General features: G+C 71.2%; 48 protein-coding genes, 1 tRNA gene and 1 pseudogene (2 of these 50 running past the window's edge). 20 read left to right on the top strand and 30 right to left on the bottom strand.

From position 1 onward, the window contains the following. Positions 1-955, bottom strand: partial view of a winged helix DNA-binding domain-containing protein gene (locus LO763_RS01880; RefSeq protein WP_230600151.1) — the 5' portion only. Its footprint begins 185 nt before the window's first position; only the first 955 of its 1,140 coding nucleotides appear in the window; its start codon is at positions 953-955; its stop codon lies off the left edge, out of view. Positions 956-1,102: 147 nt separating this feature from the next. On the opposite strand from LO763_RS01880, the gene LO763_RS01875 reads away from it, so the two are divergent. Beyond that, positions 1,103-1,792 carry a hypothetical protein gene (locus tag LO763_RS01875; RefSeq protein ID WP_230600150.1) on the top strand — a complete coding sequence of 230 codons (690 nt, stop codon included), beginning with the start codon at positions 1,103-1,105 and terminating at the stop codon, positions 1,790-1,792. A 158-nt stretch (positions 1,793-1,950) separates the two neighbouring features. Beyond that, positions 1,951-2,026: transfer RNA gene (locus LO763_RS01870), tRNA-Arg, on the top strand. A gap of 154 nt (positions 2,027-2,180) precedes the next feature. Here LO763_RS01870 and LO763_RS01865 read toward each other — a convergent pair. After that, a complete protein-coding gene (locus tag LO763_RS01865) occupies positions 2,181-2,531 on the bottom strand; it encodes a MerR family transcriptional regulator (protein ID WP_230600149.1) in 351 nt (116 codons plus the stop codon). Between the two features lie 77 nt (positions 2,532-2,608). On the opposite strand from LO763_RS01865, the gene LO763_RS01860 reads away from it, so the two are divergent. Then, positions 2,609-3,328, top strand: a complete 720-nt coding sequence (locus tag LO763_RS01860) for an SDR family oxidoreductase (RefSeq protein WP_230600148.1) — start codon at positions 2,609-2,611, stop codon at positions 3,326-3,328. A gap of 55 nt (positions 3,329-3,383) precedes the next feature. Continuing rightward, on the top strand, positions 3,384-4,157 hold the full coding sequence (locus tag LO763_RS01855) for a hypothetical protein (protein WP_230600147.1): 774 nt from the start codon (positions 3,384-3,386) through the stop codon (positions 4,155-4,157). A gap of 158 nt (positions 4,158-4,315) precedes the next feature. On the opposite strand, the gene LO763_RS01850 is transcribed toward LO763_RS01855, so the two are convergent. Further along, the gene (locus tag LO763_RS01850) at positions 4,316-6,511 is read right to left on the bottom strand and encodes a DEAD/DEAH box helicase (RefSeq protein WP_230600146.1); all 2,196 of its coding nucleotides are present in this window, start codon (positions 6,509-6,511) and stop codon (positions 4,316-4,318) included. A gap of 162 nt (positions 6,512-6,673) precedes the next feature. Here LO763_RS01850 and LO763_RS01845 point away from each other — a divergent pair, with 162 nt between their 5' ends. From LO763_RS01845 to LO763_RS28650, 7 genes are all read left to right on the top strand, one after another. After that, complete coding sequence (locus LO763_RS01845; protein ID WP_230600145.1) at positions 6,674-7,831, top strand: LppU/SCO3897 family protein; 1,158 nt, start codon at positions 6,674-6,676, stop codon at positions 7,829-7,831. Positions 7,832-8,131: 300 nt separating this feature from the next. Beyond that, positions 8,132-8,530, top strand: coding sequence for a YbaB/EbfC family nucleoid-associated protein (locus tag LO763_RS01840; protein WP_230600144.1), 399 nt, complete (start codon positions 8,132-8,134; stop codon positions 8,528-8,530). Next, positions 8,531-8,848 carry a type VII secretion target gene (locus LO763_RS01835; RefSeq protein ID WP_230600143.1) on the top strand — a complete coding sequence of 106 codons (318 nt, stop codon included), beginning with the start codon at positions 8,531-8,533 and terminating at the stop codon, positions 8,846-8,848. A gap of 5 nt (positions 8,849-8,853) precedes the next feature. Then, positions 8,854-9,552 (top strand): WXG100 family type VII secretion target, encoded by a 699-nt coding sequence (locus tag LO763_RS01830; protein ID WP_230600142.1) that lies wholly within the window; start codon positions 8,854-8,856, stop codon positions 9,550-9,552. An 8-nt stretch (positions 9,553-9,560) separates the two neighbouring features. Continuing rightward, positions 9,561-10,298 (top strand): hypothetical protein, encoded by a 738-nt coding sequence (locus LO763_RS01825; protein WP_230600141.1) that lies wholly within the window; start codon positions 9,561-9,563, stop codon positions 10,296-10,298. Positions 10,299-10,311: 13 nt separating this feature from the next. Then, positions 10,312-10,542 (top strand): hypothetical protein, encoded by a 231-nt coding sequence (locus LO763_RS01820; protein ID WP_230600140.1) that lies wholly within the window; start codon positions 10,312-10,314, stop codon positions 10,540-10,542. A 126-nt stretch (positions 10,543-10,668) separates the two neighbouring features. Next, positions 10,669-10,803, top strand: a complete 135-nt coding sequence (locus tag LO763_RS28650; RefSeq protein ID WP_255671499.1) for a hypothetical protein — start codon at positions 10,669-10,671, stop codon at positions 10,801-10,803. Positions 10,804-10,854: 51 nt separating this feature from the next. Here the strand turns inward: LO763_RS28650 and LO763_RS01815 are convergent, their stop codons facing one another. Both LO763_RS01815 and LO763_RS01810 read right to left on the bottom strand, forming a co-directional pair. Next, positions 10,855-11,580, bottom strand: coding sequence for a hypothetical protein (locus LO763_RS01815; RefSeq protein ID WP_230600139.1), 726 nt, complete (start codon positions 11,578-11,580; stop codon positions 10,855-10,857). Between the two features lie 9 nt (positions 11,581-11,589). Beyond that, a complete protein-coding gene (locus LO763_RS01810; RefSeq protein ID WP_230600138.1) occupies positions 11,590-11,991 on the bottom strand; it encodes a hypothetical protein in 402 nt (133 codons plus the stop codon). Positions 11,992-12,358: 367 nt separating this feature from the next. Here LO763_RS01810 and LO763_RS01805 point away from each other — a divergent pair, with 367 nt between their 5' ends. Together LO763_RS01805 and LO763_RS01800 are read left to right on the top strand one after the other, a co-directional pair. Beyond that, the gene (locus tag LO763_RS01805) at positions 12,359-13,675 is read left to right on the top strand and encodes a hypothetical protein (protein ID WP_230600137.1); all 1,317 of its coding nucleotides are present in this window, start codon (positions 12,359-12,361) and stop codon (positions 13,673-13,675) included. A gap of 135 nt (positions 13,676-13,810) precedes the next feature. Further along, a complete protein-coding gene (locus tag LO763_RS01800; RefSeq protein ID WP_230600136.1) occupies positions 13,811-14,674 on the top strand; it encodes a hypothetical protein in 864 nt (287 codons plus the stop codon). A 60-nt stretch (positions 14,675-14,734) separates the two neighbouring features. Here LO763_RS01800 and LO763_RS29525 read toward each other — a convergent pair. The 6 genes and pseudogenes from LO763_RS29525 to LO763_RS30320 all read right to left on the bottom strand — a co-directional run. Beyond that, positions 14,735-15,160: pseudogene (locus LO763_RS29525) on the bottom strand (SNF2-related protein); the annotation flags it as partial. Positions 15,161-15,465: 305 nt separating this feature from the next. Continuing rightward, on the bottom strand, positions 15,466-16,035 hold the full coding sequence (locus LO763_RS01795) for a hypothetical protein (RefSeq protein WP_230600135.1): 570 nt from the start codon (positions 16,033-16,035) through the stop codon (positions 15,466-15,468). 3 nt (positions 16,036-16,038) lie between these two features. Beyond that, entirely contained in the window at positions 16,039-16,191 is a 153-nt protein-coding gene (locus LO763_RS01790; protein ID WP_230600134.1) for a hypothetical protein, read from the bottom strand. Positions 16,192-16,195: 4 nt separating this feature from the next. Beyond that, positions 16,196-17,260, bottom strand: a complete 1,065-nt coding sequence (locus LO763_RS01785; RefSeq protein WP_230600133.1) for a hypothetical protein — start codon at positions 17,258-17,260, stop codon at positions 16,196-16,198. Continuing rightward, complete coding sequence (locus LO763_RS01780; protein WP_230600132.1) at positions 17,257-17,583, bottom strand: hypothetical protein; 327 nt, start codon at positions 17,581-17,583, stop codon at positions 17,257-17,259. The genes LO763_RS01785 and LO763_RS01780 overlap by 4 nt, the downstream gene beginning before the upstream one ends. Further along, positions 17,583-17,825: a hypothetical protein gene (locus LO763_RS30320; protein ID WP_230600131.1), complete on the bottom strand. Its 243-nt coding sequence runs from the start codon at positions 17,823-17,825 to the stop codon at positions 17,583-17,585. The genes LO763_RS01780 and LO763_RS30320 overlap by 1 nt, the downstream gene beginning before the upstream one ends. 349 nt (positions 17,826-18,174) lie before the next feature. Here LO763_RS30320 and LO763_RS01770 point away from each other — a divergent pair, with 349 nt between their 5' ends. The 4 genes from LO763_RS01770 (at position 18,175) to LO763_RS01755 (ending at position 21,416) form a co-directional block, all read left to right on the top strand. Then, positions 18,175-18,642 (top strand): hypothetical protein, encoded by a 468-nt coding sequence (locus LO763_RS01770; protein WP_230600130.1) that lies wholly within the window; start codon positions 18,175-18,177, stop codon positions 18,640-18,642. Positions 18,643-18,646: 4 nt separating this feature from the next. Next, the gene (locus LO763_RS01765) at positions 18,647-19,771 is read left to right on the top strand and encodes a hypothetical protein (protein WP_230600129.1); all 1,125 of its coding nucleotides are present in this window, start codon (positions 18,647-18,649) and stop codon (positions 19,769-19,771) included. 22 nt (positions 19,772-19,793) lie between these two features. Then, positions 19,794-20,480 (top strand): hypothetical protein, encoded by a 687-nt coding sequence (locus LO763_RS01760; RefSeq protein WP_230600128.1) that lies wholly within the window; start codon positions 19,794-19,796, stop codon positions 20,478-20,480. A 255-nt stretch (positions 20,481-20,735) separates the two neighbouring features. Continuing rightward, positions 20,736-21,416: a hypothetical protein gene (locus LO763_RS01755; RefSeq protein ID WP_230600127.1), complete on the top strand. Its 681-nt coding sequence runs from the start codon at positions 20,736-20,738 to the stop codon at positions 21,414-21,416. A 405-nt stretch (positions 21,417-21,821) separates the two neighbouring features. On the opposite strand, the gene LO763_RS01750 is transcribed toward LO763_RS01755, so the two are convergent. The 9 genes from LO763_RS01750 to LO763_RS01710 all read right to left on the bottom strand — a co-directional run bounded on the left by LO763_RS01750 (position 21,822) and on the right by LO763_RS01710 (position 36,284). Continuing rightward, complete coding sequence (locus LO763_RS01750; protein ID WP_230600126.1) at positions 21,822-23,030, bottom strand: TIGR02679 family protein; 1,209 nt, start codon at positions 23,028-23,030, stop codon at positions 21,822-21,824. Further along, the gene (locus LO763_RS01745) at positions 23,027-27,001 is read right to left on the bottom strand and encodes a TIGR02680 family protein (RefSeq protein WP_230600125.1); all 3,975 of its coding nucleotides are present in this window, start codon (positions 26,999-27,001) and stop codon (positions 23,027-23,029) included. Before LO763_RS01745 ends, LO763_RS01750 begins: the two co-directional genes overlap by 4 nt. Then, complete coding sequence (locus LO763_RS01740; protein ID WP_230600124.1) at positions 26,998-28,194, bottom strand: TIGR02678 family protein; 1,197 nt, start codon at positions 28,192-28,194, stop codon at positions 26,998-27,000. Before LO763_RS01740 ends, LO763_RS01745 begins: the two co-directional genes overlap by 4 nt. Continuing rightward, positions 28,187-29,692, bottom strand: coding sequence for a TIGR02677 family protein (locus tag LO763_RS01735; protein ID WP_230600123.1), 1,506 nt, complete (start codon positions 29,690-29,692; stop codon positions 28,187-28,189). Before LO763_RS01735 ends, LO763_RS01740 begins: the two co-directional genes overlap by 8 nt. A 70-nt stretch (positions 29,693-29,762) precedes the next feature. Next, positions 29,763-30,968: an SWIM zinc finger family protein gene (locus LO763_RS01730; RefSeq protein WP_230600122.1), complete on the bottom strand. Its 1,206-nt coding sequence runs from the start codon at positions 30,966-30,968 to the stop codon at positions 29,763-29,765. Beyond that, positions 30,965-33,679 (bottom strand): DEAD/DEAH box helicase, encoded by a 2,715-nt coding sequence (locus tag LO763_RS01725; protein WP_230600121.1) that lies wholly within the window; start codon positions 33,677-33,679, stop codon positions 30,965-30,967. Before LO763_RS01725 ends, LO763_RS01730 begins: the two co-directional genes overlap by 4 nt. A gap of 149 nt (positions 33,680-33,828) precedes the next feature. Beyond that, positions 33,829-34,188, bottom strand: coding sequence for an Rv3235 family protein (locus LO763_RS01720; RefSeq protein WP_230600120.1), 360 nt, complete (start codon positions 34,186-34,188; stop codon positions 33,829-33,831). A 265-nt stretch (positions 34,189-34,453) separates the two neighbouring features. After that, positions 34,454-35,068 carry a DUF4291 domain-containing protein gene (locus tag LO763_RS01715; RefSeq protein ID WP_230600119.1) on the bottom strand — a complete coding sequence of 205 codons (615 nt, stop codon included), beginning with the start codon at positions 35,066-35,068 and terminating at the stop codon, positions 34,454-34,456. 67 nt (positions 35,069-35,135) lie between these two features. After that, a complete protein-coding gene (locus tag LO763_RS01710; RefSeq protein ID WP_230600118.1) occupies positions 35,136-36,284 on the bottom strand; it encodes an erythromycin esterase family protein in 1,149 nt (382 codons plus the stop codon). A 226-nt stretch (positions 36,285-36,510) separates the two neighbouring features. Here LO763_RS01710 and LO763_RS01705 point away from each other — a divergent pair, with 226 nt between their 5' ends. Continuing rightward, on the top strand, positions 36,511-37,473 hold the full coding sequence (locus LO763_RS01705; protein WP_230600117.1) for a DUF6528 family protein: 963 nt from the start codon (positions 36,511-36,513) through the stop codon (positions 37,471-37,473). A gap of 33 nt (positions 37,474-37,506) precedes the next feature. On the opposite strand, the gene LO763_RS01700 is transcribed toward LO763_RS01705, so the two are convergent. The 5 genes from LO763_RS01700 to LO763_RS01680 all read right to left on the bottom strand — a co-directional run bounded on the left by LO763_RS01700 (position 37,507) and on the right by LO763_RS01680 (position 42,540). Further along, positions 37,507-38,340: an MOSC domain-containing protein gene (locus LO763_RS01700; RefSeq protein WP_230600116.1), complete on the bottom strand. Its 834-nt coding sequence runs from the start codon at positions 38,338-38,340 to the stop codon at positions 37,507-37,509. A 38-nt stretch (positions 38,341-38,378) separates the two neighbouring features. Further along, on the bottom strand, positions 38,379-39,413 hold the full coding sequence (locus tag LO763_RS01695) for a hypothetical protein (RefSeq protein WP_230600115.1): 1,035 nt from the start codon (positions 39,411-39,413) through the stop codon (positions 38,379-38,381). 22 nt (positions 39,414-39,435) lie between these two features. After that, positions 39,436-40,239 (bottom strand): hypothetical protein, encoded by an 804-nt coding sequence (locus LO763_RS01690; RefSeq protein ID WP_230600114.1) that lies wholly within the window; start codon positions 40,237-40,239, stop codon positions 39,436-39,438. Between the two features lie 18 nt (positions 40,240-40,257). Beyond that, positions 40,258-41,229 carry a hypothetical protein gene (locus LO763_RS01685; protein WP_230600113.1) on the bottom strand — a complete coding sequence of 324 codons (972 nt, stop codon included), beginning with the start codon at positions 41,227-41,229 and terminating at the stop codon, positions 40,258-40,260. Positions 41,230-41,310: 81 nt separating this feature from the next. Then, a complete protein-coding gene (locus LO763_RS01680; RefSeq protein ID WP_230600112.1) occupies positions 41,311-42,540 on the bottom strand; it encodes an ArsB/NhaD family transporter in 1,230 nt (409 codons plus the stop codon). 121 nt (positions 42,541-42,661) lie between these two features. On the opposite strand from LO763_RS01680, the gene LO763_RS01675 reads away from it, so the two are divergent. Further along, entirely contained in the window at positions 42,662-43,213 is a 552-nt protein-coding gene (locus tag LO763_RS01675; protein ID WP_230600111.1) for a GNAT family N-acetyltransferase, read from the top strand. A gap of 72 nt (positions 43,214-43,285) precedes the next feature. Here the strand turns inward: LO763_RS01675 and clpB are convergent, their stop codons facing one another. The 5 genes from clpB to LO763_RS01650 form a co-directional block, all read right to left on the bottom strand. Next, the gene (gene clpB / locus LO763_RS01670) at positions 43,286-45,889 is read right to left on the bottom strand and encodes an ATP-dependent chaperone ClpB (RefSeq protein WP_304608766.1); all 2,604 of its coding nucleotides are present in this window, start codon (positions 45,887-45,889) and stop codon (positions 43,286-43,288) included. Positions 45,890-46,214: 325 nt separating this feature from the next. After that, positions 46,215-46,925 (bottom strand): hypothetical protein, encoded by a 711-nt coding sequence (locus tag LO763_RS01665; RefSeq protein ID WP_230600109.1) that lies wholly within the window; start codon positions 46,923-46,925, stop codon positions 46,215-46,217. A 277-nt stretch (positions 46,926-47,202) separates the two neighbouring features. Further along, positions 47,203-52,140 (bottom strand): DNA repair ATPase, encoded by a 4,938-nt coding sequence (locus LO763_RS01660; protein ID WP_230600108.1) that lies wholly within the window; start codon positions 52,138-52,140, stop codon positions 47,203-47,205. Between the two features lie 141 nt (positions 52,141-52,281). Further along, positions 52,282-54,345 (bottom strand): SPFH domain-containing protein, encoded by a 2,064-nt coding sequence (locus LO763_RS01655; RefSeq protein ID WP_230600107.1) that lies wholly within the window; start codon positions 54,343-54,345, stop codon positions 52,282-52,284. A gap of 167 nt (positions 54,346-54,512) precedes the next feature. Continuing rightward, positions 54,513-55,181 (bottom strand): OB-fold-containig protein, encoded by a 669-nt coding sequence (locus LO763_RS01650; RefSeq protein ID WP_230600106.1) that lies wholly within the window; start codon positions 55,179-55,181, stop codon positions 54,513-54,515. A 443-nt stretch (positions 55,182-55,624) separates the two neighbouring features. Between LO763_RS01650 and LO763_RS01645 the strand changes: the two genes are divergently transcribed. Next, on the top strand, positions 55,625-56,819 hold the 5' end (the start) of the coding sequence (locus LO763_RS01645; RefSeq protein WP_230600105.1) for an FtsK/SpoIIIE domain-containing protein. It continues 1,226 nt past the right edge of the window; 1,195 of the gene's 2,421 nt are visible here — the first part of the coding sequence; it begins with the start codon at positions 55,625-55,627; its stop codon lies off the right edge, out of view.

Below are 56,819 nucleotides of genomic sequence, written 5' to 3'. Positions count from 1 at the left end.
TCGCCGAGTTGAACCGCGGCCGGTCGGGGAACTTCGTCCGCGGCACCGAATGGTGCAGGACCAGGTCCTTCGAGTCGGTGTAGGAGCACGTCATCTCGTCGAAGCCCTGCACGAAGTCGACCACCGGCCCGCCCTCGCGCGGCTCCGGCGGCTCGGTCGCGGCGTAGAGCGTGAACCCTCCGGCCTGGACCTCCTCCAGGCCGAGGTCCGTGACCGCGGCCTTCGCGTCCGCCACCTTCAGCGTCGCCCACCGCGTGAAGTCCTTGATCGTCGCCGGTCCCCGCGACGTGAAGAACCGCCGCGCCAGCTCGCGGATCGCCTCGTCCTGCGCGATCGGCCCCGCCGGGATTCGCTCGTCGAAGTTCGCGTACGTCTGCTTGGCGCCCTTCGGCGTCCCCGAGCAGATCCGCGACTCCAGCTCGGCGTGGAACAGCAGGTGGATCAGGCGCATCCCGCTCGGGTCGGCGATCCCCGCGGCCGCCAGGGCCTCGGCGGCCTCTTCGCGCGTCAGGTGCAGTCCGCCCGCGGTGGCGGCCGCGAGCGCCTCGTCCCCGCGCTCGAGCGTCGCCGCGTCGAGCCCGAGGTTGCGGTACATCGTGCCGGCGACCTGCTGGACGCGGTCGCCGCTGGCCGCGAGCATCATCCGCAGGTCGGCGATGGGCACCGTGTGCCAGGTGGGGCGGAGCACGTGGGTGCGCACGACCGCGCCCTGGTCGATGAGGGCGTCGACCGCGGCGGCGCCGGCGAAGGCCAGGCCCTCCGCGTCGGGTGCGGCGCGCATCGCGGGGGTGAGCTTCGAAGGCTGGTACTCCTGGGACTGGACCGCGCCCAGATGCGCGAACGCGTCCATGGGCGTGGCGAGACGCTCGCCCCACAGTCGTTGCGAATGGGCGCGCCAGGAGGCGATCGCCCCCGGCGCTAGGTCCTTGCCGTGGCGGCCGGTGGGTGTTGCCATGCGCTCATGCTAGCGGCCGCGGGCGACATGAGCGTTCCACCGATCCGCGTGTCCGCCACGCCTGCGGGGCCCGCATGACGCGGATCATCTGTAGCAATGGTGAGCGAGCGGGTGGACGAGGTTGCGATGAACAGCCACAATTACGGCATGTCCCTTCCGAACGCGGTTCTCAGGCTCTCCACCGACGTCCTCGTCGACATCAACGACGACGAGCGCCTCGCCTTCGCCTATGCGCACGGGCCCGCGCTGTCCGGTTTCGGAGAGGAGGCCGAGCTGGTGTGCGTGTGGGAGGCCGACGCGGTCCCCGACGAGGCCAGCGGCGAAGCCGTGCACCTGACCGTGGGCCGGTTCCAGGCCCTGCTGGAGGCGCTCGGCCGCGGCGAGGGCTGGCGCGAGCCGGGCGACGAGGCGCTGCACGTCATCGCGCGCTTCGCCGAGGGCACGCTCCTGGCCGACGACTCGGAGCTGGGATCGAAGGCCCGCGCCGAGGTCACCGAGTTCCCGCAGGCCCTCGCCGACGCCTCCCGCGAGGCGGTCGCCGCCGAGGCCGAGTCGCTGGCGAAGCGGCTGGGCGACGCCATCGACCCGTGGGAGCTGGCCGAGACGCTGACGGGGGGCCTGCACCGCGCGTACGTGGCGCTGTTCGCGGCGAGCGGGTACTTCTTCCCCGGCTACGAGCACCGGGTGGCGTTCGTCGAGCGGTACCTGCTGGGCGACGAGATCCCCTCGGCGGAGGCGGCGGTCTGGGTGGCGGCGGAGTCGCCGGCCCAGGAGCGGGCCGAGCGCCTCCCGGAGGCGTGGCGGGCCCTGGCGCGCACCGTCCTGGACAACTGCTGAGGGCGGCCGCCGGTCAGGCGGCCGTGGGTGCGAATCCCGCGGCGCAGGCGCTGTTCCGCGCCCGATGACGCAGCGCACATCCGCGTACCCGGTTGCAGATCCGTTTTCGACCCGGGTAAGGTTATGCCCGGCCTGGTCGATACGACCAAGTCGGGCAAGCGCCCCTAGCTCAACGGATAGAGCATCTGACTACGGATCAGAAGGTTGGGGGTTCGAATCCCTCGGGGCGCGCCATACAGAGAAGCCGGGTTTCACGACCCGGCTTTTCCGTTGTCCGGGCTCGGACGAAGCCCCCGGCTCCGTCCATTGCGGTCGGCGGATCCCGCGAAGTCGGCGCAGGAGGCGGCACCGCAGGCCTTTCAGCGCCTTCGCCGTCCGGACCGGCGGTTCAGTCGGCGGGTTCGTCGCCGATGAACGCGAGCACTGATGCGAAGCGGTCCCTGGTCGCGGCGGCGGCCTGGTACTCGGCCTCGATGCGGGCGTGCTCCTCGTAGATGACGGCCCGCTGCTCGGGGGTGATCTCCTCGGCGCTCCTGCACCGGCGGAGCTTCGCGATCGCCCTGCTGGGGAGGCCGTTCCTGAGCAGCGTCCTGATCCAGACGACCTGGTCGACCGCGTCCTGGGCGTACACGCGCTGGCCGCTCGCGGTCCGCTCGGGCCGCAGGAGCCCCTGCTCCTCGTAGTACCTGAGCGCGCGTACGGTCGCGCCGGTCGCCGCCGCCAGTTCTCCGATGCGCATCCGCGCCTCCTGCTCCTCGTGTCGTCCGCCACTGCCGCTTGCCCCTGACGCCGGCGTGAGGTCTTAGCTTCGAACGCATGGACATCCAAGGATCAATCGCAGTCGTCACCGGCGCCAACCGCGGCATGGGCCGCCATTTCGCGCAGCAACTCCTTGAACGCGGCGCGGCCAAGGTATATGCCGGATCGCGCCGCATCGAATCGGTCGACCTGCCCGGCGTGGAGGCCCTCGGGCTCGACATCACCGACCCGGCGTCGGTCGCGGCCGCCGCCGAGACCGCCGCCGACGCGACCCTCCTGATCAACAACGCGGGCATCACGACGTTCGCGAACCTCCTCGACGGCGCCGAGGAGGCGATCCGGCAGGAGATGGAGACCAACTTCTTCGGGACGCTGCACATGGTGCGGGCCTTCGCGCCGGTGCTCGGGGCGAACGGGGGCGGGGCGGTCCTCAACATGCTGTCGGCGCTCTCGTGGCACTCGTCCGGGATGGCGCACGCCTACTCCGCGGCCAAGGCCGCAGCGTGGAGCCTCACCAACGGCGCCCGGCTCGAACTCGCATCGCAGGGGACGCAGGTGGTCGGGCTGCACGTCGCCGGCGTCGACACCGACATGCTCGCCGGTGTCGAGGCCCCGAAGAGCGACCCGGCGGACATCGTGCGGGCCGCACTCGACGGCATCGAATCGGGGGCCTTCGAGGTCCTCGCCGACAAGACCACGACGGAGCTCAAGGCGACCCTGAACGCCGACCCGGGCCTCCTCTACCCCCAGCTGGCCGCGAGCGCCCCGGCCCGGTAGCGCGGGCGCCCGGCCGCGTCCGCCGCCGTGGTGGCGCGGCCGGGAATAATGAAGAATGCCCACTGCGAAGCCCTGGCCCGGAGACCCCGAAGCGGTGTGGGCCGCCGCCGCCCACCCGCTGCCGCGGGAGGCGCTGCGGCCGATGTCCGCACCGCCCGACGTGGCGGGCTTCGACGACTTCGCCGCCCGGGTCGCGCCCCGGCCGGGCATCGCCTCGGCGATCATCTCCCTCATCGCGGGGATCTTCTTCTCGGCCGAGGGGATCGCCCTGCTCGCGCTCCGCCCCGACTGGCGGCCCGACGACGCCGAGGGCTTCGAAGCGGTCTTCTTCTTCGCGCTCCACTGGCACTGGCTCCCCGCGATCGCGGCCGGCCTGTGGTTCCTGTTCAGCGCGCCGCGGATCTACCGGCGCGAGTACCGGGAGCACCCCGGCGAGGTGCGGGCGCTCTACGAGGCGTTCCACGACCGCGGGGTGCTGTGCGAGCTCTTCTCGACCCCGTACAAGGTGCAGTCGGGCGACGGCTGGGCCGCCGCGGCCCTCGCGGTCGACGTGCGCCTCCCCCCTGAGCGGGCGGCTCGCGTGCGTCGCGCGTTCAAGGCCTGGTTCGCGGTGCTGGCCGACGACAAGCGCGCCGACAAGGAGGCCGCGGACCTGCACCGCGGCCGGGACGTCCTGGAGGCGACGGAGCTGTTCGGGCCCGAGGCCGAAGGCGGCTACCTGGTCCACTCGGGCTTCATGGAGACGTGGACAGTGCTCATCCCCGACCCGCCCGGCGGCAAGAAGCGCTGGGAGCGGCTCGGGGTCCGCAAGGCCGCCCCCGCGGCGTGAGCGTCGGCGGCCGGCTTGCGCCCGGTCGGGACGTTCAGGCGGAACGCGGAGTAGGAGACGGCTTGCCGGGGCAGGATGCGAGTCGTGACGTCCTTGGGACAGTTCACAGCCCGGACGCTCCCATCGCCGACAGCCGGCCGCGGGCGCGATTCCACCGGCTACGGCCGGTCGATGCCGAGGCGGGCCCGTTCGGCGGCGATGATGCGCTGCTCCAGCGGGATCGCGCCGTTGTCGCGCGTCGCCACCGCGGTGGCGGTGGCCATGGCCCCGACCGACTTCGCGTCGCTGTGGCGCGCGTAGTCCTCGAACAGCAGCTCCTTGCGCTCCTGCACCTCCCGGATCCTCTCGTCCACACCGTCCTTGGCGAGCAGGCGGTGCACCTGGACACGGCGGGTCTGGCCCATGCGGTGCGCCCGCGCCATCGCCTGCTGCTCGATGCTCGGCTTCCACTGCGGTTCGGCGAGGACCACTACGGAGGCCGCCTGGACGTTGAGGCCGACGCCGCCGGCCTCGATCTGCGCCAGGACCACCGCGGGCCCTTGGCGCCGCGTGAACTCGTCGACCATCGCCTGGCGCTTCGGGGCGGCGACCTTCCCGGTGATCGGGCCGATCGCACGGTCGCCCACGCGTTCACCGACGGCCTCGAGCACGTCGAGGAAGTACGAGAACACGATGACCTTCCGGCCCTCCTCCCCCGCGTCCTCCACGAGCTCGGCGAGGCGCTCCAGCTTCGCCGAACCCGGCATGGCGGAGGAGGCGCGGCGCATCCCCATGAGGTTGCGGCGCCGGACCTGCTCGCGGTACTCGTCCTCGTCGCTCGCGTTGAACTGGACCCACTCCTCGACCTCGATCTTCTCGGGCAGTTCGGTGAGCACGTCCTCCTGGTTGCGCCGCAGGTACACCGGGGCGACGGTCTGCCGGAACTCCTCCGCGCCGACCACGTCGTCGCCGTCGCCGACCTGCTGCGCGATGTCGGGCCGGAGGTGGCCGATGAGCGATTTGAACTCCTGGACGCGGTTCTCCATCGGCGTGCCGGACAGGAGGATCGCCCGCTTGGAGCGGCTGATCGCGGCCCCGACCGCCATGCTGCGCTTCGCGTTCGGGTTCTTGATGTAGTGGGCCTCGTCGACGATCAGCAGCGCCATCTTCGCGCGCTGCGGCAGCGATTCGAGCCGGTCGATGGTGTTGAACGTGGTCACCGCGACGCCGCCTCTGCGCAGCCACCTGCGGGTCTCGTCCTCCCGGCCCGCACCGTGCAGGCTGAAGGCCTCCAAGTGCGTGTGCTTGCGGATCTCGTTGAGCCAGTTGGGGACGACGCTGGCCGGGCAGACGACGAGGCAGCGGCGCTGCCCGTTGGCGGCGAGGTGCGCGGCGACCGCGAGGGACTGGATGGTCTTGCCCAGGCCCATCTCGTCGCCGATGATCGCCTTCCGCTGGTGGATCGCGTACTTCGCGCCGAACAGCTGGTAGAAGCGCAGGTCGGTGCGCAGGAGCGTGCCGTCGAACGGCAGCGTCTCGATCTCCTGCCGCAACTCCGAGCCGACGAAGTCCTCGGCGCGCTCGGCGTCCTCGACATCGGTGCCGGTGAGCTTGGCGAGCTGCGTGTTGATGCTCGCGGCGCGGTCCTCGTAGTCGCGCCAGAGCTCGTCGGAGGTCCAGCGCTCGGGCCGAGCCTCCTCGAGCGCGGCGGCGAGATCCTTTTCCAGGACGCCGGTCTCGTCATGGGCGTTGGCCGCTTCGAGCGCGTCGAGTCCGGCCAGCGCTTCGTCCTTGCGCCTGCGCCGGGAGAAGAGCATCGCGAGTCTGCTGCCGGCCCGGTCGGCGGCGGCGAAGTACGGCTCGGCGCGGCTCCGGAAGCGGTGCACGGCCTCCCGCAGGTCCTCCGCCGCCGCCGTCGCGGTCTGCTCGGCCCGGAGGTACGCCAGGATGCGGGAGTGCCGGGGGTCGCGCCGCACCGGATCGAGCCGAGGGCGCGTCTCGGTCGCCGCCTCCGAAGCGAGCAGCTCGGCGGCGGCCTTGGCGTCCTCGACGGTCTGCGCGCCGATCCCGGGGATCGCGAGAAGCCGCTCGCGCGAATTCGCGAGCACGTCGGCGACCGTGGCGATCCCGGCCTCCTCCAGCCTCGCCAGCCGCAGCCCCCTGGTGACCTTCTTCAGCTCGGTGACCCTCATGGCGGCGAGCCGCACGGAGACGTCCTCCGACGCGAGTTCGGCCACATACCCGCGCGTCGCCTCCCGCAACCGCGAAGGCGTCCCGGCAAGGTCCTCGTACCGCCGCAGGGTGTCGCGGGCACGGGCGACCTGGGCGCGCGCGTGCCGGCGCATCTTCCGCTTGCCGGGTGGGGTGCTGGCCATGGGGGCTCCTGGGGTCGGGAGGGGACCCATTGTATTGGCCGGGGCGGCGCCCTGCCCGGGCCCGCCCGAGATCCTGACGCGCCGCTCCAGCGGTGTCGAGGCGGACCGCGCGCTCATCGCGATCGTCGTCGAGCGGTTGCGCAGACCTGTCAAAATCGCCTCATGGACCCCTATGCCTCCTACGACCCCGACAACCCGGGCGGGCCTGCGAACCACGGTCCGAACGGCTCGCCCGCGGGCCCCGGCTACGTACCGGGCCACACCCCGGCGTACTCCGACCCGGGCCACGGCATGAACCCGGCTCCCGGCCCGGGATACGTCCCGACCCCGGAGACGACCCACAACATCGGGTACCCGCCGCCGGTCCCGCCCGGGCAGGGGCCCTACCCGGCCCCCTACCAGGGCGGCGCCCCCGGGATGCCGCCGCAGTACGCGGTCATGCCCCCGTCGGGTTCGGGGATACCGGCCGCCGGCTGGATCGGGATCGTCCTCGGGGCGGTGCTGGTGGTCGGCCTGGGGGTCGCCGGGCTCGTCTTCTCCCTGGACCGCTCCGAAACACCGAGCAGCGCCGTCTCGGACACCGGCGACACCTGGAGCGACGCCTCCGGCTCCGACCCGACCGAGACCGCTGCGGCGGACCCGGTGGCGGACGCCCTGGTCGGCGACTGCTTCTACAACTACGGCGGCGAGACCACCCCGGAGCTGGAGACGGCCGCCTGCGGGGCCGGGGCCTTCGAGACGGTCGACATCGTCGAAGGCACCACCGACCTCTCGTCGTGCGACGGGATGACCACCGTCGACCTCGCCGTCTCCTCCACAGGGGCCACTCGTGTGCTCTGCCTGAGCTACAACGTGATCGCCGGCGACGACGCGTACCACGCCCAGGTCGGCGACTGCGTCTACGGCACCTCCGCCTCGGGCAGCCCGTGGAACGTCATCGACTGCCAGGACGGCGCGTTCAAGGTCATCGAACGGCTGCAAGGCGAGTCCAGCATCAGCGCGTGCACCGAGTCGACCTACTACATCTACGGGGTCGGCTACTCCACCGGCGAGTCCTACCTGGACACCACGCTGTGCCTCCAGATGATGTACGCCAGCGGCGACGCCGGGTACGCCGAGATCGACGACTGCATGTCCATGAACTCCGACTACACCTACTTCGAGTTCGTGTCCGACTGCGGCGACGGCAACATCTACGTCACCGGGCGCACCAACGAGATCGTCGACGGCGAGAGCTGGTGCAACGGCTGGGGCTGGGCCTACGAGGAGGTCCCGGACTTCCCCGAACTCTCCTACACGATCTGCTGGGGATATCTGTAGCCCGGCGGGTCCGGCAGGAGCCCCCGTGTCCTGCCGGACTCCGCGCCGGTGTCGAAGATCGCCGCTCACCGACCACCCGTGCCGGGATGTCGGCGTTCTTCAGCGCATCGTCGATGCAGCACTGGAATCGACGTCGTGTCGGGCATGCGGCCGGCGGGCCGCGCGGCCTTCAGGAATCCCGGCTCCGACCACCCTGGGCCCGTAGCGGTTTGCGTTCTTCTCGTAACATCAATATTCGGCTGACGCCGGATGACGACGTGCTCCGGTGCCGCGGCCGTTCGAGGACTGCCTGGAGGCTTGATGGACTTTCCACCGATCGACCCCGCCTCGGCGCGGGCGAGGCTCGCGGACTGGAAGGAGCGCACCGAACGGATGGCCGAGAACACGCAGGCTCTGGCAGCTCAGGTGCAGCGGCTGCGGGTGAAGGCCACCGACGCCGACGAGCTCGCGGAGGTGACCCTCGACCACACCGGCAGCCCGGTGGACCTGGTGTTCAGCTCACGCATCAAGCGAGTCCCCGAGGAGGAGGCGGCCAGGGCGGTGCTGGAGGCGATCCGGGCCGCGAAGGTCAAGCTGGCCGGGCTCTCGCAGGAACTCGTCGCCTCGACCGTCGGCGCCGACTCACCGGCAGGCCAGGCGTTCGTGTCCGGGCTGCGGCACCAGCTCGGCGGTGCGGCGGAGCAGGAAGGGCAGCGGTAGATGACCGGCTATATCGTCGATCCCGAGCAGCTGCGGGCCCATGCGAGCAACCTCGAGCAGTTCAAGGCCCGGTTCGAGGCGCTCAAGTCCGCCAGTTCCCATATCGCGCAGGACGACGAGGCCTACGGGCAGCTGTGCGGATGGATCTCGGGCCTCCTGGAGGAGCGCCATCAGCGGCAAGACGGCTTGATGGCCTATGTGGAGGAGAACATCGGCCTGGCGGTCGAGAGCATGCGAGCGGCGGCAGACGCCTATGAGGAGTCGGACAGCGACGCCTCGCTCAGCTTCGACGACCTCACCGCCGAGCTGGGCGGGTAGGGGCGATGAACGACTCACTGATCGCCGACGTCCAGTCGACCCGCCAGCCGTGGACCGGCTCCAGTCTGGCCGACGGCATCGAGGGCCTGGTCACCGCGATCCAGAGCGGCAACTGGGTATCGGGGACGCTCGCGGGCGTCGGACTCGGGCTCGAAGCGGTGGGAACGGTCATGGACCCGTTCAGCGCGCTCCTGGCCAACGGTCTGGGCTGGGCCATGGAGTACTTCGAGCCGCTACGGGAGATGCTCGACTGGTTGACCGGCAAACCGGATGTGGTCATGTCGCATGCGCAGACCTGGTTCAACATGTCCGAGGAGCTGTTCGCGATGGCCGGCGACCTCGGGGCTTCGGTCGACGGCGACGTCGACGAATGGGTGGGCGAGGCCTCGAACGCCTACTACAACATGATGGGCCACAACGTCGAGGGCATCGGCGGCCTGGGCGCGGTCGCCTCGGCGATCGGCTCGGCCACCGAGGGCGCCGGGGCGCTGGTGCAGATGACCCGCGACCTCGTCCGCGATCTGATCGCGGACCTGGTCGCACACGTGGTCGTCTGGGCGGTCGAGGCGATCTTCGTGGTCACCATCCCGGTGATCGCCGCCCAGATCGTGGCAGCCGTGGTCAAGTGGATCGGCATCATCATGGAGCTCATCTCCTCGCTGATCACCAGCCTCGAAGCGCTCTCCAAGCTCCTCAACGACTGAAGGCCGGCATGCGACGAATCCTCAAACTCCTGCTGATTCTGGGCGTCGGCCTCGCACTGCGGCGAGGCGGCGACGGCGACAGTTCGACCAGCCGCCCGGGAGACGGCGGCGACAGCGGTACGAGCCGGCCATCGCAGCGCCACGGCGACATCGACGCGAGCCAGGGGACGAGCAGCGCCCAGGACGCCGTCGACGGCGAGTTCCGGCTGGGCAGGGCCACCGGCGGCCAGATGGACACCAGCCCGAGGCCCCTCGGTCCCGACGACAGGTACACGGGCGGAGCGGTCCGCCCCAGAGCGAACGACTACGAAGGCCAGGACAAGTGGGCCGCGGAAGCGTACGAGCACTTCCGGCAGAACGACGACGACGTGGACGCCATCGCGGAGAACACCGGCCTCTCCCGTGAGGACGTGCTGGCCGCCAAGAACAACGTCATGAGGGACGAGCACCCGATCCGCGACCGCTATGACGGCACCCTCAGACATTCCCGCTTCGACGAGGACGCGGACATCGCCGCCGCGTGGAACCGCCTGCGCACCGGCGAGCCCTCGCCGCCGCACGAGAGCGACCTCGCCTTGCTGCACCACGAGGTCGCCGAAGCCCAGTATTTCCAGAACAACCCGGGGGCCGAGTACGCTGAGGCCCACGAGGCCGCCAACCAGGCGTCGAACTGGGAGCAGTACGTGAACAACGGGAACATACCGTTCACGCGCGAGGACTACACCGCACCCAATAGCGGAAGTTGAGGGGAGCCTGTCGATGGCATTGAGCATGTTCGTCCTGAAGACGTCAGAGGACGACGAGACCGTGACCTACCGCTACGGCGACGGCCCTGACGAGCTCTCCGGCACGGTCACCATTGAGAAGCGGTCCAGCACCCCTGTGGACGAGGACTCCCTGGCGGGCGACGCCAAGATCGCGCTGCGGGCGATCTTCAGGGGAAAGCGCAGGGACGGGGAGTGGCCGCACCACTACACGTATGCAGCTTGACCGGCGGTGGCCCTGACCGCGGGACGCAGTCTCCGGTCCGCCTGCGGCGCCGGCTCCGGCGTCCCCGTCCCGCATCAGGGCAAACGCTCTGGACCCACCGACGGGCAACGCGAACACAACCGGGTCGTGAACGCCACCCGCGCCCTGGCCGAGCGCGGCTTCTCGGTCCTCGAGACCTGGACGATCTTCCGCCGCGCCCGCCGCCGCCCAGCCCTCGTCGGCCAGGCCGCCCTCGCCCTGCACGTCAACGAACAACGGTAGACAGACCATGGACATCGACCAACCTCGATCGAAACCCTTGACGAAAGAAGCTCAATGACCCGCGAGTGTGGCTTCGATGTTCGCGTGCAGTAGATCGAGGTAGCCGCTGTCCGCGAAGTATTCGGCCAGCTGTGCAGCGGACTCAGGGCAGTGTTCTGCGTTCGTCGACTCGCAGCCGGAGCCGTAGAGGTCGCCGGGGTGAACGTCCACCGACAGGCCGACAACGTAGAAATCGCCGAGAAGCAGCACGGTGACGATGTTCCGCTTCTCAGTGCCGCTGGTCACGATCTCTCGGGTCAGGACAAGCCCTTCCTGCCATTCGACAGGAGCAACCAGTTCGCTTGATCCTCCATCGGCTTCTGCGACTTGCGTCGATGACGTCACGTCGTGATAGTGGTCGAAGGCCTTCACGTTGTCGTCGAACACCGTGACGCCGGCTTCGACGCGCGCGGAGCCGGCTGAGTTCAGCATGGTCTCCTCGCAGAGGTTCGTCAGGCCGCCGAGACCATTGTCCTGGCCTGTGGCCGCAAGGGTGTCGGCGTGGGTGAGGTCGGGGAACAGCTCCATGACCGGGGCGAGGTCCAGCACGTCGCAGGCGTCGGCCCACGCGAGCAGTTGCGCGGCCTCATCGGTGAAGTCCTGCCGGGGAGGCGGACTCGGCGACGTCGGGTCGTCCGACTCGCTGGTCGCGGGATCGTTCGGATCGGCGTCGCCGGTGCATCCCGTGAGCAGTCCCGGTGCCAGGAACAGCAGCGCTACGAGGAGTCTGGTCTTCATGGCGATCCCTTAGCTGTAGTAACCGGAGCCGGGAACCGTCTTCGGGTCGGCGATGTCGTTCATGTTATTGGTGAGTCGGAGGTCGAGTGTGGTCTTGTAGTCGGTTCTCAATGTCAAGGCATCCGCAGCGGCGCTCTCGATGCCCGTGACCATGTTCGCGATCAGACCCCGCACCACTGCGCTGCCGGGGATCGTCTCGATCTTGGGGTCGAGCGTGACGTCGGCGCCCACATCGCCAATATCAACCGCTTGATCGAACGCTTCGAGTCCGTGCGTTCGGCGTCTGCCGCGATCACCCAGGCGGAGGATGCGTTCGGACCGCGGTGCGCCTGGATCGCGCCACTCCTGGAAGAGAAGCACGGCGACATCGATGAGTTGCTCGACCAGGACAAGCACAACCTGGAGACCCATGTGGCGGCTCTGAACAAGTCGGCCGACCTCTACCGGGATACCGACGCCGCTTCGGCATCGTCGTCCGCCGGGACTGGGGATCGACGACGGGCTACCGGCGGCTTAGCTCCGAGCTCGCCACGATGTCGTCTTCGCCGCCTCAGGTTCCGGGAGGCTCAGCCGTGAAGCAGGCCGCCGCATTCCGCGGCCGTTGTCGGTTCGCGCGGAGATTCACAGGCGGTGGCGAAGGCGTCGATGCTCATGGCGAGCGTCCGGTGCAGATAGGGTCAGGACCCGTGGGAAGCGTGATCGAGGACCTTTCCCGCCGGGTCGGGGCGTTGCTCCGCAAACCCGAGGCAGCACCCCTTAGTCGACTGAGGAGCAGGCCATGCCGGTGTCGAAGCGTCGTAAGCCGAAAAAGCAGCGCAAGAAGGCCGTGAAGCACCCGGCCGCGGACCGCGTCGAAGTCGGGTCGCGCCCTCGCGTGATCGGGAGCTTCTCCCTGTTCAATCCCCGACCGCTCCATGAGCCGTGGTTCGCCGAGGAGACCGAGGCGATCCTGGCCGAGTCCGAGCGCGACTGGCTGGACTGGTACGACGGGAGCGAGTTCGAGGACCTCGAGGCCCGTGCAGGGAACCGGGTGGGCGAGGTGATGCTGCGGCGCGGAGAAAGCGACCTGTCATCGGGTAATAGTTTCGTGCCCTGGTTCGCGCACTTGGCGAAGGCCGCTTCGATGCGGTCGCTGAAACTGCGCGAGGAAGGGGAGGAGTCATGGCTCGGGCCGGCGTGCCTGCTCTTCGGTCTCAGCGGCATCGCCCCGTCGAGCGTCGGAAAGCAGACTGCGGCCGCGGTCGGCCGGGTGCGGAAGGCCCTCGACCGGGACGGATGGCCGCCGGGACTCGACTTGACGCTCAACGAGCGCACCGAGACCACCGGGCGCGCCTGGACGGCACAGGACGCGTACGGGGACCAGTTCGCGGTGGTCGTCGAGACCAGCGGCGAGGACCTGGAGGAGCCACGGCTCCTGCTGGTCTCGGTCGAGATGGGCGCGAACAACGTCGCGACTTATGCCGCTCAGGCAGCGGATCCTGAACAGGCCCTGGCGTTCTGGCGGCGGCACGTCGGCGCGAGCGCCGGGGACGCCGAACTGCGGCCGGTGGCCGGTGGAGAGGACCTGTGGTTCCTCGCCTACCTGACCGACCCGGCGGACATCGCCTGGGAACTGCACAAGCGCCCGATCTACTCGCACTACTTCGAGGCGCAGCGCAGGCTCGAAGACCTCGTCGCGCACCTGGAGCGGCGGGGCGCGCCGGTCCCGGCCGCCCTCGACCTGTTCGCGACCGACGTCGAACCCGATTTCGAGCCGTTCATGGACTACCTCATGGAACAACACCCCGAGATCGACGAGAACGAGGCGGGCGGCACCGCCTTCGCGGTGATCCAGGAGTGGCTCACCGACACCGCCCCGCCGACCCGGTACAGCGCCTCGCCCAGGCGGGTGCGGAGCCGCAGTCTGCTCCTGTTCGACCTGAACCAGGAGGTCCCGTACTTCAAGGAGGTGACGGCGTCCTGGGTGCGGTACTGCGCCGAGCGGGCCGGCTTGGACGAGCGGTGGACCGAGGCTGCCGTGGCGGCCGTCCCTTCCAGCCGCGACGAGGCCATGCGGTTCGAGACCGGTTTCGAACCTCCCGCGGACAGCGGCTGAAGCCATCGAGCCGTCGATACCGTCCGGACCGGGGGCGCCGGTGGCCCTGCGCCCCCTTTATCAGAGAACCGATTGCAGCCCTTAGGATGCGCTCAAGTCAGAGCAGCGCCGAAGCAGCTGTTCGGAAGGGCCTTCGTGAGCACCTACGAATACTACGAGTTCCTCGCCCTCGACCGGCCGCTGTCCCCCGACGAGCAGGCCGAGCTCCGCGAGGTCTCAACCCGCGCCGAGATCACCGCCACCGGTTTCACGAACGAATACCACTGGGGCAGTTTCAAAGGCGACCCTTACGCGATGACGACCCGCTACTTCGACGCGCACCTGCACTATGCCGACTGGGGCGAGCGGACCCTGCTGCTGAAGCTGCCGCGCAAGGCGGTCGACGTCAAGGCGGTCGAGCATTACCGGGCTGACGGCGGCCTCACCGTCATCCCGTCGAGCGAACACGTCGTCTTCGAGTTCGCGTACTCGACCGAGGAACCGCCCGAGTACGACGAGGATTGGGACGGCGACGAGCTGCGCTTCCCGCTCGCCGCGCTCACCGGCGTCCGCGACGAGATCGCCAAAGGGGACCTCCGTGCGCTCTACCTCGCCTGGCTCGCCTCCTATGGTCGCTGGGAGATCGACGAGGAGGCGTTTCCCGCCGACGACGAGACGCGCTTGGAACCGCCCGTGCCGCCGGGCCTGAAGTCGCTCTCCGGTCCGCAGCGGGCCATGGCCGACTTCATGCGCCTCGACCGCACGCTCTTGAAGGTCGCGGCCGAAGCCAGCCCGAACCGGACGGCTCCCGGCGTCGAGATCACCGGGGTGATCGCAAAACTGCGCGAGACGCAGAAGGACAAGCTGCTGGCCCGGGTCGCTGCGGGCGAAGGCGAGAAGGTCCGTTTGGAACTGCTCGCCAAGGCCCGCAAGGGCAGCGGGGAACAAACGGACGGGGACCGCACGGTGGGGCAGATCCTGGACCGCGCGGCCGAGCTGCGCCAGGCGGCCGCGGGTTAGCCGTCGCAGGTGCGGATGCGCTCGTCCTTGCCGCGGTCGGCCGATCGCGGCCCGGACCGCACGGGTGCGCTTCGCATCGGGGTTCTTGACGTAGTGGGCCTCGTCGACGACCAGGAGCGCGGTCTCGGCTCGGTGCAGCGAGTCGAGGCGGTCGACGGTGTTGAACGTGGTCAGGGCGATGCCGCCGAGGCATAGCCGCTTCCGGGCCTCGGTCTCGCGTCCGGGTCCGTGGAGGCTGAACGCGGCCAGGCGCGTGTGCTTGCGGACCTCGCTGAGCCGGTTCGGGACGACGCTGGCGGGGCAGACCACGAGGAAGCGCCGCTGCCCCTTCGTCGCGAGCCGCTCAGCGGCCGCTCCGAGGTGAGGGCCGCGGCCTGGTCGCGAACGGCCGCCTGGAGTTGCGCAGGTGCGGCGGCGAGCCGCTCGTACTGGTGAAGGGATGTTGCGGGCGTGGGCGGCCTGCGAACGCGCGTGTGCACCGGTCATACGGGCTCCGGGGAATGGACGGCGCACTCATCGCATTCGGGACGGCCGTCCTCCGGACCCTCTTCAGGCGGCTCCTGCGGTCCGTCTGGTCATGCTCGCCGCATCAGTGCCGCGGCGGTCAGCGGACCTTTCCTTCGATGACGTCGGCGCGCCAGAGAGCGAGTCGTTCGTCAAGGGGCCCTCGTCCGTCCAGTACTCGTGTGAATGCGTCGCGCTCGTGGGCGAACACGGCCGCCTCCCACACGCACGGCCCGAGGCCCGCCCGGCCCGGCCGCAGCTCGCAGCGGCCCTGCGCGTCACCAGGTTCAGCGGCCGGGGAACACGTGCCGCCGGATGCCGTCGAGACGGCCGCGGCGCTCCCGTTCGAGCCTGGCCCGCTGTCGCGCGAGGAACTCCCGCTGGTCCATCCTGCTCATCCGCCTGAAGCGGCGCTGGTACCGCGATCCGGCCACGATCCCGGCCATGATCGCGACCAGGAACGCGACCCAGAGCGGCCTCGCCGCCAACTGCATCGGGAAGCCCTCACCGGGATCGGCGACGTGCGCGAGGATGCTGCTGAGCCCGACCAGCAGGTACACGGCCGCGAAGACCCAGCCGAACACCCGGAACGACACATGCGTGCTATCCACATAGTCTCTACCGCGTCCGTGTTCTCTTTCCTGCCAGCGGGATTCAAGAGCCTTGTCCTCCTCCTGCTGCGCCTCCGCACGACGAAGGCGTTCCTCAGGAGTCGGTTCCGGCGGAGCGGGACCGACGAACCGCCCGAACACCGACGACAGGCCCACCGCCGCGAGAACGCAAACCGCGATGACGGCCGCCGAGCCCACGACCGTGGCCCCGAGCATCAGCAGCGCCTCCCCCAGCGACACCGGCATCCGCTACTCCGTTCCCTTGCGGCGGTCCCGGTACTCGCGGCGCGCCTTGAGCTCGGTCCGGACCAGGAATGCTCCGATGAGCAGCCCCGCGGCGAGCGCGAACCCCCAGGAGGCGAACACCAGCCCCCACCCGGGGATCGCGAACCACTCCGACATCACATCACCGGTCCTGATTGTCGTCCGCCCGCTCGGAGGCGTCGCCTTGGTTGTCGCCTTCGGCCAGAGCGCTCTTCACCGCAGTGGCCGGATAGCCCGCGCCGACGCTGACCGCGTCTACCGCGTCGCCGAAACGGTTGGGGCTCAAGGGATTGGTCGAGCTCCAGTCGATGCCGTCGTTCATGCTCTTGTAGCGGTCCATGACACCGTCAGCCGTGAACTTCGGTGGTCTGAGTCCGGTGAACTTGAGATCCATGCCGGTTCGCAGGGAGCCGAAATCGACCTTCCGCGCCCCGGTGCGCATCGCGGACGCGGCCTCGTCGGCGCCGCGGGCGAGCTGCTGGAAGGCGCCCTTGCACTTGGTCATCTTCCGAAACAGATCGGCGAGGCTGTTGAGCGCCTGCCCGATCTTGTACATGCACTTCGCGATGGTGGTGCCCGCGTCCATGATGACCGTGCCCGCGGCGGCGACGAGCGATCCGCCGAAGGTGAACACGGCACTGGCGGCGGCGGAGATCAGGTACATGACCCCTCGCGCGGCGAAGTCGCAGATGAGCTCCAGGACGAGACCGCGTACCGTGGCGACGACCATTCCTGAGATGGCGATCCCGGTCGACACGGAGCCGGCCGCCCCTGAGGCGCCCGAGAGCACTTGAGCATAGGTGTCCGCCACCCTCCGGTAGGCGTCCGCCGCGTCCCCCGTCCAGGTGTCGACCTCGGCGATGGCCGCCGCCATCTCCTGCGCGGCGGCGTCCAGCTCACCGGAGATGTTGCCCCAGGTCTCGGTGAGCGCCTGGATCTCACCGGGGTTGCCCGTCAGCTTGTTGAACGGCTCGTTGACGACCGCGACGTTCTCGATGATCCAGCCGAAGCCGGCCATGAGGAACTCCTTGAGCGGGTTGGCGGCGAACGCGAGCAGATCCATGCCCGCCACGACGCCGTCGATGGCGAAGGACATCGGGTCGAAGTCCTCGGCGGTGGCGTCACTGAAGACGTCGACGCAGCTGCTGAGGGCGCGGGTGCCGCCGAGACCGGTCCCGGACGGGGCTTCCGCGATCAGGTCGTTCATTCGATCGCTCCTGCGATGGTGTTCAGATCGGCCACGGCTCCTTCATCCGACAGCCGATAGTTGACGGCGGTGCCCTCGAGCGCTTCGCCGAGGGCGTTCGAGAAGTCCTCAGTGCTGTTCATCGCTTCGGTGGCGTCGTCGAAGACGCCGCCGAGGGCCACCGGTACGAGCTGCTCGAAGATCACGCCCCACGCGGTGCTGTCGCCGATCCCGACCTGGTCGACGGCGCCGGCGGTGTTCTCGACCTTACTGAAGACGCGGCTCTGCAGGCTCGCCGCGTGGTCGACCAGGACCTGCGGGTCGACGCCGAATCCCTCGGCCATCACTCACCCGCCGGCGCGTAGCGGTTCACGGCCTGCCGGATGAATCCTGCGGCCTCGGACTCCGAGCCGAACATGTCGGACATGGCGGCGCTCGCCTGCTGCGACGCCTCGGCGGCCGCCTGCTGGTACACCTCCATGACCAGCTGGGCCAGTCCGACACCGGAGAGGAGCGTACGTGCGGAGGCGATCTCGCTCTTCTGTCGCGCGCGGTTTCCGAGGGGTCCGACGGGTTCGTTCAGCACTGTCTCAAACGGAACCGGATCGAGCGATTCGAGCAGGGCCGCGATGGCGACGCGTGGGTCCGCGGCGGGGAGGCGGTCGGTGGCGAGGAGTTCCGCGAGGGCGTGGCGTTCGTCTTCGGACAGGCCGCGCAGGCGGATCGCGGTGACCTGCGCTCCGGTGGAAAGCCTGCAGTGAGACCGTCAGGTCCCGGCCGGTGGGCCCTGAGGGTCGCATGGACAGCACGTATTGCGATCACTTGGTAACCTGCGTGCACCCCATTCGGGTGAACCCCGACAACCTCGACCTTTCCCCCAGAGGTGAGCATGCAGCACTCCCGTCCTTCATCCGTTCCCGCCTGCGGAGGCCCGCATGGCCGGTGACCAGATCGTCATCGACAACGAGAAGATCCTGGAAGCGGCCGGTCACTACCAGACGCTCGCGCACGAGTACGAGAATGTCGCCGACCTCGTCAAAGACGCGGGCCGTGTACGCGACTACGCCTTCGGCGGCCCCTTTCGCGAAGCCTGGAGCGACTATTACACCCTGCTCCGCAACTGCGCCTACGAGACCGCCGCCAACCTTCAGGCGTACCACCGCACTCTCGAAGCGATAGTCGAGGCCAACGAGTTGAACGAGGCCGCGATCGAGTCCAGCTTCGCCGATATCCAAGACGACCTGCTCGGTGAGGGATACGAGCGCAGCAGTACCCAGCAGGCCGAGGGCACCGCCGCAGAGGATCTGGACGCCGCTCCCGACACGCAGCTTCTGGACATGGGCGGCGAATACGATGCAGCGCTCGATCCTGACGGCACCCACGGCAACCGGATCGTGGAGTAGGGGCATGAGCGACCAGGAAGTGGACGGCGAATGGGTGCCGAACGGCGAGCAGCCGGCCGAACCCTATGATCCGGGGCCAGTCGACGACGAGATCGCGGCTGACCAATATTTTGACAGCGAGCTCTTGGAAGGGCTTGACAATGTCCCGCGCAAGGCCGAGATTCTCGCCGGCCTGGAGGAATTCCGTGCGCCGTTCACCGAGACCCGTCGCCGTGAACTCGCGGCGGCACTCTGGCCTGATTACAGATCCGAGATTTGGACCGGCGCCTGGGAGACACCGGGGCCTGAGGGCGTCGACCCCCAGACCGGCGAACTTGTCAACGGCGTCCGTTGGTCCGACACCGCCGGATGCCCGGTACACGTGCAAGCGACCTCTGACCAGGAGCAGAGCATCTCGGAGCAGGCGGTCAATGACGCGAACGCCGCCGTCGACCAGATCGTGCAACGATACGAGACGATCTTCGACGACACCAGATACGACAATTCGCTTCTGACTGCACAGCGAATGGTCGGCGTCGAGGCCGCGCTGCGAACCTTCTCGCAGGATGAACTCGGACTCTTCGGATCCATCCGGGAACTCTTCGAGACCCATTGGACCGGCGACCTCGCCAGCGACAAAGGACATCGGTACTTCGGCGCCGATGTCATGGCGGGTGCTTCACAGCAGCAGACCAACCTGGCGGCCATCCTGTTGAACTACGCGATCGACGAATTGCGCGCACAGGTCGTCGTCCATGCCACGCTGGGGCAGGCCGTGTACGACAGCTACAAGGCGATGGCCGAGAAGACTCACCTCTCACTGGACATCGGAGTACTACAGTCCATTGCAGACGTTATTGGTACCATCGGACTACTGGACAAGGTGCCCGGTCTCGCCAACGCGACCGGCTGGCTCTCCAGCATGACCACTAAACAGGGCGACTTCAAGATCACCGTCACTTGGGAGAACGTCGCCACAAGCGACGATATTCAGAAGTGGACCGCGGACCTGCTCGGCGCAGTCGACACCTCGGAATCCGGAATCAAAGCACAACGGGAAGCCCTCGGAGCCCAACTTCAAGGGTTCACGGCTGGCACCAACATCGGGAGCGTCACCTATATTCCAGGTGAGGGGTATCAGGATGAGTAGGCGCTTGCAACGGCGCAGCCCGATGTACATCGTATTCTCTATAATCGTTCCCATCGCACTCATCACTGCTATCGCACTGCTCTTGCTTCCACAGGCGTTCGAGTACTTCAGGCAGAGCGATGGCAACGAGCCAGGGGCTTTCCTCGAACAGACGAACTCAGTGCTCAGCTTGGAGGACCCCTGCAACTCATTTCGCTTGCAAGAACTTGCCGCCCTCATGGGAATCGATGCCGACCCGTCAATGACGAACGACTCCTCTCCCACCACATACGTCGAGGAGCTTCAAACAATCCAGAGGGCGAGCTGCAGTCTGACATACGCTCAGGCCGGTTGCCCGCCAGAAGAAGCCGAAGTCGCTGAACCGCAGTCTCGCATCTACATCGACGTCTACCCCAACCCGAGCGAAGCGTTCGTCATCGAGGGCTACGAAACCTTCAAGAACAACTACGGCAGCGAGGGGGATATGTTCGACACGCACTACTCGACATTCGGCGCCCCTTGGCGCGAAGGCGAAGTCTTCATTTCCGAATTTCTCCCGGGGCGAAAGATCGCCGCGATCGCGCTGGCGGATTTCTATCGGATCGAGGTCGGAATCGAAGCCGACGGTGCAACGTGCGCACCATCGGAACAGGACATCGCCGCACTCCTGAGCGACGAATACCTGCCGTCACTGCATGCGGCGATCGAGGAGCTTGCAGCCCCTGGTTGAAGGCCGCCACCGCATTCTCAAGCCGCGGCCAGATAGTCGCTGGAGATCGGAAGCCGCTCACCATCGACCTCCAAGACACCGACGCTCACGCCGTCGAGCACCGCGCTCCGCTCATAGTGCCCCCTCGCTCGGCCGCCTGGGCCGAGGAGAAGTCCCGTGAGGGCCGCTCCGGAGGGTGCTTCGAATCGGAGGCGCTCGTCTGGGACGGATACTTCTCGAACCCGCTCGTCTACCAGATCATTCCGGGGTACATCAATGGCCGACCGCTCCCTGCATCGATTCCCAGCACTGACATCGCTGATGGCTTTGGCCTTCGCCATCGCAGCCTGCGAGACCGACGACGTCGGCGCCGAATCGCCGGCGCCCGAGGTGGAGGTGCTCGAACTCGACCTCACGGGCCCCGAGGAGTGCAGCGCCGCCGGCTACGAGGAGCTGAGCGGGTTCTTCACGGAGAACGGCATCGAGATCCAAGCCGAGGACCTGCAGGTGGAGCAGGAGGCGTTCTGCTCCGTCTCCATGACCTGGGCGGCTCCCGAGGACGAATCCGAGACGGAGTACTACAACTCGTGGCTCCGATTCGGGATAGAGGTCTACGACTCCGCATCGGAGGCCGAGGAGACGATCGAGATCCCCGAGCGCGTGCAGTTGTCCGACACGGAGCTCCGCGGCTCTGCGGACATCCTCTCAGAGGCCCCCGACCCCTGGGAGGACGGCTTCATCTGGAGCAGGCCGGATTCGAACCGCGCCGGGCCGACCGAGGTCGCCGCACGGATCGCGAACGTGGTGCTCTTCGTGGACTTCGAGGTCTACCGTGTACCGGACGAGGAGCGGTGCGACGCCGAAGGCTGCGTACCCTCGTCCGATCTCGTCGCGTGGCTGCACGACGAGTACCTTCCCGCTGTCGGTGCGAACGTGGCCGACTTGGCCGAGCGATGACAGGCCCCATCCAGGGATCGCGAACCGCTCCGGCATCACGTCACCGGGCCTGGCCGTCAACCGTGGAAAGCGTCACGATCGTTGCGGCTACTGAGGAAGGCCGTCCTCGATGATCTCGGCGAAGACCACTGGAACTCCGATCTCACCAGGATCGCGCGCGAAGAAGCCGTGCACAAGATCGAGCACGCGGCGGGCTCTATGCGCAGCGATCTGTCGGTCCTCGAACACAATCTCCGCGTTTACCTGGAGATTCGGGGCCTCGCTATCGCGCGACGTTCGGTTTGAGGCGCTCGGGGCGAGATGAGGAGCCTCGTCCGACATCGATCCTGCACGAGCACATCCACCGGTTCGTGATCGAGAGGAGCGTCTTTCGTATCGGGTGGGGCGCATGCGAGCCCCGGAACCTCAGTTTGCTCGGTTCTCAATGGCGAGATCGTCCAAGAGGCCGTCGACCACGGCTTCTTCGTAGACGGTGGTCGCTTCACGGCGCATCGCCTCGCGAAGCGTCGCATCCCACGGCGTCGCGGGGACCATGTCGGGATCGAAGCCGGGGCCCGGGGCGAGGGCGTCCAGGTAGTCGGCGGCTCCCATGCGCCAGGGGCGGGCGCCGAGATTCGTGATCACGTCGGTAGCGATGCTGATGCCTGCGGGGTCGAAGTCGCCGTGGTAACGCACATCGAGACCTGCGGTGGTGAGGGCGCGCAGGAGTCTCCGGGCCGCGACGTGGAGGCGGCCGGAGACGCAGATCAGCGGCGGGACGGCCGCGCCGAAGCGGTCCAGGGCCGCTTGCACGACCGAGGGGTTCTCCACGACTGAGACAACGGTCGTGCTGGGCGCGAACGTGATCGGTGACCGGCGCAGTTGCCCCAGCGTGACCGCGACCGCTTCGCCCTCGGCCTTCGCGGCGCGCAGTGTCGACGCCAGGAACGAGTCGCCCTCCGGGGCGAGGCCGGCGACCAGGACCGTCGAGGAGAGTTCGTCGCAGACCACCCCGGCCGCTTCCCAGACCTCTCGGCGCTGCTCGGCGTCGAGCGGATCGGGGCGGCCGGTCTCGACGGCGATCGCGCGGAGGACGAGGGCCGGGAGGCGGCCGGTGTCGAGCGCGTGCGGGCCGCCCAGGGTGCGCTGCGCGAGGACCGGCAGCGGGAGGAGTTCGGCGGGAAGGGCTTCGATGACGGCGAGGGCGCGGCCGATGAGGTCGCGGGTCTCGGTGACGGTGGTGATGAGCGGTTCGGCCCTGAGGCGGGCGGCCCAGGCCTGGAGGGCCGGGCGGGCGCTCAGGAGCGGGTGCGATGCGAGCCAGGTCCAGAGGCCCTCGCGTTCGGCGGCGGCTTCGCGGCGGCGGGCAGTCTGGTCGTCCACGGGGCCGACGAGTTCGGTGAGGACCGTTTCGAGCGGGATGGGATCGAGTGATTCCCGCAGTGCCGCAATGGTGATGCGTGGATCCGCATCGGGGAGGCGGTCGGTGGCGAGGAGCTCTGCCAGGGCGTGGCGTTCGTCGTCGTGGAGGCCGCGCAGGCGGATCGCGGTGACCGCGGCGCCGGTGGAGAGCCTGCGGTGGGCCTCCTTCCAGAGCGCGGCCAGGTGCGGAGAGCGGAGGTAAGGCGGGATCACGCGTGCGCCTCCTCCGGGTCCTCGGCGTAGCGGGCCGCGCCGTCCCAGACGTACCGGACCGTGGTGACGAGGTCGTCGCCCGGGCGGGAGGCGATCACCTGGTGAATGGCGATGCCGTCGAGCTCGGCGTAGTCGCCCCACTCGTGCTCGCTGGTGAGCACCGCGTCCAAGTCGAGCGCCGAGACGAGCTCGAAGACCTGGCCGCGGTTGGCGCGGTCGACGCCGACGAGGACCTCGTCGAGGAGCAGCAGCCGCGGGGAGGTCGGGGACGTCTCGTAGTGGGAGGCGAGCGCGGCGAACAGCGGCAGGTGCAGCGAGACGGCCTTCTCGCCGCCGGAGAGGTTGGAGTGGAGGCGGCGGGTGAGGCGGCTCCAGCCCGCGCCCTTGTCGAACTGGACGTGGAACTCGTGCCAAGCGGTGTAGTCGAAGACGTCCTTGAGCTGCTCGGACCAGGGCCTGGGGTCGTCGGACTCCCGCAGGGCGTTCACCCGGTCGGACAGGAACGCGCGCAGGAGGGCCCGCTCCTCGGCGTCGAGCTTGTCCGGGGCCTTGAGGAGCAGTTCGCGGGCGGCCTTGGCGTGGACGTCGAGTTCGTCGCGGACGGCCCAGCGCAGGCGGACCCGCATGCCCGAGGAGGTCCGGACGCGCTCCAGGCGGGTGTTCATGCCCTCGACGAGCTCCCGGGCCTCGCGGATGCGGCGGGCGAGCGACGCGCGGATCTGGCCGGTGAGGATCTCGCCGAACAGCTCCTGCTCGGCGTCGGTGAGCTCGGTGCGGGCCCGGTCGTGCTCGAACGCGAGCCGGTCGGCGAGCGCGCGGGGGCCGATGCGCTCGCCTGCGATGACCGCGATCAGCAGCTCGGACTCGCCCTCGCCTTCGAAGGCGAGTTCGGCGTAGTCGGCGAGGACGGTCTTGTGCTGGTGGTACTTGTCGCGCAGGCGGTTTCGGGCCGATGCGGCGGCCTGGTCGCCCCCGCGCGTGGTCTCCAGCACCTGGGCGAGGCGGCGGGCGGCCTCCAAGGTGGCCTTGATGTTCTCGCTGCGTTCGTAAGGGAACTCGATGCGGGCGTCGGACAGGACCTGTCCGGCGAGGAGCGTGCGGATCGCGTCGAACTCGCGGTCGCGGACGGCGGCGGCGGTCTCGTGGTCGCGTTGGGCGGTAGTGAGTCCGTTGTCGAGTTCAGACTTGCGGCCTGCGAGGTCGCGGAGTTCGAGCTCGGCGTTCTTGCGTTGCCGCTCAAGGGATCGCAGTCTCTCGTCGCAGGCGTCGAGCTCCGCTTGGAGTTGCCGCAGGTCGGCGCCGACGGTCCTCTCGAGCGCGTCGACGCTCGATCGTTGCGCGGCGGCTTCGCCCTCGGCCTCGGCCTGCTCCTCGGCGGCCTCGAACGCGTCCGTTCGAGCTTCTCCCGAGCGCTCCTCGAGCTCGCCGAGGGTCATTTCGGCGCGGTGCTGATCGAGACGGTCGCGGGACCACGCGGCGGCGGCGGTGTCGAACTCGTCGAGCTGCCGTAGGCGCCGGTCGAGGTCGGCCAGGGTGCGGGGCAGCCGGTGGCGGTCGGCGAGGCGGTCGACTTCCAAGCGCGCGGCCCGGACGCGGGTCTCGGCCTCGTGGAGCGCGATTTCGGCGGCGGCGATCTCGTCGGCGACGAGGCCGAGCGTCTGCTCCGCGGCGGCGAGCGACCGCTGGGCGGCGTCGACGGCGCCTCGGCCGGGGAAGGCGTCGCGTTCATCGCGCAGCCGGTTGAGTCGCGAGGCGACCCCGTCTCGGCGGCGGACGGTTTCGGCAAGGGCCCGTTCGCATTCGGCGAGGCGCTCGCGGGCGTCGGCGATCCGGCGCTCGCGGAGCCTGCGACGGGAGGCCGCGCCGATGAACTCGGCCGCGGGCTTGGACCACCGCCCGGCCAGTCCGGACAGGCGCCAGGACCCGTCCGAGGCGACCGCCGCGGTGCCGGTCGCGTTCGCGGGGGTGTGGCCGATGCGGTCGAGGAGGTCGGCGACCACGTGATGCGGCACGGGCGCATCGGGTTCGGGCCGCAGCACGGCCGACAGCGGTGTCCGAACGGATTCGCTTGCGGCGCTGAGGAACGTGTCCTGGGTTTCGTGTTCGAGGGTGCCGTCCGGGAGTACCCAGGCGTCGAGCATCCCCGAGGCTTCCAGGGCCGCTTCGAGTCCCGCGTCCGGCTCACCCGTGAAGTCGACCAGCCGCCACAGCGGCGCGCCGGGCCTGCCGGTGCGGTCGGCGGCGCGGGTGCGGGCGGGCGCGGGCTCGACCTGCTCGGTGCGTTCCAGTTCGGCGAGGAGTCCGGCGGCGTCCTCGCGTTCGGTTTCGAGGCTGCCGAGGGCCGCGTCGAGGCGGGCCTGCTCGCCGAGGAGCGATTCGGCGCGGGCCCGGTAGGCGCGGTCCAGGATCGGGTTCGCCGCGGCAGGATCCTCGGGATCGGCGAGGAGGGCTTCGCGGTCGGCGTCGGCGAGTCCGAGTTCGGTCGCCGCGGCGGCCCAGTCGTCGACCGCGTCGGCCCAGTGCTCGACGGCTCGCCGGAGCACGGCCTTGGATTCGCTCACAGTGGACTCTTGGGACCGGTGCCGCTCGCGCAGCCGCTCGCGGCGCTGCTCCGCCTCCTCGCGCTTGTCCTCGGCCCCTTCGAGCGCGGTCGCGGCGTCGCGGACCTGGGTCACGGCATCGCGCTGGTCGCGGATCGCCGACCGCAGCGTACGAAGCTCCTCCCCGGGGTCGGCCGCCGCCGCTGCGTGCACGGCACCGGTCAGGCCGACGGTCTCCGCGGCGGCGATCGCGGTCGCACGGGACTCGCGGGCCGCCGCGGTCCGGTCGCGGGCGTTCACGGCGGCCCGGTCGGCCTCGCCCGCCAGTCGCGCGGCGGCCTCGTTCGCCTTCGCGGCGCGTTTGACGGCCTTGGCCTGGGCCTTCTCGAGCTGCCGCAGCTTCTCGTTCTCGGTCTTGAGCTGGCGTCCGGTGTCGAAGAGCGGGTTGCGGGCGAGCTGGTCGCGTTCGGCCGTCGCCGACCTGATGCCGCGCTCGGCCTCGGCTTCGAGCCGTTCGGCGCCCGCCACCGCCTCGGCGCACTCCTCGATGCCGCGCTGGAGTTCGGCGGCCTTCGACCCGGCGCGGTCGCGGGCGGCCTCGGCGGCGGTCGCGCGGTCGGCGGCCGTGCGCAGCAGCACCCGGGCGTACCGGCGCTGGTAGCCGTCCAGGTCCGTGGCCGCCTCCCGCTGCGCGGCGAGCCCTTCGAGGTGGGCGCGGCGGCGGTCGAGGCGTTCGAAGCCGTCGGCGATGCCCTCGAGTTCGGTCTCGTCCATGGGCGGCAGGGCGTTCGAGAGCATGTCCGAGAGCGTCTTCGGGTCCAGCAGCTCCGAGAGCTTCGGAGTGCGCAGTTGCAGCATGGCCCGGATGAGCGCCTCGTAGCGCTGCGGGTTCAACCCCGGATAGAGGCGCCGGCGGATCCGGTCCCGGTACTCGGCGCGGTCGAAAATGCCGCCGCGCCCTTCCAGGGCCGCCGCGAGCTCGCGCGGCGTCAGCGGCTGGTTCGCGTCGTTGACGAGCGAGAGGTCCACGCCGACGCGGGCGGTCGTCGTGAAGTACCGGGGCTTGACCTCCGTGCTGTGCTTCGACGCCTGGAGGCGCACCCCGCAGGTGAAGGTCTCGTCGGTGCCTTCAAGGGCGAACTCGAGCCACAGGTAGCCGACGCGGGTGGCGCCGGTCGCGCCCTCCCCCATCAGGTTCCAGTGCATCGTGCGGTGCGAGCCGGTCCCGAACGTCGAGAGGCGGTGCGCCCGCATGTCGGCGTCGATCAGGAACGGCAGCAGCAGTTCCAGGGCCTTGGACTTGCCGGAGCCGTTCGGGCCGCGCAGCAGCAGGCGTCCGTTGTGGAAGGCGAACGTCTCCTCGTAGTAGCGCCAGAGGTTGAGGATCCCGGCCCTGGCGGGAACCCAGCGGCCGGTGCGGGGAGCGTTCACGGTCGGTCCTTTCCGAGGGGTTCGACGACGCGGTAGCGGCGCGCCGCGGGCCGCAGTTCGACCACGGCGCCGTCCCGGCGGGCCAGGCCGAAGTCGCAGAGGACGAGCACGGCCTCGGCGGCCATGCGGGCGGCGCCGCCGACCGCGCGGTAGTCCTTGGCCCACTTGGCGTGCAGGTCGAGCAGCCGGTGGACCTCGCCTTCGAGTTCGATGTCGGTGGCGTCGCCCCGCTCCTGGAGGAAGTCGAGGAGGAGCAGCGCCGCCTGCTTGGCGTTGCCGCCCGAATCGGGGAAGGTCGCGTCGGTGGCGATCCGGTCCGGATCGATCCACATGACCCCTTCCGCGCGCCATTCGCAGACCATCCCGGCCTGGGAGGCGGCCTGCACGATCTGGCGGCCTCCGGTGAGCGTGCGCGCGTACTCGACCTCGTCGGGGCCCATCTCGTCGAAGTGGACGACGGCGGTGTCCGCGAGGCGGCGGACGATCCGCTGGCGCAGGATCACGCTGTACCGGCCGCGCCCGGCCTCGCCCACCTCCTCGCGGTCGACCTGGTGCCTCGGGTCGGCCGTGAGCTCGGCGATGTCGCGCCGCTCCGCGCGCGAAGGCGGCTGCGGCGACGACAGGAGGCTCATGAGCACTGCCGGGCGGGCCCGCAGGAGGACCGCGTGATGCTGGTCGGAGCCCCAGGACTCGGCGGACCCGTCGACCACGTCGGCCGCCCCGAGCCCCCGCAGGTACAGGACCGCGTCGACCAGTTCGGAGCGGTGCGGCCCGTGCCCCAGGCGGAACTCGGGGAGTTCGGGGTCCTCGGCGCACCGGTCGGCGACCGCTTCGGCGAGCTCGGTGAGCAGCACGACGGGGCTGCCGAGGAGTTCGGCCGCGGCCAGGCAGAGCACCGCGTAGCGGCGCCGGTCGAACGGGGCGTTGCCGCCGCGCGGGCGCCGCAGCGGGTGCCGGTCGTCCGCCTCGACGAGCTTGTACAGGCGGATCGAACCCGATCGGGCGTCGACGTCGAGGTTCCACCCGCAGAAGTAGGAGCACCACTGCTCGACCTGGGCGCGGTGGCGGAGCACGAGCTCGAACGCCTCCGGGTCGGCCGTGTAGGTGACGAGAGGGGAGGCCAGCATGGTCCGGATCGCCCGGCCCACGCCCCGGGCCTCCTCGGCGGCCACCAGGTTCTTCACGTCAGCCACGGCCGCCTCCGGAGGGGAGCATGCGGACCTTGCAGTCGGGGCCGGTGAGCGTCCCTCGGTCGCAGCGGAGCGCGCACGTCCCGTCGACCGGCCGCAGCTCGATCAGCGTCGCGCCGTCGGCGGAGGCGGCGCGCCGCAGACCGTCGCCGCCCGGGGGCGCCTGCCAGGCGGCGGCGAGGAGTTCGAGCAGCCGGTCGAACCGCTCGGGCGGCAGCGTTGCGAGGCGGGAGAGCCGCACCGTCCCTTCGGTGTGCAGGAGGGACCAGGCGTTCGCGAGCTGCGCGGCCTGCTCCCGGGCCGCCGCCCTAGCGGCGGCTCGCCGCTCGGCCGTGTCGGGGACCTTCCCGGTGCGGCCCGTCGACGCCTCGCGGCCCGAGGTGCGCAGCAGCGGCGAGACCGCCACGGGCGCGTCGGACCAGGACCTGCCCGGCCCTGCCGTCTCGGGGTCCTCCAGGGCCAGGTGGGCGTGCCGGGCCGAGCCCAGCCCGAACGCGGCGTGCGCGAGCCGGTGCGCCTCGGCCTCGGAGTCGAGGCCGTTGAACCAGCGCGCCAGCGCGACGAAGTCTCCCGCGGCGGAGGCCGAGCGGCGCCGCTCCCGGTCGATCCGCTCCAGGGCGCGCAGGAGCGACCGGATCGCCTCGCGGGCCAGGAGGTCGAGCCGCTCCACGCGGGCCTCGGGTCCTGAGAACCAGGACCGGAGTCCGGTCCAGCGGAGGCGGCGCTGCTCCAGCCACTGCTCGCGGCGTTCCTCGCTCGTGCCGGGCGGGAGGTTCGCCCCGATGAGCGCGCGTTTGCGCAGCACCGCCACACCGTCGTCCTCGACGCGGTCGACGGCCGCGGCGATCCGGCGCGCCCGCTGGGGCAGGTCGGCGCAGAACTCCTCCAGATAGGCGATGGTGGCGAGCTTGACCTCGGTGAAGACCGCGACGTCGACCTGGGTCGGGCCCACGAGTCGCTGAAGGTTTCCGTTGAAGCTGGAGACGTTGTCGGCCAAGGACTTGAGGTGGCGTTCGAGCTCTTCGACGGTGGTGTGCACGGCCGAGTCGGCGGTGGAGGGCGCCTCGGCGAGGCGGTGCAGCTCGTCGAGCTTGTCCGCGATGGCGTCGAGGACGGAGGTCTGGAGCGCGCCGACCGCGTGCAGCGCCTCCCACGCCGCCTCGATCCCGGCCAGGGCCGCTTCGCCCTCCCGGGTGAGGGAGTACGTGAGGTGGTTCCGCTCGTAGTCGGCGGCGCTGGTGTACGGGCCCGTCCGGTCCTGGACCGACTCGATCAGACCCCAGGTCTTCTCGAACTGCTCCAGCCTCGCCGCCAGCTCCGCGTCGCCGACGGGGTCGTGCCAGCCGGCCTCGGGCAGGCGGCTGCGGATCGCGTCCCGGTTCAGCCCGGACTCCAGAGCCGCCGCGGCGCGGCCGAAGACCTGGAGCAGCGCGAGATGGAGCTCGGTGTGCGGCTCGAAGACCGCGAGAGCGAAGAGGGTTCGGGGGAGGCGAAGACGCAAGAGGCACTCCGGTCGGGTGGTGGTCGTTCAGTCATCGACGGTAGCGCGACCGGACGGCGCCGCGGGACCCTCAGTCGGGAGCCGAGAGGCCGGGTGCCGTGGCGGCGGCGACGGGGTCTTCGACGGGCGGGCCGTCGGGGAGCCAGTGGCCTTCCTCTTTCGTGTAGGGGTACCACCGGCCGTCGCGGCCGAGGCGGAGTTGGCGGGCTTCGGCGGTTATGGTCCAGCGGTTCCGGCGGCGGGTGACGTTCCCGAAGCGGGCCTTGAGCGCCTCGTCGGCGGCCTGGCGGGTCTCCGGGTCGGGTTGGAACTGGTCATCGAGGGCGCTGATGCCCGGTTCGCCGCCGTAGAGCCAGGCGAGGGCGCGGTCGTCGAGCTCGACCGGCGTGCATCCGGCGATCCGGGCGAGGAGCGGGATCTCCTCCTCGGGCACCCCGAAGGCGACGCGTGCGGCGTCCGCGGGCAGGTTGTCGGGCCGGGGATGGACGCGGCCCTGCTCGGCGCCGTCGAGGGCGGCCCACGCGAGGTTCGCCGCCACCGCGGCTTGGAGGTCGAGGGAGTCGGCGTCGAGGTCGGTCGTGAAGCGGCCCGGGTCGTAGTCGTTCTCGTGGAAGCACGGGAGGACGGGCTCGGCGGGGAGCGGGGGCGGTTCGGGGAGCGGGCCGCATTCGCGCGCGAACGCCTCGGCGGCGGTGGGGCCGTGCTCGTAGACGTGTGAGGCCCACAGGGTCCGGCCCGCTTCGGGGTCGTCGGGGGCGCTCGTCGCGTCGGCGGCTTCGACGCCTCTGAGCCGCAGCAGGACCGCACCGGAGCGGTCGGCCTCTTCGACGAGCACCGCCAGGACGGCGATGATGTGCTTGCACGTCCGCTGGGGATCGGGGCAGTCGCAGTCGGCCTCGACCTCGCCGGTCTCGGGGACGACCGGGCACCCGGTCTCGGCGGCGCATTCGAGCAGGTCGCGGCTGAAGCGGCCCTCTTCGACATCGGGGCCGTAGCCCAGCGGGCCGATCATCAGATCCCATGCGGCCCTTTCGGAGCGATCGAACTCGGGGAGGCGGACCTCCACCGCGTACCGGCCGGATCGGGAGCCCGCCACGGACGCCCGGACGGCGCCGGGTCCGATGTCGAGGCCGCCGATCCAGCCGGGGCTGCGCGCCATGCCGAGACCGCGCTGGATGCGGCCGGCGTCGGCCTCGCGCATGATCGGGTCGAGGGCCTTCGCGAGCAGGTTCGCCAGTGCGGTCCGGCCGGGGCCGGCGAGGGTCTCGCGTCTCATCGTTCCTCCAGGCGCACCAGTTCGAGGAGCTGGTCGTCGCTCAGCTCGGTGAGGGCGGCCTCGCCGGAGCCGACGACGGCGTCGGCCAGGTCCCGTTTGCGTTCGAGGAGTTCGGCGATGCGCTCCTCGAGGGTCCCTTCGCAGACGAGGCGGTGGACCTGGACGGGGCGGGTCTGGCCGATGCGGTAGGCGCGGTCGGTGGCCTGGTCCTCGGCGGCGGGGTTCCACCAGCGGTCGTAGTGGATCACGTGAGTGGCGCGGGTGAGGTTGAGGCCGACCCCCGCGGCCTTGAGGGAGAGGAGGAGGACCGGGGTCTCGCCGTCCTGGAAGGCGTTCACCATCGTCTCGCGCTTCTTGACGGGGGTCTTGCCGTTGAGGAATGCGGCTTGGACGCCGCGTCTGGCGAGGTGCTTCAGGAGGAGGTCGCCCATCGCGGTGTACTGGGTGAAGACGAGGGTGCGCTCGTCTTCGGCGAGGATCGTGTCGAGCAGTTCGTCGACGAGTTCGAGCTTCCCGGACTTCCCTTTGGCGGGGTCGGCGGCGCCGGAGTAGTGGGCGGGGTGGTTGCAGACCTGTTTGAGGCGGGTGAGCAGGGCCAGCACGAGGCCGCGGCGTTCGATCCCGGTGGCCGCGCGGATCTCGGCCATGGTCTCGTCCACCACCCGCTTGTACAGGGCCACTTGGTCTTTGCTGAGCCGCACGTGCTGGTCGGTGAGGGTCTTGGCGGGCAGCTCGGGGGCGATGCCGGGGTCGGTCTTGAGGCGGCGCAGCATGAACGGGCGCACGAGCTCGCCGAGGCGGGCGGCGGTCTCGGGGTCGCCCTGCTCCGCGGCCCGGCCGTAGGCGGCGCGGAAGGCCTCGCGGCTGCCGAGCAGGCCCGGCGTGGTCCAGTCGAGAATGGACCACAGGTCGGTGAGGTTGTTCTCCACCGGTGTGCCGGTGAGGGCGACGCGGGCACCGGATTTGATGCCGCGCAAGGCCTTCGCGGTGGCCGAGGCGGGGTTCTTGACGTGCTGGGCCTCGTCGGCGCACACCAGGCTCCAGGGGGCGGCCGCGAGCGTTTCGGCGTCGAGCCGCATGGTCGCGTAGGTGGTGAGGACCATCTCGGCGGGACCGAGGGCGTCGATGGTGCGGCCTGGGCCGTGGAAGCGGCGGACGGTCAGTCCCGGCGCGAAGCGGGCGGCCTCGGCGGCCCAGTTCGCCATGAGGGAGGCGGGGCAGACGACCAGCGCGGGCCCGGCGGTGGCCGGGTCGGTCTGGCGGTGCAGATGGTGGGCGAGGAGCGTGATGGTCTTGCCCAGGCCCATGTCGTCGGCGAGGCAGGCGCCGAGCCCGAGCTCGGCCAGGCCGGTGAGCCAGTTCAGGCCGCGCAGCTGGTAGTCCCGCAGGTTCCCTTGGAGCGCTTCGGGTTGAGGGACAGTGGCGGCGTCGGAGCGCAGGCGTCCGCGCAGTGCGTTCAGCGGCCCGGCCGAGGCCACCGGGACCTGGTCGCCGTCGACCTCGACCGTCCCGGTGAGGGCCGCGCGGAGCGCTTCGAGCGGGGCTGGGGCGTCGAGGCGGCGGGCGAGTTTCGCGCGCATGGCGTCGTCGACGAGCACCCACCGGTCGCCGACCCGGACGAGCGGGCCGTGCGAGTCGGCGATGCGGTCGAGTTCGGCGGCGGTGAGCTCACGGCCCGCGAGGGCGGCCTGCCACCGGAAGCCCAGGAGCCGGTCGAGGGAGAACAGGCTTCCCTCGGTCTCGGGGCCTTCGATGGCGAGCGACAGGCTCGGCCCGGGTTCGACCCGCGCGTCCACCCGGACCTCGATGCCGAGTTCGCGGAGTTCGCCGATGCCGTCGCGCAGGAACAGGTAGGCGAGGTCGTCGTGGTCGAGGACGGCGGTCAGGCCGTCCTCGCTCCGGCCGAAGTGCAGGAGGCGGCGCCACCCGGAGGCCCCGGCGAGACGCGAGAGCCCCAGGCGCAGATCGGCTTCGGGAACACCGGCCTCGGCTGCGGCGAGGAGCCGCGCCGGATCGGACCGGTCGAACACGAGCGCGCGCATCCGCACATCCTGCTTGCGCGGCTCGACGACGAGCGCGGGACCGTGTCCGCGGTCGCGGCTTCGGGCCAGGCGGGCGGCGGCTCGGGCGAACTCGGGCGCTTCGATCGGTCGCTCCGCGGTGAGCGCGTGTTCGCCGAGGAGCGCGGTGACGGCGGGGCTTCGGGACCACGAGTCGGCGACGGCGTCGAGGAAGGCGCGCAAGAGGCGGTGCGGGTCGGGCAGGCGTCCGTCGACGGTCGCCGCGTAAGCGGCCTGGGGCATGGCGTCGGCGAGGCGGTGGAGCCAGTCGGCGTCCTCGCCGTCGATGCCGGCGATCCGCCAGGCGCCGGCGCCTTCGGCGTCCAGGCCGGGTGCGATGCGTCCGGCCGCGACGAGTTCGAGGGCCTTGCGGGCGGCGAGCCCCCATACGCGGGCGGAGCCGGTGTGCGCGGGTGCGGTGAGCAGGTGTTCGCAGGCGCGCTCGGGTCGGAGCAGGACCGCGGGCACCTCGCGGACCGTCCCGGTGGCATCGGCGACGACGCCGACGAGCCCCGGATCGCCTGGAGCTTCGGGGAGCGGACCGCCGTCGAGGCGGTAGAGCGCGACGAGCCCGCCTCGGGGCGGGTCCGACGGCGTGAACGCTGCTTCGACTTGCGTCCGACGGTCTTCGGCGTCTCTCACCTCGGTCACCTTCTGACGATTGCTTACGCAGGATATGCCGTGTCGCGGCCTTGTTCGGAGCCGACTCACCCGCTCGGGATCGCAAGGGGCCGAGGACGCGCGCAGGCGAGGGCCGCCGAGCTCAGTGCTCGGCGGCCCTCACCGTGCGGTCGGGCGCCTTACAGGCGGTGCCGTGGGCGGGTGTTGGCGTGGATGAGGTCGCAGTGGTCGAGGCGCCAGCCGTGGGGCGTGGTGCGGAAGGTCAGGGTCATGGCCTGGTGGCCGGTGCCGTTCTCGACCATGGCGACGATCTCGGCGGTGTCCGGGTTGGGGCAGAAGGCCCGGGCCACGCGGACCTGCCTGAAGCGGGTCGGTACGCGGCGGCGGACTCTGGTGAAGGCCGCCCAGCCGTTGTCGGTGGCCAGCAGGCGGGCGTCGGCGGCGGGCTTGCGCCCGGTCAGGACGTTCAGGAAGAAGGCGGAGTAGGAGACGGCTTGCCGGGGCGAGATGCGGGCGGTGATGTCCTTGCGGCAGTTCATGAGTTCCTCCTTTAACCGATGTGGGCTCGGTTCGAGGAGGAATCTATTGGCGACGTTCGGTGAAGTCAACGGCACCGAAAGTGATCATGGGGGGTGCGGAGTGTGATGATTGTGGACTCCCGACGAGTGCCGCCCGCAGGATTCGCCCTCGTAAGCGACATGAGCACAGCAGTAAGATTCCCAAACGGCGGAACCCTACAAAAATCAGGAAAATCGACTTGGCATGTCGCCCATGGCGTGTCACGGGCCAGGACGGATCGCGGCCTCACTTTTCGGACGGTTGCGCAGCGCCTATGCGAACCGCGAGGGCCGCTTCCAACGGGTACGGCGCTTCGTCCGGCAGCAGTTCCCGGGCTGCCGCGATGTCGCCGTTCGCAAGGTGGGTTTCGATCGTCCGGGCCCGATCGGTGGCGTCGGCGATGCCGGTGATCCATTCGCCCGTGTAGCGGCCGACCGCTTCGCCGGAGAGGCCGATCTGGATCGAGCGGTGGTCGAGTCGGTTCAGGCGCAGGTCGCGTTCGGGGTCCCATTGGACGCGGACCGGGGACGCGGCCATCCGCGCCTGCCAGGCCTCGTACGCTTCACCGGAGGCCGGTGTGCTGCCGCACGAGTGCGCCAGCGCCCATGCGAAGCCCTCGCGGGTGATGTCGACGGCGAGGACCCTGGTCTGGCCGGGCTTGGCGGCCCAGCCGCAGCGGTGCATCATCCACAGGAACGAGGGCTTGATCCAGGTCATGCGTCCGCGCTTGAACGGCGGGACGAAGGTCTGGGCGGCGAGCGCCGGCTCGGCGACGGCGGGGTCGTACGCCTGGTAGACGGTGATCGTGTCGGCGTCGAAGCGGGCCCGGATCTGCCGCATCGGCGTCTGAGGGGTTTCCATGCCCCGGATGCTGACAGCTCGCGGCGGCCGACGCAAACGCTATTTCGGCGAGTCCGGCCGGGGGGGTTCAGGACTCGAGCATCCGAGTCTCGGTGATCGCCCTGGTGAAGCCGAGGAAGTCCGCGGCATCCCGGAGCGAGGGGAGGTCGAGGGCGTGCCTGCCGTCCTCGGCCGGGTCGTAGACCCCGGCGACGATCCGCAGTTTGCGGGCGCCGTTCGGCCAGCTGCCGTCCTCGAGCGGGAGCAGCGCCGCGTCGACACCGCTGTCGAGGAGGTCCCGCTCCAGATGGCCTTCGGCCGCTTCGGGGATGACGAGGCCGCCGCGGATGGTGCCGTGGCCGAAGGCCAGGAGCACCGAGACATAGGCGTCGCCGAACCGCTCGCGCAGCAGCCAACCGGCGGTCGCGAAGCGCTTGCCGGGACTGACCGCGACCTCCGCTCCTGAGAGGACGCCGGTGAGGGCGAACCCGTCGAAGTAGACGACCTTCCTCCCGGCCGCTTCGTGAGCGGCGACGATCCGGTCGGCGATGCCCCTGCCCACCGCGGCGAAGTCGGGCCGGGCGGCGATCGCGTTGGCGTGGAAGCCGTGGATGTCCTCGGCGAGACCGACGGCCTCCGGGTCGGGCTCGGGGAGGGCGCGGACGATGTCGAGGGCTTCCTGCGCGAGTTCGGCGAACGGGCGGCCCGGGTGGGTGCCGTGGTGGATCTGAATGTGCTCGTTGACCTCGTGCGCGGTGCGGATGACGTCGTAGCGTTCACGGAGGGCGGCGACGGCGTCGGGGTCCTGGGCGGCGGACTCGAGGACGCGGTCGTAGTCGGCCGGTTCGGCCGCCCGGGGGCCGTTGCCGACGACGCGGACGGTCTCGGCGTGCCGCTCGTTGAAGGCGCGGACCCATGCGAGCAGGTCGGCGTTGGCCTCGGTGCGGTTCGGACGCCAGGCGGTGCGGACGACGTCGTGGAGGTCGTCGCGGCGGCCGTGGACGTAGTCGTCCATGCGCTCGGCGACGTTCGCGCTGTCGGGGAACACGATCACCCGGTAGCCGGCCTCCTCGACGAGGGCCTTGACCACGGCGACGCGGTGGCGGTCGATCTCGGCGGACTCGCGGGTGTTCTCGCCGATGGCGACCACCGTGGCGGTCTTCGCGGCGGCGACGACCGGCTGGAGGTCGTCCCAGGGCCGCGCGTGGTCGCGGATCCAGTCGTGTGCGGTGCTCATGCGGGTTCCTCCGTCTCGTAGCGGTGTTTCCGCACCTCACGCTACGGAGGGATCGACTGGGGCGGCATCTGTCACGCGACCGGCCCCCTCCGGAACGTGGCGGGGCGACGCCTGCGGGTGGGCGGGTTGTGGCGGTCTTTCGGGATTGGTCGGGTTGCGGCACACTGGGAGTGGTTCGCGGCCCGGACCGGGCCCGGACGCTCCCTACCCCCAAGAGGAGTCTTCCTTGAACGAGCGCAAGCAGTCGAGCATGAACCGGCGCAACCTCCTCCGCGCCGTCGCCATCGGTGCGCCCCTGGCCGCCGCCGGGGCCGTCGGGGCCGGTGTCGCCTCGGCCGACACGGCCAATTTCAGGGTGATGGTCACCGAGCAGGTCGCCAACAAGGTGTTCGTGTTCGACAAGGACAAGTCGTTCTCGAACGCGAACGCGTACAAGACGTGGAGCCCCGGCACCGGCGGCTGGTACAACCTGTCCGACTGCCGCATCCGCGACACCGCCCAGTTCGGCGCGATCGGCCTGGCCGCGGCCTCGGGCGGGAAGGTCGGGATCTGGAACATCACCACCGAGCTCGACCAGGAGCTCAACGACGTGCTGTGGAGCGCCTCCCCCGGCGGGAACCCGCATGCGCTGGAGCGCATCCCGAACATCGGCGCGTTCGTCTCGGCCTCGTCGGGCGGCTACCTGACGGTCTACGGGCCCACCAGGATCTCGGACCCCTCGACGCTGAAGGCGGTCCAGACGGTCTCGCTCGCGGGCGCCCACGGCGTCGTCTGGGACCCGAACAACCAGCTGCTGTGGGCCTGCGGGAACAAGGTCGTGCAGGCCTACTCGGTCTCGGGCACCTACCGGAACACGCGGCTCAAGGCCACTGGCAAGAAGGTGGCCCTGTCGGGCCTCGGCCACGACCTCCAGGCGGACTACTCGAACTCGTCGCGGCTCCTGGTCTCCGACTCGTACGGCGTGTACTCGATCGACAAGTCGACACTGGCGAAGACCACGATGCACACCACGACCCGCATCAAGTCGTACGTGAAGATGCGCACGGGCGAGTACTTCTACCTGCGCGGCGACAACGCCGGCTCGCGCGACTGGGGCACCCCCACCCTGGTGTTCTCGCAGTCGGCGGACCGAACGCGCTCGGGCGCCGAGTTCTACAAGGCCCGCTACTACACGACCGCTTACAACTAGACGAGCCGCCGGCCCGGGCACCGCCCGGGCCGATCAGGCCGCGCGGACCCGGATCTCGTCGCCGGCCTTGACCGTGCCGGTCTCGACGACGTCGGCGTAGAAGCCGAAGCAGGTGGCGCGCCCGAAGCCCGGGACGTCGATGCGGTGGTGCCCGGCGAGGGTCTTGAGGAGGCCGCGGTCCGCGCGGGCCCCGCCGTGGGCGAGGGACGGGATGACGCAGCGCGGCGTGGGGACGACCGCCTGGAGGACGACGTCGGGCCCCACCGTGATCTGCTGCCCCGGTTCGGGATCGGCGGGCAGGTCGAGGATCAGGTTGGGGCGGAAGCGGATCGGGTCGACCGCTTCGCCGTGCTCGGCGCCGAGGCGCTCGAGGGCGCCGGCGGTGACGAGGTGGAGCGGGCCGAAGTCGAAGAAGCGCCCGTCGTCGCTGGGGCGGGCGTCGACCAGGTCGTCGCCGCCGGGTTCGACCCCGGCGGACCATTCGGGGATCATGCCCGGCTCGTCGGGCCACCAGTGGTGTCGTTGCAGCCGCCCGGGAGCGGTGCGGGCGACCCGGACCGGGCGGCCGAGCCAGTCCGAGACGGCCGCGTCCGCTTCCGGGGTGCCCGCTTCGGCGGGTGCGCCTCCGGGGACGGTGAGGGTGGTGCGCTCTCCCGAGCCTCCTTGGGCCGGTTCGTATTCGACGGCGACGTCGAGGAGGCGGCCCCACAGGCGGGGCTGCTTGGCGCTGCCGATGGTGCCGTCGGCGTCGAGGCACACCCAGGTGCGGTCGCCGTCGAGGCCGTGCCTGCCGAGCACGGCTTCGGCGGGGTGCTCGGCGGCGGCGGATTTGAGCGGGTAGCGGCGCAGGCCCAGGACGCGGTTCACGGCAGCCATCCTATGCCGCCGGGGCGGACCGTCGCCTGCTACGAGTCGTTCGGCATGTAGAACAGGACGGGCGACTCGGCGATCGTCCCCGGCAGCTCGGTCGACCACTGCCGCTCGCCCCCGTACCCGGTGAACGCGACCGACGCGCCGTCCCGGGAGAGGTAGCCCGCCTCGTGGACCGAAACGCACCCGTCGTCCCCCGCGCCGACGGCCTCGCCGTTCTCGAGGTCGACGACGCGGGTCCCGGACTCGGCGCGCATCGTGAAGCCGCCCTTGGCGGCCCCGTAGGGGCCGTAGTCGTCGACCAGGCACGCGTACCGGCCCGTGGGGTCGACGCCGACCATGCCGATGAGATGCGGTTCGGTGCCCTGGAGGCTCGACGCCGGGATGGTCTCCAGGATCTCCCCGGAGGCGTCGACGCGGTACAGCTCGGTGACCTCGGGGTTGTGGTAGAGCGCCTGGGCGGTGCCGTCCTCGGCGGTGTACCAGCGCACGCGGCACCCGCGGGTGTCCAGGTCCACCGTGGCCGGCAGTGCTCCGGTCCCGGGCGAGTACCACTCCGTGTCGCCCCAGGACTCGACCGGCAGCGGCGTCGCGTCGCCGCCCTCCGGGGCCTCGCCCCAGACGGCGGCCCGGTGGACCAGGAGCGCGGAGCCGTCGCCGAGCCAGGCCGGGTCGATGCAGACGTGGTCGACGGGGTACTCGACGGCGGTCGTGACCTCGCCGGTCTCCAGGTCGCCGAAGTTCAGGACCGCGTCGGTGCTCCCGCCCGCGATCCAGGCGGCGTACCGCTGCCGGGGGTCGACGCTCAGCGAGGCGCGCAGGACCGTGCCGACGTCGCCCTCCTGCTCCCAGACGCCGCCGAGGTCGAGGACGGCCTCGGGGCCGCCGCCCTCGGCGCCGGGGTCCCAGCGGTAGAGCCGGTGGTCGTCGCCGAGGCCGTAGAACACGCCCGCCTCGGCGTCGGCGCTGCTGCTCGAGGCGCCGTCGAGGTCGCACGCGGCCGAGGCGCCCGCGATCACGACCGCCGTCGCGGCGGCGATCCAGCGTCGGCGGTGCTCGTACTCGGCCATGTCGTCCTCCTTCTGATCGCGGCTACCGCGCCGCGGCCGCGGCGCTCTCGCCGGCGCGGAAGGCCCCGGCGTCCTCGTCGGCCATGCCGTGGCGGCCGATGAGGTCGAGCCAGAGCCTGCTCGCGGTGGGCGAGGAGGTGGGGTCGACGTCCTCGGCGCCGAAGCGCTCGCGCAGCAGCTTGTAGCCCTTGGTGGTCTGCGGGCCGAAGTCGCCGTCGATCGCCATGTCCTCCATCCCGGCCAGATCCCTTGCGGCCCATTGAATGATGGTCGTGTCGGTCTGGTAGCCCCAGTTCATGGCGACGGCCTGGCGGCCCCGGTCGGCGTGGATGTGGTTCCAGTGGGAGCCGTCGGGGTCGTTGTGGCAGTGCAGGACCGTCCCGAAGTGCTTGCGGCAGGTGGCGATCACCGCGAGGTAGCGGCGGCGCAGGTAGCGGCGGCGCTCCTCGCCGTGGACGGCCGTGTCCATGTAGCGGCCCGAGCCCCAGTCGAACCTGGTGAAGTCGATGGCGGCGCCGTAGCGGTGGTAGCCGGGCTTGCAGACCTTCGTCCCGGCGATGCCGGTCCACCGGTAGGTCCACGGGCCGTCGCTGCGGGCGTAGTCCCGGCCGAGGGCGTGCAGGTCGCGGATGACCTTCCCGGCCTGGGTGTGCGTCTCCTCGTGCATGGTGAAGGAGGTGGTGGACGGGTGGACGCCGTAGCCCTCGCCGTTGAACGCGGTGCGGTAGCGCATCTTCAGCTCGCGCTGGTGGAGCCAGTCGCGGGTGATGTCGGGGTAGCCGCAGGCCGAGCTCGCGAACGCCTTGCTGCTGCTGGGGAATGCCATCGCTCCTCCTGTCTCGCGTCACCGGTTTCCTCTGATGTGGATGGTGGTGCCGTCGGTCTCCAGCCACCGGCCGGGGCTGCCGGGCACCGCGAAGACCTCGCCGGCGCAGGCGCACTCGGCGGCGCGCTCCTCGTCCGCGGCGCCGAGCGGCGCGCCGTCGGCGGTGTAGCGGGCGCGGGCGACGGTGCCGTCGCGGTCGCTGAAGACGCTGACGCCGTCGGCCTCGGTGACCGCGGCCATGGGCCGGCCGGCGCCGGCGACCGCGGGGACGGCCCCGAGGCGGGCGCCGGGTGCGCCGGTGTGGACGGTCTGCGCGCCGTCCCGGTCGGCGGTGGCCGCGAACAGGCCGCGGTCGGTCCCGGTCAGGACGGTGCCGAAGCCTTCGCCGAGCCCCGAGGCGAGGCGCTGCTGCGTCCAGGTGCGGCCGCCGTCGGGGCTGACCGCCAGGTGGCTGCGGGTGACGACCGCCGAGTGCGGGTCGGAGCAGCCTTCGAGGACGACGGCGAGGCCGGTGGCGCCGAAGGTCGCGACGCCGGTGGCGATGCCCGACCGGATCTCCTGCGGGACGGGGAGGGTCGTGTAGGCGGCCGCGCCGTCCTCGATGCGGACGAGGGCGGGCCGGGCGCGGTCGTGGTCGAGCTCGGCCGTCCCGGTGACCCACAGGGCGGCGCCGCGGGCGGCCATCGAGTGCGGGTGGAACGCGGCGGGGAGGGGGATCGGGAGCGGCGGGCCGAGTTCGGCGGGCGCGTCCGGTCCGGCCGCTTCGAGGAGGTGGAGCGCGTAGTCGGTCTCGGTCACGGGGTCGGCGGTGAGGACGAGCAGCTCGCCGTCGCGGCCGGTCCAGCCGGAGGCGGCCGCGCGGATCTGCGGGAGGGCCGCCGCGCGGGCCGGGCGCGGCGCGGCGGTGCCCGCCGCCGCGGCGGCGAGGAGGGCGGCCGCACCGGTGAGGAGGGTGCGGCGGGTGAGGCCCGGAGTCGCTGAATCGGCCATGTGAGGACTATGACCAATGGTGCCGGTCCGTGCTCCGGAACCGCGAATATTCATTCCATAGTGGTACGCGGCGCCCGTCTGTCAGAGCCACACGAGGGCCGCGAGGCCGGCGGCGGTCGCGACCGCGGCGAGGACCGCGCCGGTGGCGGCGAACCTGCCGAGCGGCACGCGGAGGCGCTGCTCGCCGGGGACGCCGGGCCTGCGCCCGGAGACGAGGTCGAACCACAGCAGCGTCGCCATCGACGCCCACGGCGTGACGAGCGGGCCGACGTTGGTGCCGATGAGGAGGCCGAGGAGCACATCGGGCCTGCCGGGCGGGACGACCGACTCGACCGCGGCGTAGGCGGGCAGGTTGTTGACGAGGTTCGACAGGGCCGCGCCCGCGAGGCCGGCGCGGAAGACGCCCGCGTCGCCGTCCGCGGGGCCGGTGAGGAGCGCGACGGCCGCGTCGCCGCCGTGGCGCATGAGGGTCGGGACCAGGAGGAACAGTCCGGCGGTGAGCACGAGGAGGCGCCAGGGAATGAGCTCCCAGGACAGGAGGTCGCGGCGGCGGCGCAGGCAGTGGGCGATGAGGACGGCCGCGGCGGCGGTCGAGGCGATCTGGAGGGGGACCTCGGCGACGACGGCGGCGACGAACCCGGCGCAGACGGCCGCGGCGGTCCAGAAGAGGCGGCGGTCGGCGATCCGCGGTGGCGCGGCGGGGACCAGGTAGCGGTCGAGTTCGCGGTGGCGGCGCCGCCAGAAGGCGAGCCACAGGCACAGGGCGGTCGCGGCGAGGACCGCCAGCTGGGGTGCCCACATGCGCGCGGCGAAGCCGGGGACGTCGAGACCGATGCGGTCGGCGGCGAGGAGGTTCGTCAGGTTCGAGACGGGCAGGAGGAGGCTGGCGGTGTTGGCGAGCCAGACGGTGGTCGTCGCGAGGGCGAGCGCGGGGGCGCGGGTGGCGGCGGCGAGGGCGAGCATGACGGGGGTGAGCAGGACGATCGTGGTGTCGAGGTTGAGGAGGATCGTGGTGGCGGCGGCGAGGAGGAAGCAGCAGGCGAAGAGGGCGGCGTGGCTGCCGCGGCCGAGGCGGGCGAGGGCGAGCGCGGCGGCGTCGAAGAGCTGGGAGGCCTGGACGATCGCGACCATGACCATGACCGTGCCGAGGAAGAGCACGAGCGGGGCGACGCGGGCGAGGCCGGCGAGGGCTTCGCCGGTGGGGAGGGCGCCGGCGGCCCAGCAGAGGAGCCCGGCGGCGAGGATGCCGAGCCCGGTGAGGTCCGCCCAGTCGAGGCGGAAGGCCCTGGTGGCGGGCGCGGTTCTTGTCACCGGCCCAATGGTAGGGACGGGCGGGGGCCGCGGCCACGATGAGCGATCAGATCACGACGCGGGCGAGGCGAGCGGGAAGAAGAGGTTGCGCTGCCGTCCCTGGCACCGGCAGGCTCACTGTATGAACCAACAGCGACGGCACCCGTCCGGCGGCCCCGGGGTCGCGCACGGCGCGGTGACGGTGCCGCTCACCGTCCGCGACCTGACCCGTGACGACCTGGCCGACTGCGAGTGGTCGGGCGGACCGCTCCACCTGGCGGCCGTGGCCGGTGAACTGGTCCGGGCCGAGATCGGCGATATCGACTATCTGGCCCTCTGCACGCCCTCGGGCCCTCCGGTCGCGATCGGCGGGGTCGACTTCACCCTCTTCACCGACGCCGGCTACCTGTGGCAGCTGGCCGTGCACCCGCTGCTGCAACGCTGCGGCATCGGCACGCTCTTGGTCGCCGCGCTCGAGGATCGCGCCCGCGGACGCGGCCGCTTCCGCGCCGAACTGCGCTACGAGCAGCACGAGGCGGGGAACCGCGCCTTCTACGAACGGCTCGGCTACACCGCCTACGGCACGGTCCCCGACGGCTGGGACCAGCAGCTCCCCGACGGCCGGATCAGGCGCTACGAGACGACCTGCGTGCAGATGCGCCGCGAGCTCCAGCCGCCGGAACCGCGCTCGTGACCCGCTGGGGCGGAGCACATCGCGGCGGGACGGCGGCATCGCCGCCGTCCCTCTCGCGTCCCGCGGCCGGGTTCAGCCCTTGGTGACGGTGAGCTTGTCGCCCTGGTCGCTGGTGCCCACTTCCACCGTGTCGCCGTCGACGATCTTGCCTTCCAGGATCTCCCTGGAGAGCGGGTCGCCGATCGAGGACTGGATCAGGCGGCGCAGCGGCCGCGCGCCGTAGACCGGGTCGAAGCCCCGGTCGGCCAGCCACGACTTCGCCGAGTCGTTCACGTCCAGCCGCAGGCGGCGGGTCTCCATCCGGCGCTCGAGGTGGCGCAGCTGCACGTCCACGATCGACTTCAGGTGCTCGTGCTCCAGCGCGTGGAAGATGACGATGTCGTCCAGGCGGTTGAGGAACTCCGGCTTGAAGTGGCTGCGGATCGCCGCCAGCACCTGGTCGCGCTTCGCCGTGTCCTCCAGGAGCGGGTCGACCAGGGCCGAGGAGCCGAGGTTCGAGGTCATGATCAGGATGACGTTGCGGAAGTCGACCGTGCGGCCCTGCCCGTCCGTGAGGCGGCCGTCGTCCAGCACCTGGAGGAGCGTGTCGAAGACCCTCGGGTGCGCCTTCTCGACCTCGTCGAGGAGGACCACCGAGTACGGGCGGCGGCGGACCGGCTCGGTGAGCTGGCCGCCCTCCTCGTACCCCACGTATCCGGGCGGGGCGCCGATGAGGCGCGCCGTGGAGTGCTGCTCGGTGTACTCCCCCATGTCGATGCGGATCATCGCCCGGTCGTCGTCGAACATGAACTCGGCCAGGGCCTTGGCGAGCTCGGTCTTGCCGACGCCCGTGGGGCCCGCGAAGATGAACGACCCGGTGGGCCGGTTGGGGTCGGAGAGCCCGGCCCTCGCGCGGCGGAGCGCGTCGGCGACGACCGTGACCGCCTCGAGCTGGCCCACGACGCGGTCGCCCAGGACCTCCTCGGCGTGGAGCAGCTTGTGCGTCTCGGACTCCTGGAGCCGCCCGGCCGGGATGCCGGTCCAGGCCGAGACGACGTCCGCGATCTCGTCGGCGTCGATCTCCTCCTTCAGCATCGGCTGGTGGGCCGGGTCGGTGTCGGCGCTCTCGAGCTCGGTCTCGGCCTCGGCGAGCTGCTGCTCGAGCTCGGGGATGCGCCCGTAGCGCAGCTGCGCGGCCTTCTCGAGGTCGTACTCGCGCTCGGCGCGCTCGGCCTGGGTCTTGAGGTCGTCCAGCTCCTCCTTGATGTCGGAGACCTTCGAGATGCGGCCCTTCTCCGACTCCCACTGGCGCGACAGCGCGGCCAGGCGCTCGCGCTGGTCGGCGAGCTCCCGCTGGAGGGACGCCAGGCGCTCGGCGGAGGCCGGGTCGTCGGTCTCGTTCTGGAGCGCGGTCTCCTCGATCTCCAGGCGGCGCACGGCCCGCTCGACCTGGTCGATCTCCTCGGGGCGCGAGTCGATCTCGATGCGCAGGCGGCTGGCGGCCTCGTCGACGAGGTCGATGGCCTTGTCGGGGAGCTGGCGGTCCTGGATGTACCGGGCCGACAGCTGCGCGGCGGCGACCAGCGCGGAGTCGGTGATGCGCACGCCGTGGTGCACCTCGTAGCGCTCCTTGAGGCCGCGCAGGATCGCGACGGTGTCCTCGATGGTGGGCTCGCCGACGTAGACCTGCTGGAAGCGGCGCTCCAGCGCGGCGTCCTTCTCGATGTGCTCGCGGTACTCGTTGAGCGTGGTCGCGCCGATCATGTGGAGCTCGCCGCGCGCGAGCGCCGGCTTGAGCATGTTGGACGCGTCGAGCGAGCCCTCGGACTTGCCCGCGCCGACCATGGTGTGCAGCTCGTCGATGAACGGGATGATCTCGCCGTCGGAGGACTTGATCTCCTCCATGACGGACTTGAAGCGCTCCTCGAACTGGCCGCGGTACTGGGCCCCGGCGATCATGCTGGCGAGGTCGAGGAGGATGACGCGGCGGTCGCGCAGGGACTCGGGGACGTCCCCGGCGACGATGCGCTGCGCGAGGCCCTCGACGATCGCGGTCTTGCCGACGCCCGGCTCGCCGATGAGCACCGGGTTGTTCTTGGTGCGGCGCGACAGGACCTGGACGACCCGGCGGATCTCGGTGTCGCGGCCGATGACGGGGTCCACTTTGCCCGAGCGGGCGGTCTCGGTGAGGTCGACGCCGTACTTCTCCAGGGCCTTGTACCCCTCCTCGGGGTCGGCGGAGGAGATCTTGCGGTCGCCGCCGCGGAGGGTCGGGAAGGCGCTGATGAGCTTCTTGTCGGTGGCGCCGAGCCCGGCGAGGTGGGCGCCGACGTCGCCGCCCGCCTGGGCGAGGCCGGTGAGGAGGTGCTCGGTGGAGACGTACTCGTCGCCGTAGTCGGTGGCGACCTTGTCGGCGGCGTTGATGGCGCGCAGGGACTCCCGGGCCATGGACGGCTCGGAGACCGAGGGCCCGGACGCGGACGGGAGCTCCTCGATGCGGCGCTCGGTCTCGGCCGAGACGGTGCCGGGGGTGACGCCGACGAGCTGGAGCAGGCCGGGCGCGGTGGAGCCGTCGACGGTGAGGAGCGCGTCGAGCAGGTGCCAGGGTTCGACCGCGGGGTTGCCGCCCGCCGCGGCGGTGCGCGCGGCCTGGGAGATGACCTCACGGCTCTTGGTGGTCAAGCGGTTGACGTCCATGGACGTGGTGCCCTTCATCTCGTCGAAGTCTGCTCGGTGTCGGCTCGGTGCCCGGTCCGGTGCGCCGCCGGCGGTCGGTCGCGGCGGTCCGCGCGGCGGCGGCCCCGGTCCGGACCGCCAAGTTGAGTCTAGACGACTCAAGTTTTTACGACGAATTTATAAGCGTTCGCCCTGAGCGAACCCGGCCCCGCGGTCGCCGGCCCTGGACTCAACTCTCAGTCCAGCCGACTCTTAATCAGCGGGTTCGGGATTCGAGCGGCCGTTCTACAGGCAGCGTAAAGCCCCGAGCCCGCAGGGCTCGGGGCTTTCGCCTTGCCGCTCGCGGTTACTTGCGGCTGCCGCTCACGTTGAAGATCGACTTGATCTTCGCGAACAGGCCCGGCTTCGCGCCGGACTTCGCCTCGTTCTCGATCGCGGGCGCGTCGGCCTGCGACGGGACCGCCTTGTCGGGGTCGGCGGCCGCCGCCTCGGGCTCGTCGATCGCCTCGGCGACCGGCGCGTCGTCCTTCGCCGGCTCGGGCTCCTCGGCGGGCGTGGGCTCGCTCGCCGAGACCGGCTCGGCGGGGGCCGGCTTCTCGTGCGACACGGGCTCCTCGGAGTCGTGGGGCTCGGGGTCGGCGATCGGGTCGGGCTCCTGGACCGGCTCCGTCGCGGCCGCCGTCTCCTCGACCGCCGCCGGTCCGGCGTCGGGCGTCTCGTCGACGACGTCGGTCTCCACCACGGCGACCGGGGTCTCGGCCGGGGCCTCCTCGAGCTCCGCCTCGACGGCCTGGTCCACCTCGTCCTCGGCGCCGGCGACGAGGAGGGCGCGGAACTCGGCGACGGTGAGGACCGGGACGCCGGCCTCCTCGGCCTTCTTCAGGCGCGCCTCGGCGGGCTTGACGGTGTCGTCGACGACCAGGTGGGTCACGGTCTTGGTGAACTGTTTGGCGAGCGCGACATCGGCGTCGGACTCGGCGATCGCGCGAGCAGTCTCGGCGTCGGGGCCGGTGCCCAAGACGATGATCCTGATCTTGTCTCCCGTCTTCGTCGGCACGGGGACCTCCCTTATTCGATGGTTAGCGGCTGTAGGGGCAACTACGGGCTACGCGCCGAGCTTTTGTTGAAAAGCGTACCGGGTGATCAGGTCGGGACGGTCGAGCGGAGAGGCTTTAGGGCCTGTTGCCGAACTCCCGGGGTGGTGGAATCCGAGTCCCTTGGTTCGCTCGCAAGGCGGAAGGCGCTCCAGATACCGGTGTTGTATCTGGAGCGCCGACAACGCAGTGAGCGGGGCAAGGGGCCGGATTCCGCCCCGCGGAGTTCGGCAACAGGCCCTAACTCGGCTGAACGCCGCTCTTTTGCCGGAGGGCGGCCTCGATGCCGGCGACGCGGTCGGAGAGCAGGGTGATGGCGCCGACGGCTCTCGACATTGGATCGTCGCTCGACCCGCCGAGGGTCTGCTCGCGCCGGAAGCCCTCCTTCACGGCCTCCCAGCGCGCCGCCTCCTCCTCGCTCAGGCGCCCGCGGAGCTCGGCGAGTTTGAGCAGGTTCGCCTCCGCGCCGGACGCGAGCGTCTGCGCCTCGCCCGCGTAGTGGTCGTCGACGACCGCCTCGAGCTCCTCCTCGTTCATGACCGGGACGACCCGCTCGGTCAGCCGGTTCATGTTCCGGTAGGACCCCTGGAGGAGGAACGGCGGCTCGGTGCGCGAGGCGTCGTCGGTCGCCGCCGAGGCGATGTAGGCCAGGTTGTTGGCCAGCACCGTCCGCTGGAGGTGGACGAGTTTGCGCAGCACCGACAGGACCTGGTCGAGCTCCCCGGCCGAGTACGGGTGGCGCAGGGCCGCGGCGTCGGCGGTCGGGTCGTCGTTCGCGAGGCGGATGAGCAGCTGCGTGTCGGCCCGCTCGCGCGAGGCCAGCGGCGCGGTCACCTTGTTCGAGGTGAGCGCGTTCTCGATGTAGGACTGGGCGAAGACCTGGTCGCGTCCGGAGAGGACGTCGCCGAGGTTCCACACGTCGGCGCGGTTGGCGAGCATGTCGGGGATGCGGAACTTCTGGCCCGCCTCGGTGTACGGGTTCCCCGCCATGCACACCGCGAAGCGCTTCCCGCGCAGGTCGTACGTGCGGGTGCGGCCGTTCCAGACGCCCTCCATCTTGCGCTGCGCGTCGCACAGCGAGATGAACTTCTGGAGCAGCTCGGGGTTGGTGTGCTGGATGTCGTCGAGGTACAGCAGGACGTTGTTGCCGGCCTCGAGCGCGAAGTTGATCTTCTCGACCTCGGCGCGGGCGGTCGCGTTCGGCGCGTCGGCCGGGTCGACCGAGACGGTGCCGTGCCCCAGGGCCGGGCCGTTCACCTTGACCAGGAGCATCCCGAGCCGGTCGGCGACGTACTCCATGAGGGTGGTCTTGCCGTAGCCGGGCGGGGAGATGAGCATGAGCATGCCCGACTGGTCGGTGCGGCGGCCCTCGCCCGAGCCGGCGCCGATCTGCTTGGCGAGGTTCGAGCCGATGAGCGGCAGGTAGACGTCGTCGATGAGCTGGTTGCGGACGAACCCGGCCATCGTCTTGGGCTTGAACTCCTCGACGCGCAGGGTGGAGCGGTGCGCCTCGATGATCTCGGCGCGGCGGCGCTGGTAGGCGCGGTAGCCCGGGAGGGTCCCGGTGCGGAAGCGCGAGGTGCGGGTGAGGAACTCGTCCAGGCGCAGCGGCAGGACCCGGTCGTCGATGCGCGGGTGGGTGCCGAGGAGGCCGGTCACCTGGCCGACGAGTTCGGCGGTGACGTCGTACGAGTCGGCGTCGGCCAGGAGGATCGCGAGGGCCTCGGGCAGGTCGGTGCTGTCGAAGGCGGTGCTGTCGTGCCCGTCGCCCTCGTCGCCGTGCAGGAACGCGTCGAGCCAGTTCCAGGCCAGGCCCCACTGCGAGTGCAGGTCGCCGTCGAGGGCCCCCAGGTCCTGCTCGAACGCGGCCTTCGCCGCGGGCCCGATCCGGCGTTCGAAGGCCGCCAGCAGGTCGCGGGCGCGGCCGGACGCGGCGAACGCGCCGGTGCCCGCGAGCTCCTCGGCGAGGTACGCGGCGGCGAGCTCGGTGGGCGCCTCCAACCGGTAGCCGTGGTGGAGGGACAGCCGGGTGCCCTCGAGGAACGGCGAGAGCCCGTTCTCGAGCTCGGCGACCAGGCCGGCCATGGCGTCGGGGCGGCCGAAGGTCTCGCGCACCCGGGCGAGGGACCGGGCCTGCGCGGCGAGGCGCGCCTGGTCCTCCTTGGGGACGCCGTGGACCCAGTACAGGCGGGCGGCGGCGCGGCACGCGGGCGTGAAGCGCAGGTTCCCTGCGGCGGTGTGCAGGCGCAGGACCTCGGCGAGGATCGCGGCGGCGTCGGCGTCGTGGACGCCGCGCTCGTACCCCTCGTCGTAGCGTTCGGCGGCGGCCGCCGAGACGAACCCGGGCAGGTCGGCGGCGAGGAGCTTCGCGGGCCCGTGCTCGGCCAGGAGCGAGGCGGCCAGGTGCTCGGACCGGTAGACCTCGGGGTTCTCCGAGGGCAGGAACTGCGCCCAGTACGGTTCGGTGCTCGCGAAGGCGGGGTCGTCGACGACGTGCCGGTAGTCGGTGCCGGTGAGCGAGAACGCGAGCCCCTCGCCCGAGGGCACGAGGGTGAGGTCGAGCGGCTGGGTGTTGACGGGGATGCGGTGCTCGCCGAACTTGACGGCGTCGCCGTCGAAGAGGTCGAGCCGGTCGGTCAGGGCCCGCCCGGCCTCGGCGCGGGCGGCGGCGATGCGGCCCTCGATCTCCTCGGCGCGGACGGTGTCGTCCAGGCCGCGGAGCTCGGCGACCACTTTGCGCAGCCGCTCGACCATCGGGTCGGTCGCGAAGTAGGTGTTGACCTCGTCCAGTGAGGACAGCGTGGCGGTGCGGCGGGCGACGGCCTGGAGGATGCGGTCGGCGGACGACACCAGCTGCTCGGCGCGGCGCGCGGCCTCGTCGAGCAGGTGCTGCTTGCGCGAGGAGAACGCCTCGTAGACGTCGGTGCGCTTGTCCGCCAGCCGGGTCAGGAACTGGTCGAAGTCGGCGAAGCGGGTCTCGAGGTTCTCGACGGTGAGCAGGAGCCGCCCGAGCTGCTCGTCGCACGCGGCGGGCGTGTCGGCGGCGCTGATCGCGGCGGTCACGGACTGGCCGAGGAGCGCGAACTCGGCCGCGAACTCGGCCTTGCCTTCGCCGACGGCGAGTTCGCGGCGGCGCGCGGCGAGGGTGGCGCGGGCGCGGTTGACGGCGGCGAGGACCTCGGAGACGCGCCCGAGGATCTGGGTGCGGACCACGGCGTCGCCGATCTCGAGGGACGCGACGACCTCGGTGAGGGTCTCCAGGCCCCGCTGGCGGACGTCGAGCTCCTCGAGGATGGGGGTCGACTCCGCTACCGTGGCGACGGTCCCGGCCTTGCCCTCGAGGCCGGCGATCTGCTCGAAGTAGGCGGTGAAGGCGTCCTCGCGCTCGAGGAACGCGACGGCGCGGCGGCCGGTCGCGTCGAGCGACTCGGTGACGTCGGCGGCGAGCCGGTCGATGCCCTCCAGGTCGATGTAGCGGGTCTCGCGCAGGGTGACGAGGTGGCCGCCGGCGCCGCGCAGGTCGGTGAGCAGCCCGACCCACTCCTCGGCGGACTTGGGGGCCTCGCCGCGGGCGCGGCGCAGCAGCCGGACGGTGTCGGCCTGGGCCTGCTCCAGGGACTTGCGGGCCTCGGCAGTCAGCTCGGCCACGGTGGCGTACTCGTCCAGGACCGCCTCGGCGGTGTCCCTGACCTGGCGCAGCGTCTCGTCGAGCGCGAACAGGCCCTCGTCGCCGAGCCACGGGTAGTCGTCCAGGCAGCGGGTCGCGGCGGCGATGAGCGCCTCGAAGACCGCCTGCGCGGGCTGCATCTCGCGGACCATGCGGGCCACCGACAGGGCGTCGGAGACGGCGCGGACGGCCTCGGCGTTGCCGATCCGGTGGATGGGCGTGTCGCCGGTCTCGGCCGCGGCGGCGTGCGCCTCGGACACGAACGGGGTCGACCAGACCTGGACGGGGTGGACGCGGGTGGCCTCATCGCCGGTGAAGCGGAAGGCGGCCATGGTGCCGTCGTCGAAGACCGCGTAGCCGTGGACGCTCATCGGCGCCGCGACCTCTTTGCGGATGACGTTGTACGGCAGCAGGAGCGAGCGGCCCTCGGGTTCGTTGTAGAAGACGTAGAGGACGTCCTCGCCGTTGGGGGAGCGCACGACGCGCTTGAAGCGCAGGCCCGTCGTGTCCTGGTCGAAGGTCTTGAGCTTCCCCTCGTTGAGGTAGAAGCCGCCGGGGAAGATGATGCCGTGGTCCTCGGGCAGGCGCCGGCAGGCGGCGCCGATCCCGTCAGCGCGCACGATCGTGGCGGTGCGCGTGTTGTAGACCAGGTAGCGGGTGACGGTCTCCTTGTACGGGAGGATCCGCAGGAGGATGAGCGGCCCGATGCGCGCGTAGGCGATCTCGGCGTCGGCGAGCGACTGGAGCCGCTCGGTCACGGGCTCGGAGTAGACGCCCTCGCCGGTCTCGGTGTTGTCCTCGATCTTGATCGTGAGGTCGCCGCCGAGGCACTCCACGAAGATCTCGTCCTCGATGGACACGTGCGGGTGGCGGCCGGTGACGTGGTCGTCGCGGGTGGTCTCGGTCCACTCGAAGTCGTACGGGTCGGGCCAGACCGCGTCGGCCTCGCCGCGCGCGTCGATGTACGCGGCGGTGCCGTCGGGGGCGGTCTGCCAGCGCAGGACCCGCTGGTCGGTGAGCTGGTCGCCGATCTTGAAGACGGCGAGGAGCCGCGTGTCGACCTCGCGGACCTGGAGGAGCTCGGTGGAGCGGTAGTACCGGTACATCTCGGTGAAGTCGGCGGTGAACTTCGCGTCGTCGAGGAGGTGCCCGGGCTCGGCGACCTCGGTGAACGCGAGGTCCTCGCGGGAGAAGTCGTGGAGGGCGAAGACGTCGGCGACGTCGGTGCGGGCCTTGAGGCCCATGTGGACGTTGTAGCCGAACAGGAGCCGGTCGCCGACGCGGGCCATGTCGCGGGGCACGCAGTTGTTGGCGGTGCGGATGCGCGTGGTGCCCAGGAGGGCCAGCTCGGAGGAGCCGAAGGCGCCGGTGCGGGCGGCGTTGAGGGACTCGGCGCGGTCGGCGAGCGCGTCGGCGTAGTCGGCGAGGCGGGACGAGAGGACCTCGTAGGTGCCGGCGTCGAGGGCGGAGGCCGGCGCGGCCTCGTCGGTGGTGGTCTTCTCTTCAGCCATGGGTTCCCTCGGGGGCGTTCGCGGGCGGTTCGGGGATCGACGGCCGCTGGTCGGGGCCGCGGCCGGGGCGGTGGTGCGGGGCGGCGGTCGGGCCGCCGACCCCAGGGGGGGGGGGGTCGGCGGCCCGCGGCCGGTGCGGGACTATCGGGCGATCTCCATCGCGGGCTTCTCGGCGACGCCGAGCTCCTTGGCCTTGCCGAGGAGGCCCGAGAGGACGTCGTGGTCGCCGCCGCCCTGCATGAGCTTGGCGATCGCGGCCGAGACGGTCAGGTTCTTCACGTCCTCGGTGCCGATCCCCGACAGGACGCCCTTGAGGTCCTCGGCGAACGAGGTCGAGCCGTTGCCCCAGGAGGCGGCGACGGACTGGGCGACCTCGGAGTGGGCGACGAAGCCGTCGACGGCCTTGCCGTAGCCGATCGCGCCGACCACCCGGTCGAAGAACTGGGCGTCGCCGCCGACCAGGGAGATGTCGGCGTTCGACAGGCCCGTGGCGATGACGTTCGCCTGCTGCTCGGCGATGGAGCGCCGGGCCTCGATCTCGGCGCCGCGCAGCTCCTTCTCCATCTCCAGGCGGAGGCGGTACTCCTCGTGCTCGCGGGAGGCGCTGGAGAGCGCGTCCATGGCGGCGGCCTTCTCGGTGAGGCCGGCGGACTCGGCGACGAGCTTCTCGCGCAGGGCGTCCGCCTCGGCGGTGCCCTTCGCGGCGGTCGCGGTCGCCTCGGCCTTGCCGATCGCGGCGTACGCCTCGGCCTCGGCCAGGCCCTTCGCCTCGGCGGCCTTCGCCTCGGCGAGCCCGCCCTTCTCGATCGCGTCGGCCTCGGCCTCGCGGACCTGGACCTCGGCGAGGCCCGGGGCGGCGGCGAGCGCCTGGTCGCCCTCGGCCTGGCGGATCTTCGCGCGGGCCTCGAGCTCGGCGGCCTGCTGGGCGGCCTCGGCCTCGGTGAGGCGCTGGCGGGCGAGGTGCTTGGACGCGGCCTCGGCGGCCTCGGCGGCCTTGATGTCCTTGACCAGGCTCTCCTGTGCCTCGGCCTCGGCGAGGATGATGACGCGCTGGCGTTCGCGCTCGGCCTCCTCGGTGGCGCGCAGGCGCTTGATGCCCTCTTCCTGCTCGGCGACGGTCTTCTCGACGGCGATGCGCTCGCGGACGACGTCGGCGATCTCGCGCTTCTGGCCCTCGAGCTCCTTGTTCGCGGCGATGCGGGCGAGTTCTTCCTCGCGTTCGCGGGCGACGACCTCGAGGATGCGGTCCTTCTCGATGCGCTCGGTCTCGACGGCGATGACGCGCTCGCGGTTCTTCTCGGCGACGGCGATCTCGCGCAGGCGGTTCTCGTGCTGGATGCCGGTGGCCTCCTCGGTCCTGATGCGGGCCGTCTCGGACTTGAGGCGCTCCTCGGCCTGGACCTTCTGGACCTCGGCGCCCTCGCGGGCGCGGAGGGTCTCGATCTCGCGCTGCTGGCGGATCTCGGCCTCGGTCTGGCGGCGCTCGAGCTCGAGCACGGCCTCCTTGGCCTCGACGTCCTGGCGCTTGATCTCCTTCTCCTCGTTGCGGCGGTGCTCGTTGGTGGTCACGGCCTCCCGCGCGGTGAGCTCGGTGATCTTGCGGATGCCCTGCGCGTCGAGGATGTTCTTGGGGTCGAGCTGCTCCATCGGGGTCTGCTCGAGGTAGTCGATCGCGGCGTCCTCGAGCGAGTAGCCGTTGAGGTCGGTGCCGATGACGTTGAGGATGCGGTCGCGGAACTCGTCGCGGTTGGTGTACAGGTCGGTGAAGTCGAGCTGCTTGCCGACGGTCTTGAGCGCCTCGGCGAACTTGGCGTTGAACAGCTCCTGGAGCGTGTCCTGGTCGGAGGCGCGCTTGGTGCCGATCGCGCCGGAGACGTTGAGGACGTCGTCGGCGGTGGCGTTGACCCGGACGAAGAACGTGATCGAGATGTCGGCGCGGATGTTGTCCTGGCAGATCAGGCCGTCCTTGCCCGCGCGGTTGATCTCGATGGTCTTGACCGAGATGTCCATGTACTCGGCGCGGTGGATGATCGGGAGGACCAGCGCCGAGGTGAAGGACACTCTGCGCGTGCGCAGCTTGGTGACGACCAGGGCCTGCCCGGGGGCGACCTTGCGGTACAGCCGGATGATCATGAGCAGCAGGCCCAGGAAGATCAGCGCGCAGACCAGCAGCGTGATCAGCGTCGCCGTGTTGGAGGCATCCATATGGTGGTTCCTAACGGGGCTTCGGGGGGAACGGTTGGGGCGGGAGTTTCGGGCGTGAGCCCACCATAACCGGGCCTCGCCGCCCGCGGGGTACGCGAGCTGCGGCGCGGCACGAATCAGGGATGACACGCGCCTGGGGCCGGTGGGGTTGCAGTGGCGGGTGGGTCTCACGCCTCGAGGACGGCGATGTCCGGCGGCAGGGCCACGGGCACGACCAGGAACACCTGGTCGACCTCGTCGTAGTCGAAGACGACGACCTTGGAGTGGCGGGCGAACAGGGCGTCCTCGACGCCCTCGGGCTCGTGCGGCGAGCGGCGCACGTTGATGAGGAGGACGTGGCCCTCCTCGTCGGCGATCTCGGCCTGGCCCGAGTCGAGCGTGACGGTGCCCGAGCGCACGACGCACACCTTGCCGACCAGGTCGGCGTGGGCGGTCGCGGGGGCCTCCTCGAAGAGCTTCGCGAGGGGCCGGGTGAGGAGGTTCGCGCCGAGCATCCCGACGCCGATCCCGGCGACGAGCACGGCGATGCCGGCGACGGCCGGCGGGATGGACATGCCGTCGGCGCTGCGGATCCAGGTCGTGCCCAGCACGGTCACGATCCAGCCCAGGGTGATCCACAGGGACACCACGACGGTGAAGGGGACGGCGCCGAATCCGAAGGCCGACCAGAAGCCGCCGCCCGCCTCGACCTCGGCGTCCGCGTCGGTGCCGAAGCCGACGATGTCGACGTCGAGCGCCCCGATGATCACGGTGACCCAGTACAGGACCACGAGCAGCAGACCGAAGGTGAAGACGACCGGTGGAAAGGATAGGGCGATATCCAGGAACTCACTCATGGGGCACGGGTCCTTCTCGGCGAATCCGGCGGCCCCGCGGACGCCGGGTCGGGCGGTCGCGGGCGGCGCTCGGTGCTGTCGGCCGTCCGCGCGCGAGCGTCGCACGGGCGGTTCTGCGGTTGTGGGGGCACAAGGGTCAGCGAATCGGGCCTCCTTCTAGCGTAATGCACGCGGCCCATGCGGGGAAGGTGGTGCAAAGCGGACTATCCCGGCGGCTTCGCCGGGCGCGGCGGCGGGCCGCGGCGCCCGGGCCGCGCGGCCGCACTCCCCGGTTCCGGTGCCGTTCGGCCGATGGGCCCGCTGCCCCACCGATTCCTCCACATGCGGCCCAGGCGCGGGGCGCCGCGTCGCGATATGGTGTGACCGGTCGGACAGCCGCCGCCCGGGACCGCCGTCGCGCGGGGCGGGCGCGGCCCGCGGACCCGTCGAGAAGGGGAGGACCGGTGCCCGGTTTCCAGACTGCGCTGGCGAACGCGGCCGCCGGCTGCGACGCCGCCGCCGCCCGGCTCGCCGCGGCGGCGCACCGCCTCGGCGACGCCGCGTTCCAGACCCCCGTCGACCCCGGGCTCCTCGCGGCCGAGCGGCAGATCGCCGACGCGGCCGCCGCCTCCGCCCAGCAGCTGCGCACCGACCCCGAACTCCTGCAAGCAGGGCACGTGATCCTCCATGAAGGACGCACCGTCCCGCTCATGGTGCCGTTCGGCGAGCGCGGGCACCTCGCCACGAGCGTGGACGCACGCGTCGACGGCGTCGCGGCCCTGGTGCGGACCGCGGTCCTCCACGCCGTGGCGACCCGCGAACCCGGCGGGCTGCGGGTGGTCGGCATCGACACCGCGACGCTCGGCGCGAGCTTCGCGCCGCTGCGGCCGCTCGCGGACGCGGGCGTGATCGAGGCGGTCGCCACCGACGCCCGCGCCGCCGCCGACGCCGTCGCCATGGCCGAGGCCCAAGTGTCCGAGCACATCGCGGGCAGGCGCCGCGACCGAATGCTCCTGGTCGTCGCCTCCCTCGGCGAGGCGCCGCGGCCCCTGGTCGAGCGCATCGACGCGCTGGCGCGGTCGGGCCTGGCCCACGGGGTCACGGTGCTCGGCTGCGGCCTCCCGCAGCTGCCGCAGGCCGCCGTGATGCACGCGGTCGGCGACCGCGTGGAGCTCGCGCACCCGCCCGCGGCCCCGCTCGGTCGCGGCGAGCGCCTCGCGGCCCCCGTCGCCTGGCCCCAGGCCCCCGAAGCGTCCTACATGGCCGGTGAGGCGCTGCGGCTCGCGGAGCGCGCCAAGGCCGCCGCGACGCTCACCTTCGACGACCTCATCCCCGACCGGCCCGAGTCCGGCGACCCCGCCAGGGGCCTCGAGGTCCTCATCGGACGCGACGCGGCCGGGGAGGTGCGGCTGCGGTTCGACGACGCGACCCCGCACTGGCTCGTCGGCGGGCGCACCGGCGGCGGCAAGACCGTGTTCCTCCTCGACGTCCTCTACGGCCTCGCATCCCGTTACGCTCCTTCGGACCTGGCGCTGTTCCTGCTCGACTTCAAAGAGGGCGTGTCGTTCACCGAGTTCATCCCCACCGAACGGGACCGCACGTTCATCCCCCACGCGCGGGCCGTCGGCGTCGAGTCCGACCGCGAGTACGGCCTCGCGG

It is taken from the genome of Glycomyces amatae (assembly GCF_020991375.1).
Classification (GTDB): domain Bacteria; phylum Actinomycetota; class Actinomycetes; order Mycobacteriales; family Micromonosporaceae; genus Glycomyces; species Glycomyces amatae.
This window is presented reverse-complemented; position numbering and strand designations above follow the sequence as displayed.

Bases quoted from the DNA above. Each gene is read 5' to 3' on its own strand.
- LO763_RS01875 (WP_230600150.1), top strand. From the start codon at position 1,103: ATGTCCCTTCCGAACGCGGTTCTCAGGCTCTCCACCGACGTCCTCGTC.
- LO763_RS01865 (WP_230600149.1), bottom strand. From the start codon at position 2,531: ATGCGCATCGGAGAACTGGCGGCGGCGACCGGCGCGACCGTACGCGCG.
- LO763_RS01860 (WP_230600148.1), top strand. From the start codon at position 2,609: ATGGACATCCAAGGATCAATCGCAGTCGTCACCGGCGCCAACCGCGGC.
- LO763_RS01855 (WP_230600147.1), top strand. From the start codon at position 3,384: ATGCCCACTGCGAAGCCCTGGCCCGGAGACCCCGAAGCGGTGTGGGCC.
- LO763_RS01850 (WP_230600146.1), bottom strand. From the start codon at position 6,511: ATGGCCAGCACCCCACCCGGCAAGCGGAAGATGCGCCGGCACGCGCGC.
- LO763_RS01845 (WP_230600145.1), top strand. From the start codon at position 6,674: ATGGACCCCTATGCCTCCTACGACCCCGACAACCCGGGCGGGCCTGCG.
- LO763_RS01840 (WP_230600144.1), top strand. From the start codon at position 8,132: ATGGACTTTCCACCGATCGACCCCGCCTCGGCGCGGGCGAGGCTCGCG.
- LO763_RS01835 (WP_230600143.1), top strand. From the start codon at position 8,531: ATGACCGGCTATATCGTCGATCCCGAGCAGCTGCGGGCCCATGCGAGC.
- LO763_RS01830 (WP_230600142.1), top strand. From the start codon at position 8,854: ATGAACGACTCACTGATCGCCGACGTCCAGTCGACCCGCCAGCCGTGG.
- LO763_RS01825 (WP_230600141.1), top strand. From the start codon at position 9,561: ATGCGACGAATCCTCAAACTCCTGCTGATTCTGGGCGTCGGCCTCGCA.
- LO763_RS01820 (WP_230600140.1), top strand. From the start codon at position 10,312: ATGGCATTGAGCATGTTCGTCCTGAAGACGTCAGAGGACGACGAGACC.
- LO763_RS01815 (WP_230600139.1), bottom strand. From the start codon at position 11,580: ATGAAGACCAGACTCCTCGTAGCGCTGCTGTTCCTGGCACCGGGACTG.
- LO763_RS01810 (WP_230600138.1), bottom strand. From the start codon at position 11,991: ATGGGTCTCCAGGTTGTGCTTGTCCTGGTCGAGCAACTCATCGATGTC.
- LO763_RS01805 (WP_230600137.1), top strand. From the start codon at position 12,359: ATGCCGGTGTCGAAGCGTCGTAAGCCGAAAAAGCAGCGCAAGAAGGCC.
- LO763_RS01795 (WP_230600135.1), bottom strand. From the start codon at position 16,035: ATGCCGGTGTCGCTGGGGGAGGCGCTGCTGATGCTCGGGGCCACGGTC.
- LO763_RS01790 (WP_230600134.1), bottom strand. From the start codon at position 16,191: ATGTCGGAGTGGTTCGCGATCCCCGGGTGGGGGCTGGTGTTCGCCTCC.
- LO763_RS01785 (WP_230600133.1), bottom strand. From the start codon at position 17,260: ATGAACGACCTGATCGCGGAAGCCCCGTCCGGGACCGGTCTCGGCGGC.
- LO763_RS01780 (WP_230600132.1), bottom strand. From the start codon at position 17,583: ATGGCCGAGGGATTCGGCGTCGACCCGCAGGTCCTGGTCGACCACGCG.
- LO763_RS01770 (WP_230600130.1), top strand. From the start codon at position 18,175: ATGGCCGGTGACCAGATCGTCATCGACAACGAGAAGATCCTGGAAGCG.
- LO763_RS01765 (WP_230600129.1), top strand. From the start codon at position 18,647: ATGAGCGACCAGGAAGTGGACGGCGAATGGGTGCCGAACGGCGAGCAG.
- LO763_RS01760 (WP_230600128.1), top strand. From the start codon at position 19,794: ATGTACATCGTATTCTCTATAATCGTTCCCATCGCACTCATCACTGCT.
- LO763_RS01755 (WP_230600127.1), top strand. From the start codon at position 20,736: ATGGCCGACCGCTCCCTGCATCGATTCCCAGCACTGACATCGCTGATG.
- LO763_RS01730 (WP_230600122.1), bottom strand. From the start codon at position 30,968: ATGAGACGCGAGACCCTCGCCGGCCCCGGCCGGACCGCACTGGCGAAC.
- LO763_RS01720 (WP_230600120.1), bottom strand. From the start codon at position 34,188: ATGAACTGCCGCAAGGACATCACCGCCCGCATCTCGCCCCGGCAAGCC.
- LO763_RS01715 (WP_230600119.1), bottom strand. From the start codon at position 35,068: ATGGAAACCCCTCAGACGCCGATGCGGCAGATCCGGGCCCGCTTCGAC.
- LO763_RS01710 (WP_230600118.1), bottom strand. From the start codon at position 36,284: ATGAGCACCGCACACGACTGGATCCGCGACCACGCGCGGCCCTGGGAC.
- LO763_RS01695 (WP_230600115.1), bottom strand. From the start codon at position 39,413: ATGGCCGAGTACGAGCACCGCCGACGCTGGATCGCCGCCGCGACGGCG.
- LO763_RS01690 (WP_230600114.1), bottom strand. From the start codon at position 40,239: ATGGCATTCCCCAGCAGCAGCAAGGCGTTCGCGAGCTCGGCCTGCGGC.
- LO763_RS01685 (WP_230600113.1), bottom strand. From the start codon at position 41,229: ATGGCCGATTCAGCGACTCCGGGCCTCACCCGCCGCACCCTCCTCACC.
- LO763_RS01675 (WP_230600111.1), top strand. From the start codon at position 42,662: ATGAACCAACAGCGACGGCACCCGTCCGGCGGCCCCGGGGTCGCGCAC.
- clpB (WP_304608766.1), bottom strand. From the start codon at position 45,889: ATGGACGTCAACCGCTTGACCACCAAGAGCCGTGAGGTCATCTCCCAG.
- LO763_RS01660 (WP_230600108.1), bottom strand. From the start codon at position 52,140: ATGGCTGAAGAGAAGACCACCACCGACGAGGCCGCGCCGGCCTCCGCC.
- LO763_RS01655 (WP_230600107.1), bottom strand. From the start codon at position 54,345: ATGGATGCCTCCAACACGGCGACGCTGATCACGCTGCTGGTCTGCGCG.
- LO763_RS01650 (WP_230600106.1), bottom strand. From the start codon at position 55,181: ATGAGTGAGTTCCTGGATATCGCCCTATCCTTTCCACCGGTCGTCTTC.